The 56785-nt window shown below is 62.4% G+C and carries 52 protein-coding genes and 3 pseudogenes (1 of these 55 cut by a window edge); 26 read left to right on the forward strand and 29 right to left on the reverse strand.

Annotated elements, in window-relative coordinates; all coding sequences use genetic code 11:
• The first annotated feature begins 235 nt into the window (after positions 1 to 235).
• Entirely contained in the window at positions 236 to 1477 is a 1242-nt protein-coding gene (dinB, locus tag AC0L25_RS16670) for a DNA polymerase IV (protein WP_473596512.1), read from the forward strand.
• 107 nt (positions 1478 to 1584) lie between these two features.
• Here dinB and AC0L25_RS16675 read toward each other — a convergent pair whose 3' ends face one another.
• Entirely contained in the window at positions 1585 to 3105 is a 1521-nt protein-coding gene (locus AC0L25_RS16675; protein WP_473596513.1) for an FAD-dependent oxidoreductase, read from the reverse strand.
• Positions 3106 to 3596: 491 nt separating this feature from the next.
• On the opposite strand from AC0L25_RS16675, the gene AC0L25_RS16680 reads away from it, so the two are divergent.
• The gene (locus AC0L25_RS16680) at positions 3597 to 4871 is read left to right on the forward strand and encodes a hypothetical protein (RefSeq protein WP_473596514.1); all 1275 of its coding nucleotides are present in this window, start codon (positions 3597 to 3599) and stop codon (positions 4869 to 4871) included.
• 284 nt (positions 4872 to 5155) lie between these two features.
• Entirely contained in the window at positions 5156 to 6241 is a 1086-nt protein-coding gene (locus AC0L25_RS16685) for a PQQ-dependent sugar dehydrogenase (RefSeq protein WP_473596515.1), read from the forward strand.
• A gap of 74 nt (positions 6242 to 6315) precedes the next feature.
• Here the strand turns inward: AC0L25_RS16685 and AC0L25_RS16690 are convergent, their stop codons facing one another.
• Together AC0L25_RS16690 and AC0L25_RS16695 are read right to left on the reverse strand one after the other, a co-directional pair.
• On the reverse strand, positions 6316 to 7194 hold the full coding sequence (locus AC0L25_RS16690) for a DUF2182 domain-containing protein (RefSeq protein WP_473596516.1): 879 nt from the start codon (positions 7192 to 7194) through the stop codon (positions 6316 to 6318).
• Positions 7195 to 7202: 8 nt separating this feature from the next.
• The gene (locus tag AC0L25_RS16695) at positions 7203 to 7835 is read right to left on the reverse strand and encodes a DUF1326 domain-containing protein (RefSeq protein WP_473596517.1); all 633 of its coding nucleotides are present in this window, start codon (positions 7833 to 7835) and stop codon (positions 7203 to 7205) included.
• 543 nt (positions 7836 to 8378) lie between these two features.
• Between AC0L25_RS16695 and AC0L25_RS16700 the strand changes: the two genes are divergently transcribed.
• On the forward strand, positions 8379 to 9536 hold the full coding sequence (locus AC0L25_RS16700) for a sulfite oxidase (protein ID WP_473596518.1): 1158 nt from the start codon (positions 8379 to 8381) through the stop codon (positions 9534 to 9536).
• Positions 9537 to 9791: 255 nt separating this feature from the next.
• Here AC0L25_RS16700 and AC0L25_RS16705 read toward each other — a convergent pair.
• The 3 genes and pseudogenes from AC0L25_RS16705 to AC0L25_RS16715 all read right to left on the reverse strand — a co-directional run bounded on the left by AC0L25_RS16705 (position 9792) and on the right by AC0L25_RS16715 (position 12302).
• Positions 9792 to 10681 (reverse strand): annotated as a pseudogene (locus AC0L25_RS16705) (sigma-70 family RNA polymerase sigma factor).
• A 29-nt stretch (positions 10682 to 10710) separates the two neighbouring features.
• Entirely contained in the window at positions 10711 to 11022 is a 312-nt protein-coding gene (locus tag AC0L25_RS16710) for a hypothetical protein (RefSeq protein WP_473596519.1), read from the reverse strand.
• A 515-nt stretch (positions 11023 to 11537) separates the two neighbouring features.
• A complete protein-coding gene (locus tag AC0L25_RS16715) occupies positions 11538 to 12302 on the reverse strand; it encodes a hypothetical protein (protein ID WP_473596520.1) in 765 nt (254 codons plus the stop codon).
• Positions 12303 to 12621: 319 nt separating this feature from the next.
• Between AC0L25_RS16715 and AC0L25_RS16720 the strand changes: the two genes are divergently transcribed.
• The 4 genes from AC0L25_RS16720 to AC0L25_RS16735 all read left to right on the forward strand — a co-directional run bounded on the left by AC0L25_RS16720 (position 12622) and on the right by AC0L25_RS16735 (position 17238).
• Complete coding sequence (locus AC0L25_RS16720) at positions 12622 to 13119, forward strand: Csu type fimbrial protein (protein ID WP_473596521.1); 498 nt, start codon at positions 12622 to 12624, stop codon at positions 13117 to 13119.
• Positions 13120 to 13146: 27 nt separating this feature from the next.
• Positions 13147 to 13869 (forward strand): fimbrial biogenesis chaperone, encoded by a 723-nt coding sequence (locus AC0L25_RS16725; RefSeq protein ID WP_473596522.1) that lies wholly within the window; start codon positions 13147 to 13149, stop codon positions 13867 to 13869.
• Positions 13870 to 14065: 196 nt separating this feature from the next.
• Positions 14066 to 16285 carry a fimbria/pilus outer membrane usher protein gene (locus AC0L25_RS16730; RefSeq protein WP_473596523.1) on the forward strand — a complete coding sequence of 740 codons (2220 nt, stop codon included), beginning with the start codon at positions 14066 to 14068 and terminating at the stop codon, positions 16283 to 16285.
• 11 nt (positions 16286 to 16296) lie between these two features.
• Positions 16297 to 17238, forward strand: a complete 942-nt coding sequence (locus AC0L25_RS16735; RefSeq protein ID WP_473596524.1) for a Csu type fimbrial protein — start codon at positions 16297 to 16299, stop codon at positions 17236 to 17238.
• Between the two features lie 137 nt (positions 17239 to 17375).
• On the opposite strand, the gene AC0L25_RS16740 is transcribed toward AC0L25_RS16735, so the two are convergent.
• The gene (locus tag AC0L25_RS16740; protein WP_473596525.1) at positions 17376 to 18413 is read right to left on the reverse strand and encodes a cation diffusion facilitator family transporter; all 1038 of its coding nucleotides are present in this window, start codon (positions 18411 to 18413) and stop codon (positions 17376 to 17378) included.
• Positions 18410 to 18673 (reverse strand): metal-sensing transcriptional repressor, encoded by a 264-nt coding sequence (locus AC0L25_RS16745; RefSeq protein WP_473596526.1) that lies wholly within the window; start codon positions 18671 to 18673, stop codon positions 18410 to 18412. The genes AC0L25_RS16740 and AC0L25_RS16745 overlap by 4 nt, the downstream gene beginning before the upstream one ends.
• Positions 18674 to 18962: 289 nt before the next feature.
• Here AC0L25_RS16745 and AC0L25_RS16750 point away from each other — a divergent pair, with 289 nt between their 5' ends.
• Complete coding sequence (locus tag AC0L25_RS16750) at positions 18963 to 19184, forward strand: hypothetical protein (protein ID WP_473596527.1); 222 nt, start codon at positions 18963 to 18965, stop codon at positions 19182 to 19184.
• Between the two features lie 401 nt (positions 19185 to 19585).
• A complete protein-coding gene (locus AC0L25_RS16755; RefSeq protein WP_473596528.1) occupies positions 19586 to 20356 on the forward strand; it encodes a pseudouridine synthase in 771 nt (256 codons plus the stop codon).
• 352 nt (positions 20357 to 20708) lie between these two features.
• Here AC0L25_RS16755 and AC0L25_RS16760 read toward each other — a convergent pair.
• From AC0L25_RS16760 to AC0L25_RS16775, 4 genes and pseudogenes are all read right to left on the reverse strand, one after another.
• Positions 20709 to 21451, reverse strand: a pseudogene (locus AC0L25_RS16760) (2OG-Fe(II) oxygenase).
• A 170-nt stretch (positions 21452 to 21621) separates the two neighbouring features.
• Positions 21622 to 23943, reverse strand: a complete 2322-nt coding sequence (locus AC0L25_RS16765; protein ID WP_473596529.1) for a xanthine dehydrogenase family protein molybdopterin-binding subunit — start codon at positions 23941 to 23943, stop codon at positions 21622 to 21624.
• The gene (locus tag AC0L25_RS16770) at positions 23940 to 24923 is read right to left on the reverse strand and encodes an FAD binding domain-containing protein (protein ID WP_473596530.1); all 984 of its coding nucleotides are present in this window, start codon (positions 24921 to 24923) and stop codon (positions 23940 to 23942) included. Before AC0L25_RS16770 ends, AC0L25_RS16765 begins: the two co-directional genes overlap by 4 nt.
• Complete coding sequence (locus AC0L25_RS16775; protein ID WP_473596531.1) at positions 24920 to 25423, reverse strand: (2Fe-2S)-binding protein; 504 nt, start codon at positions 25421 to 25423, stop codon at positions 24920 to 24922. Before AC0L25_RS16775 ends, AC0L25_RS16770 begins: the two co-directional genes overlap by 4 nt.
• A 386-nt stretch (positions 25424 to 25809) precedes the next feature.
• Between AC0L25_RS16775 and AC0L25_RS16780 the strand changes: the two genes are divergently transcribed.
• Positions 25810 to 26442 carry a TetR/AcrR family transcriptional regulator gene (locus AC0L25_RS16780; RefSeq protein ID WP_473596532.1) on the forward strand — a complete coding sequence of 211 codons (633 nt, stop codon included), beginning with the start codon at positions 25810 to 25812 and terminating at the stop codon, positions 26440 to 26442.
• Positions 26443 to 26723: 281 nt separating this feature from the next.
• Here AC0L25_RS16780 and AC0L25_RS16785 read toward each other — a convergent pair whose 3' ends face one another.
• On the reverse strand, positions 26724 to 27023 hold the full coding sequence (locus AC0L25_RS16785; protein ID WP_473596533.1) for a hypothetical protein: 300 nt from the start codon (positions 27021 to 27023) through the stop codon (positions 26724 to 26726).
• 273 nt (positions 27024 to 27296) lie between these two features.
• On the opposite strand from AC0L25_RS16785, the gene AC0L25_RS16790 reads away from it, so the two are divergent.
• The 9 genes from AC0L25_RS16790 (at position 27297) to ampH (AC0L25_RS16830) (ending at position 36673) form a co-directional block, all read left to right on the forward strand.
• Entirely contained in the window at positions 27297 to 27728 is a 432-nt protein-coding gene (locus tag AC0L25_RS16790) for a dihydrofolate reductase (protein WP_473596534.1), read from the forward strand.
• A gap of 94 nt (positions 27729 to 27822) precedes the next feature.
• Positions 27823 to 28764 (forward strand): hypothetical protein, encoded by a 942-nt coding sequence (locus AC0L25_RS16795; RefSeq protein ID WP_473596535.1) that lies wholly within the window; start codon positions 27823 to 27825, stop codon positions 28762 to 28764.
• A 225-nt stretch (positions 28765 to 28989) separates the two neighbouring features.
• Entirely contained in the window at positions 28990 to 29850 is an 861-nt protein-coding gene (locus AC0L25_RS16800) for an FAD binding domain-containing protein (protein ID WP_473596536.1), read from the forward strand.
• Positions 29850 to 30326, forward strand: coding sequence for a (2Fe-2S)-binding protein (locus tag AC0L25_RS16805; RefSeq protein ID WP_352960709.1), 477 nt, complete (start codon positions 29850 to 29852; stop codon positions 30324 to 30326). Before AC0L25_RS16800 ends, AC0L25_RS16805 begins: the two co-directional genes overlap by 1 nt.
• Before the next feature lie 16 nt (positions 30327 to 30342).
• On the forward strand, positions 30343 to 32607 hold the full coding sequence (locus tag AC0L25_RS16810; protein WP_473596537.1) for a xanthine dehydrogenase family protein molybdopterin-binding subunit: 2265 nt from the start codon (positions 30343 to 30345) through the stop codon (positions 32605 to 32607).
• Positions 32607 to 32852, forward strand: coding sequence for a MoaD/ThiS family protein (locus AC0L25_RS16815; protein ID WP_292241056.1), 246 nt, complete (start codon positions 32607 to 32609; stop codon positions 32850 to 32852). Before AC0L25_RS16810 ends, AC0L25_RS16815 begins: the two co-directional genes overlap by 1 nt.
• A gap of 377 nt (positions 32853 to 33229) precedes the next feature.
• On the forward strand, positions 33230 to 34342 hold the full coding sequence (locus tag AC0L25_RS16820; RefSeq protein WP_473584414.1) for a M23 family metallopeptidase: 1113 nt from the start codon (positions 33230 to 33232) through the stop codon (positions 34340 to 34342).
• A 17-nt stretch (positions 34343 to 34359) separates the two neighbouring features.
• On the forward strand, positions 34360 to 35508 hold the full coding sequence (gene ampH / locus AC0L25_RS16825) for a D-alanyl-D-alanine-carboxypeptidase/endopeptidase AmpH (RefSeq protein WP_473596538.1): 1149 nt from the start codon (positions 34360 to 34362) through the stop codon (positions 35506 to 35508).
• A gap of 10 nt (positions 35509 to 35518) precedes the next feature.
• On the forward strand, positions 35519 to 36673 hold the full coding sequence (gene ampH / locus AC0L25_RS16830; RefSeq protein ID WP_473596539.1) for a D-alanyl-D-alanine-carboxypeptidase/endopeptidase AmpH: 1155 nt from the start codon (positions 35519 to 35521) through the stop codon (positions 36671 to 36673).
• A gap of 38 nt (positions 36674 to 36711) precedes the next feature.
• Here ampH (AC0L25_RS16830) and AC0L25_RS16835 read toward each other — a convergent pair whose 3' ends face one another.
• The 10 genes and pseudogenes from AC0L25_RS16835 to AC0L25_RS16880 form a co-directional block, all read right to left on the reverse strand.
• Positions 36712 to 38427 (reverse strand): ShlB/FhaC/HecB family hemolysin secretion/activation protein, encoded by a 1716-nt coding sequence (locus AC0L25_RS16835; RefSeq protein ID WP_473596540.1) that lies wholly within the window; start codon positions 38425 to 38427, stop codon positions 36712 to 36714.
• Positions 38428 to 38524: 97 nt separating this feature from the next.
• Positions 38525 to 40753, reverse strand: coding sequence for a serine hydrolase (locus AC0L25_RS16840; RefSeq protein ID WP_473596541.1), 2229 nt, complete (start codon positions 40751 to 40753; stop codon positions 38525 to 38527).
• Positions 40754 to 41097: 344 nt separating this feature from the next.
• On the reverse strand, positions 41098 to 41517 hold the full coding sequence (locus tag AC0L25_RS16845) for a DUF3471 domain-containing protein (RefSeq protein ID WP_473596585.1): 420 nt from the start codon (positions 41515 to 41517) through the stop codon (positions 41098 to 41100).
• A gap of 96 nt (positions 41518 to 41613) precedes the next feature.
• Positions 41614 to 42674 (reverse strand): annotated as a pseudogene (locus AC0L25_RS16850) (serine hydrolase domain-containing protein); the annotation flags it as partial.
• A gap of 106 nt (positions 42675 to 42780) precedes the next feature.
• Positions 42781 to 43539 (reverse strand): ABC transporter permease, encoded by a 759-nt coding sequence (locus tag AC0L25_RS16855; RefSeq protein ID WP_473596542.1) that lies wholly within the window; start codon positions 43537 to 43539, stop codon positions 42781 to 42783.
• The gene (locus AC0L25_RS16860; RefSeq protein ID WP_473596543.1) at positions 43536 to 44312 is read right to left on the reverse strand and encodes an ABC transporter ATP-binding protein; all 777 of its coding nucleotides are present in this window, start codon (positions 44310 to 44312) and stop codon (positions 43536 to 43538) included. The genes AC0L25_RS16855 and AC0L25_RS16860 overlap by 4 nt, the downstream gene beginning before the upstream one ends.
• Positions 44312 to 45358, reverse strand: a complete 1047-nt coding sequence (locus AC0L25_RS16865; RefSeq protein ID WP_473596544.1) for an ABC transporter substrate-binding protein — start codon at positions 45356 to 45358, stop codon at positions 44312 to 44314. Before AC0L25_RS16865 ends, AC0L25_RS16860 begins: the two co-directional genes overlap by 1 nt.
• Before the next feature lie 68 nt (positions 45359 to 45426).
• Positions 45427 to 45864, reverse strand: a complete 438-nt coding sequence (locus AC0L25_RS16870) for a VOC family protein (RefSeq protein ID WP_473596545.1) — start codon at positions 45862 to 45864, stop codon at positions 45427 to 45429.
• A gap of 2 nt (positions 45865 to 45866) precedes the next feature.
• A complete protein-coding gene (locus AC0L25_RS16875; RefSeq protein WP_473596546.1) occupies positions 45867 to 46598 on the reverse strand; it encodes a FadR/GntR family transcriptional regulator in 732 nt (243 codons plus the stop codon).
• 10 nt (positions 46599 to 46608) lie between these two features.
• The gene (locus AC0L25_RS16880) at positions 46609 to 48060 is read right to left on the reverse strand and encodes an FAD-binding oxidoreductase (protein ID WP_473596547.1); all 1452 of its coding nucleotides are present in this window, start codon (positions 48058 to 48060) and stop codon (positions 46609 to 46611) included.
• 339 nt (positions 48061 to 48399) lie between these two features.
• Here AC0L25_RS16880 and AC0L25_RS16885 point away from each other — a divergent pair, with 339 nt between their 5' ends.
• The 4 genes from AC0L25_RS16885 to AC0L25_RS16900 are packed head-to-tail and all read left to right on the forward strand — an operon-like array spanning position 48400 to position 52094.
• On the forward strand, positions 48400 to 49140 hold the full coding sequence (locus tag AC0L25_RS16885; protein ID WP_352960698.1) for an ATP-binding cassette domain-containing protein: 741 nt from the start codon (positions 48400 to 48402) through the stop codon (positions 49138 to 49140).
• Between the two features lie 37 nt (positions 49141 to 49177).
• Entirely contained in the window at positions 49178 to 50239 is a 1062-nt protein-coding gene (locus AC0L25_RS16890; RefSeq protein ID WP_473596548.1) for an ABC transporter permease, read from the forward strand.
• A 53-nt stretch (positions 50240 to 50292) separates the two neighbouring features.
• Entirely contained in the window at positions 50293 to 51297 is a 1005-nt protein-coding gene (locus AC0L25_RS16895) for a sugar-binding protein (protein ID WP_473596549.1), read from the forward strand.
• 47 nt (positions 51298 to 51344) lie between these two features.
• A complete protein-coding gene (locus AC0L25_RS16900) occupies positions 51345 to 52094 on the forward strand; it encodes a glucose 1-dehydrogenase (RefSeq protein ID WP_473596550.1) in 750 nt (249 codons plus the stop codon).
• 171 nt (positions 52095 to 52265) lie between these two features.
• Here AC0L25_RS16900 and AC0L25_RS16905 read toward each other — a convergent pair whose 3' ends face one another.
• The 4 genes from AC0L25_RS16905 to AC0L25_RS16920 form a co-directional block, all read right to left on the reverse strand.
• The gene (locus AC0L25_RS16905) at positions 52266 to 52841 is read right to left on the reverse strand and encodes a dihydrofolate reductase family protein (RefSeq protein WP_473596551.1); all 576 of its coding nucleotides are present in this window, start codon (positions 52839 to 52841) and stop codon (positions 52266 to 52268) included.
• 129 nt (positions 52842 to 52970) lie between these two features.
• On the reverse strand, positions 52971 to 53504 hold the full coding sequence (locus tag AC0L25_RS16910) for an SRPBCC family protein (RefSeq protein WP_473596552.1): 534 nt from the start codon (positions 53502 to 53504) through the stop codon (positions 52971 to 52973).
• On the reverse strand, positions 53501 to 53908 hold the full coding sequence (locus tag AC0L25_RS16915; RefSeq protein WP_473596553.1) for an ArsR/SmtB family transcription factor: 408 nt from the start codon (positions 53906 to 53908) through the stop codon (positions 53501 to 53503). Before AC0L25_RS16915 ends, AC0L25_RS16910 begins: the two co-directional genes overlap by 4 nt.
• A 130-nt stretch (positions 53909 to 54038) precedes the next feature.
• Positions 54039 to 54668, reverse strand: a complete 630-nt coding sequence (locus AC0L25_RS16920; protein WP_473596554.1) for an ankyrin repeat domain-containing protein — start codon at positions 54666 to 54668, stop codon at positions 54039 to 54041.
• Positions 54669 to 54893: 225 nt separating this feature from the next.
• On the opposite strand from AC0L25_RS16920, the gene AC0L25_RS16925 reads away from it, so the two are divergent.
• Positions 54894 to 55463, forward strand: coding sequence for a histidine phosphatase family protein (locus tag AC0L25_RS16925; RefSeq protein ID WP_473596555.1), 570 nt, complete (start codon positions 54894 to 54896; stop codon positions 55461 to 55463).
• A gap of 87 nt (positions 55464 to 55550) precedes the next feature.
• On the forward strand, positions 55551 to 55943 hold the full coding sequence (locus AC0L25_RS16930) for a VOC family protein (protein WP_473596556.1): 393 nt from the start codon (positions 55551 to 55553) through the stop codon (positions 55941 to 55943).
• Positions 55944 to 55988: 45 nt separating this feature from the next.
• Here AC0L25_RS16930 and AC0L25_RS16935 read toward each other — a convergent pair whose 3' ends face one another.
• Positions 55989 to 56297 carry a c-type cytochrome gene (locus AC0L25_RS16935; protein WP_473596557.1) on the reverse strand — a complete coding sequence of 103 codons (309 nt, stop codon included), beginning with the start codon at positions 56295 to 56297 and terminating at the stop codon, positions 55989 to 55991.
• Between the two features lie 81 nt (positions 56298 to 56378).
• Positions 56379 to 56785: the 3' portion of a PQQ-dependent sugar dehydrogenase gene (locus AC0L25_RS16940; protein WP_473596558.1), read on the reverse strand. The gene runs 844 nt beyond the window's last position; only the last 407 of its 1251 coding nucleotides appear in the window; its start codon lies beyond the right edge, outside the window — the gene reads right to left on this strand; the stop codon is at positions 56379 to 56381.

Below are 56785 nucleotides of genomic sequence, written 5' to 3' on the forward strand. Positions count from 1 at the left end.
CCCCCGGTCGGGGGGGCGCGGCCCCCACCCCCCCCCCCCGCGCGGGCCCCGCCCCCCCCACCTCCCCCCCGCTTCGCAGGGGCGAGGAACCCAAGTCTTGAGAGATCGGCGGGGCAGCGCAAACCTGAAGCGATTGCCCTCCGCCTGCCTTCCACGCTTCTTGACAATCCACCGGCAATGTTCTCTTTATGTTCCATTAAAACCACCCTCAAGACTATGCGGGCGAACGGGCCGGATGGAAGCCAACATCCTCCACGCTGATCTGGACGCCTTCTATGCCTCGGTCGAACAGTTGCTCGACCCCGCCCTGCGCGGCAAGCCGATCGCAGTCGGCGGCGGCGTCGTGCTGGCCGCGTCTTACGAGGCCAAGGCTTTCGGCGTGCGGGGCGGCATGCCAGGGCGGCGCGCCCGGGAACTCTGCCCCGGGCTGATTTTCGTCGGCGGCCATTTCAAGGATTATCAGCGGCTGGGCGATGCCGCCATCAAGGTGCTCGGCGATTTCACGCCGGTGGTCGAGCGGATTTCCATCGACGAGGCCTTTGCCGACCTCGCCGGCTGCACCCACCTGTTCGGCCCGCCGGCCGAGATCGCCGGCACGATCCGCCGCCGCGTGCGGGCGGAGCTCGGCCTGCCGATCTCGGTCGGCGTGGCGCGCACCAAGCATCTGGCCAAGATCGCCTCGCAAGTGGCCAAGCCCGACGGGCTGGTGGTGGTCGATCCGCGCCACGAGCTGGAGTTCCTGCACGATCTGCCGGTCGAGTTGATGTGGGGCGTCGGCCCGGTGACCAGGGAGCGGCTGGCCGGCATCGGCGTCAACACCATCGGCGAGCTGGCGAAGACGCCCGGCTGGTCACTGGAGCGCCTGCTCGGCCCGGCGGCGGGCGAAAAACTCAATGCGCTGGCCTGGAACCGCGATCCGCGCAAGCTCGAGACGCAGCGCCGGGCGCGATCGGCCGGCGCGCAGTCGGCGCTCGGCAAAAAACCGGCCGAGGAGGAAGTGTTCGTGCCGGCGCTGCTGCATCTGGCCGACAGGGTCGCCACTAGGCTGCGGGCAAAATCCCGGCCGGGCCGCACCGTGACGGTTCGCGTTCGCTTTGCCGACCTGCGCTCGGTGACCCGCTCGATCACGCTCGACCAGCCGATTTCGGCAACCGCGATGCTGGCCGAGATCGCCGAGGCGCTGGTGCGCGGGGTGCTTGTCGATCATCCGCACGAAAAGACCATCTCGCTGCTGGCGATCGCCGTCTCGCATCTGGAGAAGCAACCGGCCCTGCAATTGGAACTGCCGCTCGGCCTCGACGACGAGAGGCGCCGCCCCGGTACCAGGAAGGGTGCGGCGCGCTGGACCGCCGACCGCGCCATCGACAAGATCCGCGACCGTTTCGGCTGGGAGGCGGTCGGCTATGCCTCGGTCGCACTCCGGCTGTCGCGGTCGGTTCCCGACGCTTTTCGCGAGTTGGCCGAAAAGGAATTGTAAGGCAGTAGGGCAGTAGGGCAGTAGGGGAGTAGGGGGAATCGCCCCTTCTTCCCCACTGTCCCACTGCCTACTGCCCTACTCCCCTACTGCCCTACTCCCCTACTGCCCTACCCAAGCGAAGCCAGTGGCGCCACGGCCGGTCCGTTCAAAGCCGTGCCATCGATGGCAAAATGCGAGCCGTGGCAGGGGCAGTCCCAGCAGCGCTCGAGGGAGTTCCAGTGGACATGGCAGCCGATATGCGTGCATGCGGCCGAGCGCTTGTAGAGCGTGCCTTCCTCATCGCGAAACGCGGCGATTTTGGACAGCCCTTCGCGAACGATGGCACCTTCACCCGGTCGCAGCTTGTCGACGGAATCGATTTCGCCAGGCGCGATATACTCGGCAAAACTCTTGATCGCTGTCGCATTCTCCGCCAGATAATCGCCGATCGCGCCTGCCGTCTTGCGAGACGGTTCGTAAAGTTCGCGCCAGGGACTTTCCCCCTTCAGAATCAGGTCGGAAATCAACAGGCCGGCCACGACGCCGTGGGTAATGCCCTGTCCGGAATCCCCGGTCGCCACAAAGACACGCTGGTTGCCAGGATTGCGGCCGATGAACCCCGCATAATCGACGGTCTCCATCACCTGCCCGGACCACCGGTTGGTTTCCACGCCGATATCGGGCACCAGCCTTTTGGTCCAGGCCGCCAGGGCCGCGAAGCGATCACCGGCATCATCGGCCTGTCCTGTTTTGTGGTCTTCACCACCGACGATCAGGAAGTCGGTCCGGCCCTCGCCAAGCTGAAGCCGAACGTAGTGATAAGGGTCCTCAGTATCCCAATACAGTGCATCCGGTAGGATATCGCGCGTGATCTCGAACGACATCGCGTAGGTCCGATAGGGCGCTTGTTTGGTATGGAGGGCGACCCGATCGTTGATCGGCGAGTTGGTGGCGACAACGGCCGATTTGGCAGACACGGTAAAGCCCGAAACCGTGGTTACGCGCACGCCGCCGTCAATCTCCTCGACGTTTTCGACGACGGTGTCGGCATAAAGCGCGCCGCCGCGCGCGCGGATGCCTGCGACCAGCCCGCGGAGATATTTGAGCGGGTGGAAGGTCGCCTGATTGGCGTATCGAAGGGCCTGCGCATCCGAAAAGCCTGCAAACGGCACGCCCCTGATCTGCTCGACGTCGACCCCGATTTTCAGAGCGGCGTCCAGCTCGCGCTTGATATCGGATCCCTGCCTGCCGGAAGCCGGAAACAGAAAGCCGTAAAGGCGCCGGAAATCGCACGCGATACTCTCCGTCTCCTGGATTGATTGGATACGGTCGATAGCGGCCGATTGGCTTTGATAAAAAATCCGCGCCAGGTCCTCACCGCGCAATTTGATCAGTTCCGAAAAATAGTCATCGCAGACGGATGACAGGTGCGCAGTGGTGCGCGCCGTCATGCCGCTTCCGATCCGGCCGCGATCGAGGACAGCTACCTTTTGCCCGGCGACGGCCAGTTCGTAGGCGACCGACAGTCCGGCAATTCCAGACCCGACGACCACGACATCGACCTGGTGGCCCTGCCCGAGCGCGATCGCATCGGGCGCTACTTCGGTCGCCGCCCAGAGGGATACAGTCCTTTCCTCGCTGACATTCATCGGCGGAACCTCCCATCCCCAACATTCGGGTAAACGGACGCGAGGATTCAAAGTTCCCGTCCTTGAGGCGTTGCCCGGTGTCAAGGCTCCACGGGACGGTGCAGGTTGGGAAGTTCGGTGCCTGGTCCTGGCCAACTCGTTTCATGTCGAAAGATCGTAGGGTAGCCGGCAATTCGCCGACCATTGCTTATCGGTCAAAAGCGAGAATGCCGGTCCACCACTGCCAAGGCGCTCATTCAATCGGTGACTGGCTTGGTTCGGCGAGCCCGTCGGGGCGCTTCCAATGATCAGTAGAGATGAACGGAACCTTTGTTGATGTAGAAGGTTCTAATATTCGGCTGCATTCCGTTTCGCGTCGAAATAGGCCCCGCAAACTACTGACCGCCGATAGGAGATCGTCTTTGGGAGGGACGTGAGATGCCGCGTGTCAAGGGTGCAGGAATATTTTTTGCTCTTCTGCTATGTTTACTTTTATCCCCGCCGCGGCTCAAATGAGCGCCAAAGGAAAAATAAGCGGCAAGGATTTTGACGACGCTGCCGCCGAGCAGGCCACGCGATACCTCGAGGAAGGCCGCGAGACCTTCCGCTTTGACACGTTCGGCAGCGAGGATTTTTGGGGCGGCAAGCTGAAGCTGCAGGAAGCGATCGCGGGTGGGAAACTGGGCGGCACAGGACCCGGCCTGAGCCCGGAGAAAGCCCTCGAACTCGGCCTCAAGGTTGATGTCAACGCCATTCCCAAGGATGTGGCCGAGGCGCTTAACAAGGGCGAGGTCGATCTCGCTGATCCGGCCAGCACGCTTGTCCTGCTCAAAGCCAATGCTGTTGTTGGGGTGACCGGGTTCTTCTCCGAGGATGGAAAGACGCTGACTTCGGTCGGCATCCAGTGCGCGGTGTGCCATTCGACCGTCGACGACGCCTACGCGCCTGGCATCGGGCAAAGGCTCGACGGCTGGCCCAACCGCGACCTCAACATCGGCGCGATCATTGCATTGGCGCCTGACCTCACGGCGTTCACCGAAATGCTGCAGATATCAGAAGCGGAAGTGAAGAAGGCGGTGGAGGCCTGGGGTCCCGGGAAGTTCGATGCCGAATTGAACCTCGACGGCAAGGCATTCCGGCCGGACGGCAAGACGGCCGCCACGCTCAATCCGCCCGCATTCGGATTGGCCGGCGTAAACAACCATACCTGGACCGGCGCCTGGGGCACGGTGAGCTACTGGAACGCTTATGTCGGCAATCTCGAGATGCACGGCAAAGGCGTGTTTTATGACCCACGCCTTGATGACGCCGAAAAGTATCCGGTCGCAGCACGAACGAAGCAGGGCCACAAGCAGGACAAGGAAGATCGGATCACCGCCAAGCTGCCGGCGCTTCACTTCTATCAGCTCTCGCTGCCAACCCCGAAACCGCCGGAGGGCGCCTTCAACAGCGCCGCCGCGGAGAAGGGAGAGGCTCTCTTCAACGACAAGGCCAAATGCGGCACTTGCCACGTCCCGCCGCTCTTCACCGAACCTGGCTGGAACCTGCATACCGCCGATGAGATCGGCATCGATGATTTCCAGGCGATGCGATCCCCGGACGAGCGCTACAGGACTGCGTCCTTGCGGGCCTTGTGGGACGTGGAAAAGATCCACAAGGGCGGATTTTACCACGACGGCCGGTTCGCCACCCTCAACGACGTTGTCGAGCACTATGACGGCCATCTCGGCCTTGATCTGACCGACCAGGAAAAGAGTGATCTGATCGAGTACCTCAAATCGATCTGACCCGGCGCTTGACGTCACCGGCGCTTTCTTTGGGTTGCTAAGGGAGGAAAGATCATGAAAGACGATCGTGGTGAGGCAAACGGCGGGTCGGCACACGGTGAGCCAAGGGTCGCCGGTGCGGCGGCTGCAAGCATTTCCTTGAGCCGAAAGCATGCGAGATTGTTGCTGGTGAAATCAGTCCGGATGGCTGGTGCCGCTTTTATGACGCGCGGCCGGCCTGATCGGTCGAGCCGAGCGGAGACTCGACCCGTCCGCAGTCAGAGCCCTGGATAGGAGATTCGGATATGGTCTCAAAAGCGGTTCTGCTCTTGAGCATCGCGCTTGTTCCCGCGTCAGCGTCGGCGCAGCAGGAAGGCGTGCTCCATAAGGTCGATACAAACGTCTTCAGGCCTGCGCATCAGCCCTTCAGCGAGGATATCGTGACGCGGCTGAAGGTGCCGGAAGGTTTTGAGGTAAGCGTCTTCGCCCGCAACCTCGGTAATGCCCGCATGATGGCGGTCGCAGAAGACGGCACGGTCTACGTCACGCGACCGAACGAAAAGGATGTCATCGCCCTGACCGAGGGCTCTTCTGAGCCGCGGGTTGTTGTCGCCGATCTCGACGGTATTCATGGCATTGCGATCCGGGAAAGCCGCATCTTCCTTGCAACCGTACACGATGTGATGGCGGCCGACCTGAAAGAAGACGGAACCATCGGCGAACTGGAGACGATCATCGACGACCTGCCCGACGGCGGCCAGCATGGCCGCCGAACCTTGGGCTTCGCGCCTGACGGCGGGCTACACATCAACGTGGGCAGTTCCTGCGATGCCTGCTTCGAGAGCACCAGAGAGAAGGCAGCCAACCTCCGGCTCGATATAAAGGACAAGACGCGCAAGGTATTCGCGCATGGGCTCAGGAACATGCTTGGATTCGATTGGCATCCCGAGACCGGCGTCATGTGGGGCGTCGACCATGGCGTCGATCATCTTGGCGATGACTTGCCGGGTGAGGAAGGCGTGCCGAAGGAGGAATTCTGCCAAACCAAGACGGTCGGCCCGGCATTGACTTTCGACGCCCATGCCTCGGTAATCAACATCCGGTTCTACGATGCGGACCAGTTCCCGGCGGACTACCGGGACGATGCCTTCGTCACGTTGCGCGGTTCGGCAAATCGGGCTGATCCGGCCGGCTACAAGATCGTGCGGATAACCTTCGAGAACGGCGAGCCGACCGGAAAGGAAGATTTCTTGACCGGATTCTTGAGCGAGGACGGCAAGTCCGAGTTTGGACGCCTCGCCGGGCTGGCGATCGCGCCGGACGGCTCGCTGCTCGTTTCGGAGGACACAAACGGCGTGATCTACAAAATCACGCACCAGGCCGGTGGATGAACATTGCCTGACCAGAACGCGAGGATTCAAAGTTCCTCCAGGCCTTTGAATGCCGGCATAAGCGGCCCTGGTCGTCAGACCAAAAGCGTTGCGCTGCCCCAGGCGATCAGGGCGATGCCGGCTGCCCGGCCGACCCACTGGCCGGCAGGAAACGCCTTTTCAGCCAGCACCAGAATGGCGAGCCCGGCGATCCACACCAGGTTCATGATGCCGCCCACGAACAACAACGCCATCAGCATCCAGCAGCATCCGACACAAAACGCCCCGTGCAATGCGCCCAAACGCAGCGCGCCAACTGTGTGCGGACGCCAGTGTCGGGAAAGGAACGCCGTCGGTGCCCGGCAATGCGACAGGCAGGCGTTCTTGAGCGGCGACAGCTGATACAGGCCCGCGGCGATCAGAACGGTGGCTGAAAGCCAGCGGCTCTGCGAACTCATCGTCGTCGCGGAAACGAACGCCTCGCGTTCGAGCAGCCAATGCAACGCGGTGGCCGCGACGGCAAACCCCAGCCACACCAGGAGGTAGCCTGCCATAAATACGCCGGTGGGCGCGAGCTTGTCCTGGATCCGGCCCTGTGCGAGCGCATGGCGATGCACGCGCGCATAGAGCAGGATGGTCGGCGCCGCACTCGGGGACATCATGGCGATCATCATGACCCACCACATTGCGATCATCAGCGCCCAGTTCGCGCCCGCCCAGACCCGCGGTTCCGTCGCCGTGGCCATCGCGCCCATGTCCATGCCAGACATGTCCATGCCGGACATATCGGAGGTCACGCCGGCGGTTTGCTGGTGGGGGAACAGCGCGAGCTTCGACATCTCCCACGCACTCATGCCGAGCCCTGCACCGGCGGCGATATAAAGCCAGGCCAGCAGGCACAGCGCCACCACGCCCGCGATCGTGATGACGCGGTCGCGTCTAAGCAGGCGTTCCAGTGGCGACGCGCTGTCCATGCGAGGCGTCAGGCCCGCACCACCCCGTGATTGTTAAGATGCAGCCGGGCGAACTGGCCGTAGCTGTCCTTCGTGGTCACCTGAACCGGTCCGCCGGTGGTGCTCGAAGCGCTGCCGATCTCGGCGACCGTATATTCGAAGCCGTTCGGCAACACGATCTGAGCCCGCGAGTCCGCGCCCGTCACCTTGTTGCGGATCGGTTCGCCGACCGTTTCGATGTAGTCCTTGACGAAGATGCGGCCCCTGCGGCCGTCGATATCGAGGTCGAGATCGATCTTGGTGAACACCGGATCATTCATTTTGGTCACGGTTGAGGCGTAGACGGCGAACATCGTCGCGAACGGGTCGGTGTCCTGGCCGGTCATGATGCGCAGCAGCGCCTGACGCTGCCGGTCGGTTGCCTTCTCGTCGACGAAAGCGATGGCTTCGCCATTACCTTCGTGGATCGCACCAGGCCATTTGAAGATCGCGGCGATCCGCAGGCCGTCGAGAGCGGTTTCGCCATGATGACCTTCGTCAATCTGGATGCCCGCCACCGCATGGCAATGGCCTTTGTCGGGCAGCGCATTGAATTGACAGTTGCAGCCATATTCGCAGGTGCAATTGACGAGTTCCCGTCCCTTGATTTCCCAAGACGTCATGCTGTCCTCCCTGATGCGAAGTATTGCGAAGTATTAGACCATCATCATACACCTGCGCCGGCCGTACCGCCATCCTGTCGCGCCATGGAAGACGGCAGCCCATCCCGCCTTCTCGATGAATAATGGGTGAACGTGTGCCTTGGAGATCGTGGGCCGATATCGGAACGGCAGAAATGCGGTCGGAACGGGCCGTTCTGACCGCACCTGCGAAGGTCCGGAAACGACCCAAAAGCGGCCGTTTCCGTTAGCGATCCGAGCAGCAAAAGATTTTGGCAGGACAGAAAAATCGGTCTCGAATGCTGCAATCATCATCATGTCCCGTCCAGGTTGTGGACACTTCCTTCTCAAAGGCGCACTCTTAGCGTGCGAAACGCGAGCTAGTGTTTCGTCCAATGCTTCACATGCTTGACTTGCGTCGGTGATTGTCTGACCTATCCGGATACTTCCGGCTGGGCAGACCTCACATTGTGTCGCCTATCCGTGATCAGGCTACGGCCTAAGGCACGTTGCAGCCCGTTCCGGATCAACTGGGAGGTAAACAACATGCCTGATTTTCAGCGCAGAGAACTTCTTGTTCAAGGAAGCGCGGCTCTTGCCGCAATTGCTGCTCTCTATGCCTCGCGTCGGGCCTACGCTTTTCCAAAACGGCCGAGCGAGGAAGTTATTCCATGGCTGGATCAGCCGACCGAAAATCCCGATCCTGTCGGTATCCAGAAGCAGCTTGTCTGGGAGGATTTGGATAGCTGGATAACTCCGAACGACAAGTTCTTCAGCATCTCGCATTTCAACCGACCAACGATCGACGAGAAGACATGGTCGATGGAGATCGGAGGCCTGGTCAAGAAGCCCTTGAAATTAACGCTCGCCGACGTCAGGGCGCGACCGCGGCAGGAGGTCGTTTTCACAGTGGAATGCTCGGGCAACCACGGGTTTCCCTTTTTCACCGGCGGCATTGGCAATGCCCGCTGGGCTGGGACGCCGCTCGCCCCGATCCTCGAGGAAGCCGGCGTTCTGGAGAAGGGCATCGAGGTCGTCTTTTTCGGTACTGACAAAGGCGAGGTCCCGATACGCGACGTCAAGATGCAGCAGAACTTCGCTCGCAGCATGTCGCTCGCCGACGCGATGAACCCCGACAATCTGCTCTGCTATGAAATGAACGGAGCCGCCTTGCCGGCGGCCAATGGTTTTCCGGTGCGGCTGATTGCTCCAGGCTGGTACGGGATCGCCAACGTCAAGTGGCTGGAGCGCATCGAGGTTCGCGACACCCGCTTCATGAGCCTTCTGATGGCCCGTGACTATGTCACCATCCGGGAGGAAGAGCACAATGGCGAGACCGTGTGGACCGAGACTTCGGTCGGGCGAGCACGGATAAAGTCCGCGCCCGCGAAGGTTACCCGGAAAGACTCAGATTACTCCATCATTGGAGCAGCCTGGGGGGCGCCGATCGACCGGGTCGAAGTGCAAATCGATCAAGGGCCTTGGGCGCCAGCGACCATAGACCACAGCGAGGAGGCCGAGCACGCCTGGAAGATCTGGTCCTTGGATTGGGCAAATCCCGCCCCTGGAGAACACACGGTGACCTCGCGCGCGGTCAGCACCACGGGACAAATTCAACCGGCAATGGACGATCCCTTGATTGCTAAGAAACACACATACTGGGAAAGCAATGGCCAGGTGACGCGCCGCGTGCGTGTCGACTAATTTAAGAACTTGTTGCCATGTGCCAATTGCGCTTGGGTTGCCCAGGAGGAGGCTGCCTGATCCGAAAGCTGGCGCCGACTCCATATCGAGCATGACGGCTAAACCTTAGATCCTCTTTGCGACGATACTGCTCTCCGAAACAGGAAGCGGAGCCCTTCAGCATGTGATCTGGCAAGCTCATTCATCACGTCGGGTGGCGCAACCTTGGCGATGTCGCCTTCGCGCGCCATCTCCGCACCATCTCCAGCCCTCCCCTCACCGCTCTATCGTGCTGATCTCCGCATCGACCAGGCACCAGGGTGCGTAGCGGAAATCGCGGATCTGGACGACCCGCTCGTCCCGCCATTCGACCAGCATGAAGCCGCGGACGGCGCCGTCCGGCTCCTGCGGGTTGCGGATCAGGATCGCCGGCCTGCCGTCGACGAAGCCCAGTGACAGCGCCCAGTCGCTGATGCGGTCGTAATTGCCGAAATAGGTCGACACTTCGGTCTTGCCGCGCAGGCGGAGGCGGTTGACGACTTCGAGCTCGATATCCTCGGCGATCAGCGCCCTGACCGCGTCGAAGTCGCGCGCGTTGAACAGATCGACATAACTGCGCAGGCGTCGCTCCTCATCGGCGTCGAGCCTGGGCGCGGCGACGTGTTCGGGCTCGGCTGCCAGCACGCGCAGCTGCGCCCGCCCGCGATGCAGCGCCGCCTTGGTCGCGGCCAGCGTCGCGCCAGTCGCCTCGCAGGTCTCGTGCAGGGAAAGGCCAAGCACGTCGACCAGGATCACGGCGCTGCGCTGCGCCACCGAAAGCTGCATGAAGCTGCGCAGGCCGGCCGCCGCGGCGATCCTGCTGTCGGCGCTCCGGAAGGATCTTCAATCGTGCTCATGTCGGTCTCGGTCATGCGCGACCTTTCCCGATGGCGCCGGCGCAGATGGTCCTGCGCGGCATTATGAGCGATGCGAAACAGCCACTGCTCGGGCCGCTCGACCGTCATGCTGCCGTCGACTGCCTGCAGCGCCTTCAGCAGCGTCTCCTGCACGATGTCCTCGCCGTCGATCACCGAGCCCGCCATGCGGGCGCAGTAGCGATGCAGTTTCGGACGCAACCCGGAGAGCATCGCCTCCAGGGCCGGCCGGTCGAATTTCCGTGAGATCATGGCGTTCTTTCGGCGCTGGCGCGGTCGCTCTATCCGGCTTTGCCGTCCTCAAGCACATGGTAGTTGCCGATGATTTTGGCAGGCGATCGCTTGACCGGGGTCGAACGTCGCTCCGCATGGTTTTGCGTGAACGCCTCGAAGGCCGCAAGCCCGGTCAGTGCGGATGTATCATTCGCCTCGCCGACGACGTGGATGAACTCGCCGTCGTCGAGCTCGAGCACGAGATAGCGCACGCCCTGCGGCGCCGTCTCATCCAGCGCCTCGAACACTTTTGCCACCAGCGCGCGGTTCTCTTCCAGCCCGGTGTCTTTCACGCTGTAGCGAATGAGTTTGTAGCCCATGGTTCGTCTCCTGATTGGTTGGTCTCAGCGGAAGACGACCGGAGTTACCGAAAAGATTCTCGCTCGGCATAATTCTTTTCGGCCGCCCGCATCATCCTGGCCGGCTGCGCGGCAGCCGTCAACGAGACCGATCAATGCACATCCAGTTTGCCGAACTGCCGGGGTTCGACCAGGACCCGCGCCAAGGGCGTTCTATACCAGGCATTTTGCCTGCCAGGTCGCGACCGACGAGAAGATGGGCCATAGCGGCTGGCGCTGGATCGAGCTGCTGCGATTTCGTTGAACACCCGGCCCGCGAACTGCCGGATGCTTGCCAGGTTCGACAGGTGAGCGTCATTACGGGGCTTAAGAGTAAATTACGAATACGAGTCAGCGCTACATCTCACAGCCGCTCAGCGCATCGACCCTGACCGCGAGAAGCCCGCCACCTTGCGAGTGGCGGGCCGGCCGCAAGACCAGGAGAGTGTTATCTAAGCCTCCACGGCCGATGCGACACCCTCGTTTGCGCGTCTCCCTCAGCGGCGCGCGATCAGCAAGCAAAGCTCACGTAGGTCGCGATCGTATGTGCCGCCGCTCCCGAGCACGTCGACGCAGCGCTTCTTCATCCGTATCAGTTGGCTGCTGGACAACTGCGAGACCACGCTCACGCCGGGAGTTCCGGGGGTTCCAAGGGTGCCGGGTGTGCCAGGAAGGGTTCCGCCGCCGACGCCAACACCGACGCCCACGCCGATACCGCCTGTCCCACCGACATTGGCACCCACACCCGCTGTGATGCCGCCGGAGCCGCCTACATTGGCGCCTGCGCCGGCAGTGATGCCACCGGTGCCGCCCACATTGGCGCCGGCACCAGCGGTAACGCCCTTGCTGCCGCCAATCGATGCACCGGCGCCGGCATTCACCCCGCTCCTACCGCCGATCGAAACGCCGAGACCAGCGGTAATGCGCTTTTTGCTGCCAACCGATGCACCGGCGCCGGCATTCACCCCGCTGCTGCCGCCGATCGAGGCGCCAGCCCCCGCATTGATGCCGCCACTGCCACCGACCGACGCGCCGAGACCGGCGTTTACGCCACCACTGCCGCCGATCGAGGCGCCGGCCCCCGCATTGATGCCGCCACTGCCGCCGACCGAGGCGCCGAGACCGGCGTTTACGCCGCCTCGGCCGCCAACCGATGCGCCGGCGCCGACGCTAATGCCGCCTGCGCTGGAAGGGAAAGACAGAGATAAAATAAGTGCACCACCGGCTAAAGCTGTGGCGAAACTCTTAACGACATTTGCCATGACACTCTCCTTTGGTAACTACTTCACAGCAGCAGTTTCAATGCCTGCTACATTAGCAACAACGAACTCAAAGAGTTTTTGGATTACTAAAAAGGAACTATGTTTCGGATCGTAACTTACGGTTAGCAAAATATTCTGAATCAGTTTGAATAATTGTCGCGAGTGGAGCAATAAGACTCTGTTAGCCATGACTGTGAACAATGCCGAATAGGGGCTTCGCAACGGGTGCGTGTATGATACAGATGCAGGTAGGGTGGGTTGGTGATTGCCGGTTTCAGGTCGCCTCGGTCCTTCGCCCGGCATTTTGAATGGAGATCGCATGCGGCCCTACCTTCTCTGCTTTGCTGGTTCTTTTGCGGCTTCAGCGCTGCTCGTTTCACCGGCTCTTGCTCAGGCACCCACCGCTCAGTTCAATGTACAAATCACCATCAACGCTGAATGTCAGATCAACTCGGCGAGCGATCTGAATTTCCCCGCATCGGGCGTCATCGACACCGCGGTCGAAGCATCAAGCGCCATCGCCGTCCAGTGCACCAATGGAACGGATTACGACATCGGGCTCAATGCCGGAACGGGCGCTACCGCTACCGTCGCTGCCCGACAGATGACCGGGACGGGTGGGGAAACGGTAACCTATTCCCTCTATACGGATGCGGGCCGTGCTGATGTTTGGGGCGATACGATCGGAACGGACACCTTAGCGGGTACCGGAACCGGCGCCGAGCAGACTTACCCCGTCTATGGTCAGGTGCCAGTGCAGGATACCCCGACGGCCGGCACGTATGCCGACGTCATTACGGTGACCTTGACCTACTAAGCCATACCCAGACTAGGGAGAGGGGAAATGCGGTTAGTAGCCGTCATAGTCGCATGTCTTGCAACTGCCTTTGAATTTGCCGGCATTGCGCAAGCCGCGTCGCTGCGCGTTGCGCCTGTCGTGCTCGACCTCAGGGCGCCGACGGCCGCCTCCACCATCCGAATCTGGAACGATGCGCGCCGACCAATCAATGTGCAGGTCCGTGTTCTTCGCTGGACCCAGAAAAACGGGGAGGATGCCTACGGGGTTACGAACGATGTGGTCGCCAGCCCGCCGATCACGACGCTTCGGCCGGGGGGCGAAAACCTGATCCGGATTGTTCGAACCTCGAAACGACCCGTCAATGGAGAAGAGAGCTATCGGCTGGTGGTGGACGAGCTGCCGGATCCGTCCCGCCGTGTGGCTGGAACGGTCGTTCTGGTGGTGCGCCATTCCATACCCGTGTTCTTCGCCACGACCGACGCCCCTGGGGCGTCCCCAACGTGGACCGTCCAGCAAAGGCGCGGTGGTTATCTCGTCACTGTCCGCAACCGGGGATCGATGCGGCTCAAGGTATCGAACCTCGCCTTGAGCAGCGGCGGTAAGGCCGTGGCGGGCCGCGAGGGACTGGTAGGCTATGCACTCGGGAACTCTACTGCGAAGTGGTTTGTCCCGACCACCGGCCGCGGCCGGCTGTCCGGTTCGGTGAAAATCTCGGCGGACAGCGAAGCAGGACCTTTTGATGCTACCGCACGCCTTACGGGCGGCTAGTGCTCCATTTTTGGTGTCGATCGGGCTCCTTGCGCTGCAAGGTTCAATAGCTTTCGCTGAATCGATTCCCGCAGCAACAAGCCCCGGTGCAGGGGCAACACCCGTCAGCGTCTCTCGCGACCTTCAACTGGAGGTGTTCATCAACGGCACGTCGACCGACCTGGTCGCGTCTTTCCGGCAGGATGCCGATGGGACCTTGGCAATCGAACCGGTCCAGTTGCGCAATGTCGGCATCGAACCCGGCAAAGAAGCCATGCGGCCGGATGGGCTGATCGACATAGCCAAGCTTCCCCTCGTTTCCTTTGAGTTCGACGAAGGCGTCCAGACCATCCATTTCACCGTCGAGTATGACGCGCGTTCTGCGCGCGTCATCGATGCCCATGAGCGTGCTCAGGACGAGACTTCCACCGCAAACCCTCAAAGCAGTGTCGGCGCGCTGGTGAACTACACGCTGTTCGCCGGCTCCGGGGGTGACGGCGTCGATGACATGTGGGCCTTCGAGGGCGCGTCGGGATGGTTCGAAGCTCGCGCATTCAGCCCATTCGGCGTCCTCGCAAGCTCTTACATCGCCAGCAGCTCGCCGGACGAACTCTACGGCTCGACCCGCCTCGACACGACGTGGTCATATTCGAACCCAAAATGGCTGACCACGTTTCGCGCCGGCGACGTGATTACGGGCGGCTTGAGTTGGACCCGGCCGACGCGGCTGGGCGGATTGCAGATCCAGCGCAACTTCGGCCTGAGGCCGGATCTCGTGACCATGCCTCTGCCCGAACTCTCCGGCTCCGCGGCCGTTCCATCGACGGTTGATATTTATGTCAACAATGCCCGTCGTCTGTCCGAGCAGGTTCCCACCGGCCCATTCCAGATCACCAATCTGCCGGTGGTGACGGGAAGCGGAACGGCGCGTGTCGTGGTGCGCGACGCCCTCGGACGGGAGACGGTTTCCGAAACGCCGTTTTTCGCTTCATCCGACCTTTTGGCGTCTGGATTTTGGGACTATTCGGCGGAAGCAGGCTTTGCCCGCCGGTTCTATGGCGTCGAATCCGACGACTATGACGGACGCTTCATGGCCTCGAGCACCGTTCGCTACGGAGTAACCGACTGGCTGACCCTCGAAGGCCATGCCGAAGGCGGCGGGGGGCTCATCAATGGCGGTACCGGCGCTGTGTTTGGCATCGGCCCTTACGGTGTCGGATCACTCGCAGCGTCAGGAAGCAGCTACGACGGGCAGACGGGATTTCAGGTCGCAGGCAGTGTCGAGTTCGAGCTTTGGGACCTGCATTTTTTTGCGCGAACGCAGCGCACGTTCGGAGACTACAACGACATTGCTGCGGTGACCGTTGATCCTCTCCCGCCGGTGTCGCCCGATGATAACTTCCACGTCCACAGCGCCGCACCGCCGCGTTCGCTGGACCAGGTATCTGTTTCGGTTCCCCTGAAATTCGATCCTTCGACGCTCAATTTCAGCTACACCCAGCTCGAGACGGTCGAGGGCAATCGTTCGCAGATCCTCGGCCTCTCTTTCAACCGTTCAATCGGCAGGGCATCGCTCTTTGCCACAGCCTTTAAGGACCTGGCGGATGAGGATTCGTTCGGCGTTTTTGCCGGCGTTTCCATCCCGATCGGCGAGGACATTTATGCTTCGACCGGCGTTTCCTCGGACTCCGACGGGACGTCGGTCACGACTGATCTGGTGAAGGCCGAGAGCGCCGAGATCGGCAGCGTCGGCTGGCGGCTCCGTGACACGGAAGGCGCTTACACAGAGCGTGCGGCATCTGTCAGCTATCGCGCGCCTTTTGCCCGCTTCGAGGCAAGCGTCGGGCAGTATGAGGATCAATTCCGCGCAACGGCCCAGGCCGACGGTTCCGTCGTCTTCGCCGGCCGCGACGTCTTCTTTTCCAATCGCATCAATGACGCCTTCGCTGTGGTCGATGCCGGTGTTCCGGATATCGAAGTTCAGTATGAAAACCGGCCGGCCGGCCGCACCAATCGCCGCGGCAAGCTGCTGGTGCCGGGCCTGCGCTCCTACGAACCCAACCAGATCACGATCGACCCGACGAACCTGCCGGTCGATGCAACGGTAGGCGGTACCCGCGAAGTCTCCGTTCCGGCTGACCGCAGCGGAACCGTGGTCAAGTTCGATGTGGAGACCGATGTCCAGGCTGCACTCGTCACACTTCGCGATGAGGACGGCGAATTCGTTGAGACGGGTGCGGCCGGACAGGTCGAAGGCACCTCTGCGAGCTTTATCGTCGGCTATGACGGGCAGGCTTTCATCAAGGGGCTGGCCCCCCAAAACCGCGTCGTGGTCGATCAGCCGACCCGCGGCCGCTGCACGGCTGAGTTTTTCTTTGATCCGCGCGACGGCGAGCAGGTCACCATTCCCGATGCAGTCTGTCGCCCGACGCAATGAGGACACCCAAAATGCTCCGTCTGGCTCTTTTCCTGTTGTTTCTCTTCCTGGCGCCGGTTGCCGCCAACGCCGCCAACTGCACGTTCAGCGTGACCAACGTCAATTTCGGCAATGTCGATGTACTTACCGGGTCGCCGGTCGACACCACGGCCACGCTCAACATCAACTGCACCAGCGTCGTCTCGGGCTTCGTGCGCGTCTGCCCCAACCTCAACGCCGGGTCGGAAGGCGCGACCGCCGGCATCCGGCATATGCGCTTTGCAGGCACAGCGCTGCTCTACAACCTTTACCAGGACGCCGCGCGGACCATACCCTGGGGCTCGGCAGAAAACTCCTCGCTCGGATCGCCGCCAACGCTTGATTTCACCACATCGGTTGGGGGCTCCGTTTCCGCGACGCGGACGATCTATGCCAGGGTGCTGGGGAACCAGCAGAGCGTCGGGGCAGGCCTCTACACGTCGCAGTTTTCGGGCTCTCAGACCCGGATCATCTACGGCGAAGTTGCCACTTTCAACTGCGCGATCTCGGTCGGTGGTTCTTTCAGACGTGTAACTTTTTCGGTCCAGGCCAACGTTGCCGCCAACTGCAGTGTCACGGCGCAAAACATCAACTTCGGCAATCACGGCGTGCTCGACGCCGCCGTCGATGGGATCGGTGGCGTCGGCGTTACCTGCACACCGGGCACGGCCTACAATGTCGGCTTGAACAACGGGCTAGGCGGCACCGGTCCGACGGCACGGCGCATGACGCTCGGCGGCCAGGCCGTGACCTATGGCCTCTACAAGGATGCCGCGCGCAGTCAGCCCTGGGGTGGAACCATCGGGACGGATACCCTTGCAGGCGTCGGCGCAGGCGCGACGCAGAACCTGCCCGTCTATGGCCGCGTGCCGGCGCAATCGACGCCGACCCCTGGCACCTACACCGACACTGTGGTGGTCACAGTCACCTATTGACTTGTTGCCCGACGTCGTCGGTCTAGGCTTGTCACAGCCCAGCGCACGCGCGCCTGCAGGGACGCGTTTTCCTGGCTGCTCAAAAGGCGGATCCTACCGCAGCGAGGGTAACAGAAACGAGCCGCTCCGGGCGATCGTTAGTGGCTGTCGTGTTCGCCGTGAGCATGTTCATGGGGATGATCGGCATCCGCGCTCGCCAATCTTATATTCGCCGCCGCAAGCGCCGGCATGTGCTCGAAAAGTTCGTGCTCCAGCGCTGCCGTGATCTTCTTCGCTTCGGAGACCGGCAGGCTTTCTTCGACGGCGATGGCAATGTCGGCGTGCAGCCTGTGACCGATCCACCGCGCCTTGGCCTCCACAATGCGCGCTCCCGGCACATGCGCGGCGGCATGGTGGATTTCGCCGATGACATCAGGCTCCACGCCGTCGAGGACGCGGGTCAGCACCGAGCGGGCCGACTGCCAGACGATGCCGAAGATCGCAAGCGTGATGAGCAGGCCGACGATCGGGTCGGCCAGCGCAAAACCGAGCCAGACGCCGAGCGCCCCGATGACCACGGCAAGGCTGGTCAGCCCGTCGGTGCGGGCGTGGTAGCCGTCGGCAACGAGTGCGGCGCTGTTGATTTCCCGGCCGACGCGGATGCGGAACACCGCGACGGCCTCATTGCCGAGAAAGCCGACAAGGCCTGCCGCTGCCAGCCAACCAAGGTGGGTCACCGTTCGTGGATTTATCAAACGGTCGATGGCCTGATAACCGGCGACGATGGCGCTGAACAGGATGATCCCGACGATGATGATCCCGGCCAGGTCCTCGACACGGCCAAGGCCGTAGGTGAAGGTCGGCGACGGCTTGCGCCGGGCCAGCATGAAGGCGATCCACAGCGGAATCGCGGTGGTGGCGTCACCGATGTTGTGGATCGTGTCGGCCAGCAGCGCCACGCTGCCCGACAGGACCACCACGACCATCTGCATCGCCGCGGTGATTGCCAGGATGACGAACGACCATTTTATCGCCCAGATGCCCCGGTCGGTCGTCGCGATAGTCGCATCGATGACCCCGTGGCTGTGCGGTCCGCTGCCATGGTCGTGACCATGCGCCGCGCGATCGCGCGGCCCGAAACCGAACCAGTCGAGAATGCGCGCGCCGAGACTGCTCACAGGTATTTGACTGTTCACAGGTATTTCGCCAGTTGCTTGAGTTCCGCCAGCGAGTTGCCGGCCGCTTCGGCGGTGTCGGCCAGGCAGTGCTCGATATGATCGTGGATCAGTTCGCGCTTTGCGCTGCTGATGGCGCTTTCCACGGCATGGAGCTGCTGCGCCAGATCAACGCAAGGACGATGCGCCTCGAACATCGACAGCACCGCCGCAAGGTGGCCTTGCGCGCGCTTCAGACGCTTCACGATAGCGGGATGCGAGCGGTGGACGCCTTCGGACATGCCTGCTTTCGTATCCTCCCCGGGAGGATAGAGTCAATCTTTCTGAGCCCACCTTTCCACTGTGTATCCTATCGGTTGAAGAAAAACCGTCAGCGCGCCCAGCGACCTGCCACCTTCCTGCGGGTAGCCCGCCGGCCGGCCCGTATTATTTCGTGACCGTGTTGCGCTGGAACCTTCCCTCGCACCACGCGTTCGGGGCGCTGTATTCGCGATGCCTTATATTTAGGCAAAGGCGACGGCGAATACCGGCGGGGAGGCAAAAGCATGGGTTGGGGAGGAGCGTATTGTCATGTCGAACCGTGAAATTGGAACGTCCCACACATTGGGGCTGCGCGTCGCTGATCTCAAAGCCAGGATGCAAAGCGCCCGGATTACCGAGCACGAAATGAAAACCTTTCAGAAGGTCGCCGCGGTGATGGGAGGAGGTGAAGGCTCCCTGCGGCTCGATGCCGACGACCTGATTGCCGCGTCTTTCGTCCTCGAGACGCTGGACGACCCCAGGTCGAATTGACGATCGTGGCACTTGCCCCCGGCGATCAGCCAGGCACGGTGCCAATCGCCAATCTCGAAAAAGAAGCGCAGTCGGTGGAGCATCCAATCTCCCCCTCGTGGAGGAGATGCCCAAGTTTGGCAAGGAGGGCAGGACAGAGGGGGCGCTGTCTGCCAACCTTGCCAGGATGTCCGGAGGCGCTCCGTCGCAACGAAGACGCCGCAGCCAGCACGGCCGGTGCGGCGCGCATGCGTTTTCCGATACTCGTACACGAGAATCCACATATCCACCCGAGCTGCCTTCTGCTAGGCAAGGTCCGCAGGATCTTGAAAAAACACCTCGGCGACGGCATGGAACGCTCGCCCAGGCTGGAGATGGGCTGGCGGGAAAGACCTGACTTGCCTGAGCGATCACGCAAAACGATGACGCCACGACCGAATACCGGCCGGCCACGCCTCCCGCCTAGCGCCGGAGCCAATCCGCCAGGAGTCAGCCTTTGCCGGGCGCTGTCGAAACTCGGCCTGTGCTCGCGCAAGCAGGCGGAGGTCCTGGTCGCCGAAGGGCGCGTCCGGGTCGCCGGCAAGGTCGTGCGCAACGGCTCGATGCGCGTCGATCCCGGCCGCGACCGCATCGAAGTCGACGGCAGCCGGGTCGTCGCCGAGCGCAAGGTGTATCTGATGATCAACAAGCCGCGCGGCTTGGTCACCACCCGCGACGACCCGCAGGACCGCGGCACAGTCTATGACTGCTTGGCCGAGCTCGCCCTGCCCTTCGTGTCGCCAGTCGGCCGTCTCGACAAGGCCAGCGAAGGCCTGCTTTTGATGACCAACGACACGCGCTTCGCCCAGCGCCTGCTCGACCCCGCTTCGCACGTCGCCAAGGTCTATCATGTGCAGATCGGCGCCCTGCCCGACGAGGCCATGCTGGCGCGGTTGCGCGCCGGCGCGACGGTCGACGGCGAGGATTTGACGGCGCGGTCGATCGAAATCCTGCGCAGCGGCACCAGCACCGCCTGGCTCGAAATCACCCTCGACGAGGGCCGCAACCGCCATATCCGCCGGCTGCTCGGTGCGCACGATGTCGAGGTGCTTCGCCTGGTGCGGGTGGCGATCGGTCCGTTGCAGCTCGGCAAGCTCGCCAAGGGCAAGGCACGCCACCTCACCGCCGAAGAGCTGGCGCTGTTTCAGGGCTGAGCGAAGACGCCCGAAGCGACCAAAGCGGTCGGACCCATGTATTTTCGCGGCCGGCAAGAGCGGCATCGCCGGACGGGCAGGCCAATCGCTTCAGGTTTGCGCTGCCCCTCACCTGCCTGCCGGCATCCTCTCCCCGTATAGGAACGGGGAGAGGGACGCTCTCATCGATGGTTTCGCCAGTCACCAGCGTTGCAGAATGTTCACCAAGGTCGCCGCCAGCCCCTTCTCCCCGTCACTATACGGGGAGAAGTGCCCGGCAGGGCGATGAGGGGCGGCGCCGACTTCGATAATTGGCCGCCTTAGCATGGAGCTGCCCCGTCGTCTCCACGCAGCCCCAAAGCTATGACAACCTTTACTTCGCGTCGTGGAAGATGATGCCCACCGTGTGGCGCAGGCCGGAGCGAAGCCGGCTGACGCCGTGCCTGAGATTGACGCGGTAGCTGCCTTTGCTGCCCTGGACCGGACGATTGTGGACCGCGAAGGCGACGGCGTCGCCCTGATGCAGCGGCACCACCTCGGCGCGGCTTTGCATGCGCGGTCGCTGTTCGGTCAGCACGAACTCGCCGCCGGTGAAATCCTTATCCGGCTCGGACAGCAGGATCGCCACCTGCAGTGGGAGGCAAGGTCGCCGTAGAGATCCTGATGCAGGCAGTTGAAGTCGCCGGCAACGTATTGCAGCAGGAGCGGCGTTGGCCGCGTCTGGCCCCGGTCGTGGCATTGCTTGAGGAACGCGGCGTGTTCGTCCGGGTAGCGCTGGGCGATGCCCATGCGCTCGTTCCAGTCGTTGGCGACCGCGGCGAGGGGCGGATAGAGCGCGGTGCGCAAGCCGCCGATCAGCTCAGGCAAGGGGTAGCGGAAATAACGGTACTCGCCCTTGCCGAAGCCGTGCCGCGCCATGTGGACATGGCTGCGGAAATGGCTTTCGTCGGGATAGAGCCCGGCGATCTCCCGGCATTCTTCCGGCGTCAGCAGCTTTTCCATCACGGCGCAGCCATAGCCGCTCATCTCCTCGGCCAATGCCTGCCAGTCATAGCCGGCGACGCGCGCTTCCGCCGATCGGACCGCTGCCTTCGAACCTATCGAATGAATGGTCATGGCTTTGCCTCCTCTGGCTTCTTCTGGCATCAGAGATGGATGAAGTAGCGCGTGCAAACCACCCGTTTCCTGCCAATGGCATTGTTGTGGCGGAGAACGGGGCGTTGAAGCTGCTGATCTCCCCCCACGAGGCCCACGAGGGGGGAGATTGGCAGCTTCGCCGACGAAGCTTAAATCAGCTTCTCCAGCGTGATCGGCAAATCCCGCACTCTTTTGCCGGTGGCGTGGAACACCGCATTGGCGATCGCAGGCGCCACGCCGACGATGCCGAGTTCGCCCACGCCCTTGCCGCCGAGCGCCGAGGAATGCGGGTCGGGGATGCCGACCGAGATCACCTCGATGTCGGGAATGTCGGCATTGGTCGCGATGAGATAGTCGGCCAAATTGTTGTTGACGATGCGGCCGTGGCGGCGGTCGACGACGCCTTCCTCCAGCAGCGCCTGGCCGATGCCCATGATGATGCCGCCTTTCCACTGGCTTTCGGCGAGCTTGGGATTGTAGAGCCGGCCCGAGTCCAGCGCCGACACCACGCGCGACACGCGAACCGTGCCAAAGTCCTCGTCGACGCGCACCTCGACGAAATGCGCGCACCAGCTGTGGCGGGAATAGTCGCCCTCGGTGTGCGACAGCGCCGTCGCGATGGTCGTATAGTTCTTGTAGCGATCGTCAGCCGTCGAATTGGCCGGCATGGTGTCGCCCATCGCCTCGATCTGGCTGCGTCCGACGCTGCCGAGCAGCTCGGCGATCGAGACCTCAGGGCCGTCGCCACGCGGTGAAGCGATGCGGCCATTGGCAACGACCAGGGTGTTGGCCTGCAGCGCATGGAACGGCGAATTTGGATCGCTGATCGCCAGCCCGACCAGCTCATCGAGCGCGGCGGTCGCCGCCTTGTGCACCGCGCCCGTCATCACGCCGGCCAGCCGTGACCCGCCGGTGACGCCGGCGCGGGCATAGCGGGAGTCCCCCAGCTTCACCACGACGTTCTCAGCCGGCACGCCCACCACTTCGGCGGCGGTCTGCGCCAGGATCGTATAGGTGCCCTGCCCCATGTCGATGCTCGAGCTTTCGACCTCGACCGAGCCGTCGGCGAGAATGCGCACCATCGCCTCGCCATAGGCGCGCCGCACCGGATAGGTGCCAGCGGCTACACCCCAGCCGATCAGCTGATTGCCGTCGCGCATCGAGCGCGGCTCAGGGCTGCGCCTCGTCCAGCCAAAGGCCTCAGCGCCGGCAGCGAAAGCCTCGCGCAGCTGCCGTGTCGACCATTGCTTTTTCGCCTCCGGATCCTGCTCGGCATAGTTCCTGAGCCGGATTTCCAGCGGATCGATGCCGACCTCATAGGCGAGCTCGTCGATCGCGCTTTCGATGCCGAAGGCGCTCGGGTTCTCGCCCGGCGCGCGCAGCGCGCCCGGCACCACCGTGTTCACCCGCACCACATTCTGCCGCGACGAGAAATTCGGCGTCGCATACATGATCGAGGTGACCGAACCGAGCGGCTCGACCCACATGCCGTCGACCGAGGTCTCGTTGACGCCGCGATGGACGATCGACTGGATCTTTCCCTCGGCGTCGGCGCCGAGCGCCACCGTCTGGCGTGTCGCCGCCCGTCCGCCATAGGCGGTGAAGGTCTGCGGCCTGGTGACCGCGAGCTTCACCGGCCGTCCGAGCATTTTCGCGGCCATCGCCGCCACCGCGCCGTAGCCGTAGGCGAACGCCTTGGAGCCGAAGCCGCCGCCAATATAGGGCGAGACCAGGCGCACATTCTCGAACGGCACGCCGAACCATTCGGCATAGGTCCGGGCCATGCCGTCGAGCCATTGGCTGGGCTCCCACACCGTCAGCCGGTCGTCCTGCCAGTGCGCGATCAGGCCATGCGGTTCCATCGGCGTCTGGTATTCGCGCGGCGTGTTGTAGGCGGCGCAGACCCGCACCGGGGCGGCGGCGAAAGCCGCTTGGGCATCGCCCCATTCCTTGGTCATCGTGTCGATCGGAATGCCGTCGCCGGCCTTTGGATCGTCGAGATCGACGATGGCCGGCGTCTCGTCATAGACGACCTTGACCAGCGCCGCAGCCGCGACCGCCTGCTCGAAATTCTCGGCCACCACCGCCGCGACATGCTGACCGCTGAAGGTGATGTCGCGCGCCAGCGGGCAATAAGGAATATCCGGCGGCGGCGTGCCCAGCCAGTCCGTCGCGGTGTTGAGGCGCAACGCATTGTCCGGCGTCAGCACCAGAAGCACGCCGGGTGCGCTTTCAGCCGCTGCCGTGTCGATCGAACGCACCTTGCCGGCGGCAATCGTGCTCTCGACGAGGACGGCGTGGCTGAGTCCGTCAAGCTGCTGCTCGACCGCGTATTTTGCGGCACCGGTGATCTTGGCCGAGCCGTCGACGCGCGACAGCCGCCCACCCACTGCTTGCGCGAACACGGCGCCGTCCGATGCGTCGCCCCGCTTCGAATCACCCTGTCGGGTTCTCAATTCATGAACGGTCATGCCGTTTCTCCCACTTTGAGGATGGCGCGGGCGACGACGCGCGGCGCCAGTGCGATCTTGTAATGGTTGGCGCCATGGTCGACGGCGCCCTCGATAGCGAGCAGGCTGGCTTGCTTGACGGTATCAGCCTCCAGCAGCTTGCCGTTCAGCGCCTCTTCCACCGCGCGTGCACGCCACGGCTTGGTGGCGACACCGCCAAGCGCCACGCGCAGTTCACGGATCGTCCGTCCGTCGGCCTCGAATTCGATGCCAACGGCGGCGCTTGCAGCGGCGAATTCATAGGATTGGCGGTCGCGGACTTTCAAATAGGTCGAACACCGGGCGGCGGCAGAAGCCGGAATGCTGATCGCGGTGATCATCTCGCCTGGCTCGATCGCATGTTCCCTGTCGGGCGTGTTGCCAGGCAGGAGAAAGAAATCGTCGACCGCGACCTGGCGGTCGCCGAGATGGACGGTTGCGTCGAAGGCGACGAGCGCCGTCGCCAGATCGCCCGGATAGGTGGCGATGCAGGCTTCGCTTGTGCCGAGCACGGCATGACCGCGGGTGACGCCGCCGATCGCCGAGCAGCCGCTGCCGGGCGCTCGCTTGTTGCAGGCGGGGAAATTCGCCGGATCGCGGAAATACGGGCAGCGCGTGCGCTGCATCAGATTACCGCCGATGGTCGCCATGTTGCGGAGCTGCGCCGAGGCCGCCTGCCACAGCGCTTCCGAGACGGCGGGGAACCGGCTCTTGATGTCGGCATGGTCGGCGACGCTGCTCATTCTTGCCAGCGCGCCGATCGTGGCGCCCCGGTCGTCGACCGTGATCCTATCCAGTCCCTTGAGATGGGTGATGTCGACCACGGTCTCGGGTTCGGCGACGCCGCATTTGGCGAGATCGATGAGCGTTGTGCCGCCGGCCAGCAGCATGGCGCCGGGCAGCGCCGCCGCCTGGCGCGCCGCATCGACGGAATTGGCGCGCAGATACGAAAAGTCCCTCATGACGCGGTCTCCATGGATGATGCAACCTCCAGCGCGGCCTGGCGCACGGCGGCGACGATGTGTGGATAGGCGCCGCAGCGGCAGAGATTGCCGGCCATATATTCGCGGATCTCGTCATCCGAACCGGCATGGCCCTCGCGGATGCAGGCGACCGCCGACATGATCTGGCCCGGCGTGCAGTAGCCGCACTGGAAGGCGTCCTGTTCGAGGAAGGCGGCCTGCACCGCGTGCAGCGTGCCGTCGCCGTCGGCAAGCCCTTCGATTGATGTGATCGCCCTGCCCTCGGCCTGGGCGGCGAGCGTCAGGCAGGCCAGCACGCGCTGGCCGTCGACATGGACGGTGCAGGCGCCGCATTGGCCCTGGTCGCAGCCTTTTTTGGTGCCGGTCAGGCCGAGATGATCGCGCAAGGCGTCGAGCAGCGTGACGCGCGGCTCGACCTCCAGTTCATGGCGATGTCCGTTGATTTGAAGTTGGATGGGAATTCGGGTTTTGCTTGTCATGGGGCGTCTGGCTCCAGTTGCTTGACGCGAAGGGGAGTGAATTGGGTGTCAGGACAGGGAGGGGTAAGGGCGCGAAGAGCGTAATCTCCCCCCTTGAGGGGGAGATGGCCGGCAGGCCCAGAGGGGGGTCGCCTCGCATAGAGCGCCAACCCCATCTCTCGCAGGAGGTCGCGCCCCGTCGAACCGACCCCCTCTGTCGCCTTCGGCGACATCTCCCCCTCAAGTGGGAGATCACGCACTCGCCGACTTGCAAGCTATGAGTACGTGACATACCGGTTCCCCTGATTATATGATAAAGGTGCTCCACTAAAGCGGAGGCGCCTCCGTTTATTACGTGGGGCCTGAACCGGTCGGGTTCAAGCCCCGTATTCGCAGTGGAGAAAAAATTGGCTTCGCAGCCGCCCATAACCGCCAAAGACAAGCCCGACGCGACAGCGGCAAAACCGTTGCGCGCCGATGCGCAGCGCAACCGTGACGCGCTGGTCGAGGTCGCGGCAGTGGCGTTTGCCACGCATGGCGTCGATGCCTCGCTGGAGGAGATCGCGCGCCAGGCCGGCGTCGGCATCGGCACGCTCTATCGGCACTTTCCGACACGCGAGCATCTGGTCGAGGTGGTCTACCGGCGCGAAGTGGAAAGCCTGTGCGCGGCCGCCGGCGAGCTCGCCCGCCACCACCCGCCCGACGTTGCACTGGAACAGTGGATGCAGCGCTTCGTCGACTACATCGCCACCAAGCGCGGGCTGGCCACAAGCCTGCGTATCTTGCTCAACACCAATTCAGCCCTGTTCTCGGACATGTCCGGCCGGGTGACACTCGCTTTACGGCAGCTGATCGAAGCGGCGGTGGCCGACGGCTCGATCCGCAGCGACGTCGACAGTTCGGACGTGCTGCACGCGCTGGGCGGCATCTATTCGGCGCCCGACACCGACGACTGGCGCGACCGCTCGCGCCGGCTGGTATCGCTGCTGATGGACGGGTTGCGGTTTGGGGCTGGCAGGTCGGCGAAGGGTGGCGGGTGAAAGCTGGGCCGCCAAAAGCGCGGCGATGGGATGTTGACGCCTCCTACGAACACGTAGGTGTTGAAGCGGAATGGGTTTAATTCTGCGCGGTCTCGGGCTTCCGCGAGCTGGCAAACGCATGGATTTCAGCACCTTCTCAGGCCAAGGCTATTTCCAATCATCGGCCGACGAGCTTCGGACCCTCTGATCAGAAGTCTGGCACCTGGCTCCGCACCAGTGCGCGGAATGCCAGCGGAGCAAGAACGAGCAACTCCGCCCTGAATTGCGTCAGATGCGAAATCCTATGCGAACAGGCCGACTGCTCGATCGTAAAAATGGTCGAGAGCGCAGCGCCTGGCGGCAATCCGGGCGGCTTCAAGCAATTCCTCGCGACCCGAGGCGCCGTCCTTGTAGGTTGCGATGACCGCGCGCGCGATCATTTCGGCGTCCTCGTTGTCAAGCTCCGTTTCGCCGGACCGCAAAATTTCCCGAACCACACCCCTCAAGAGATCCAGTTCAATGGTTGAAAAGACGCCCATATGGGGCGCGGATGTGCACTCCACTGCCATTTGAATTCCTCCCGCCGTCACGATATCAAACACGCGAGAGATTACAACTAAAGTATTAGGCGAGCGCGCTCTTCGGAGGTCGGTCGCTGGTACATTAAAGTGAACGTCGAGGGGTCGCGTAGGCGCACCCCTGGCCCCTTCAAATCACTTGAAGATGCACGGCGAACGAGTAGCGCGATCGATTGAGAGATGAAGGCAAATATTCGCGTTTGAGGCGGTTGTCAGACGCAACGCCTTACTGAAACACTTGCGCCGCATGATGCAAACGTCGCTAATGGGATCGGACCGGCTATCGGTGGAGTACTCATGAAGAAGACCGTCGTTAGGGTTGTCTGTGCTATCGGCCAGGCGGGGCAGCTCGGCCTCAACGGCGGTCTCCCATGGGAAGGCAACCGGTCGCCGGAGTTCGTCGCTGACGTTGCACGATTTTTCGACCTCACGAGAGGGCACGTCTTGCTCGCCGGTCCCAAGACGATCGCAAGCATTCCGGATTTTGCTCGCGCGGATCGGGAACTTGTCGTCGTTCGCTCCAGCATGGATCCGCAGGACACGCTCCAACGCTTTGCCGGCCGTGTCGTCTTCATCGGCGGCGGTCCACCGGTGTGGGACGCCTACGCGCGCTTCGTCAGCCACTGGGATGTCACCCGGCTGCCCTATGACGGGCCGGCAGACCGCTGGTTCGATGCAAGATGGCTTACGGGAGGTGGCGAAGTTGCCAGAAATCACCGCGACCAGTGAAGGCTCGGATGTTGATGCCCGCTACGAATATATAGGTGTTGAAGCGGATTGGTATTAGTCTGCCCGGTCTCGGGCTTCAGCAAGCTGGCAACGCATGGATTTCAGCACTTTCACAGGCCAAGGCTATTTCCTCATCGGCGGCCTCATCCTGGTCGGTGCCGGGCTTCTGATCCTTTCGCTGATCGTCAATGCTCGTGTGGCACACAATGTCCGCCACGACATCCGCCATCGTGAAAAGCTGCTGGAATATTATCGCAACATCTTTTCCCAGCTCGGCGTGATCCTGATCGGTATTGGCGTTTCTCTGTTCATCTTCTTTTTCCAGCAGAATTATCAGGACCAGCGCAAACGCGAAACGGAGCTCCAGCTGGTTCTCGCCAAACTGGCCGCGCGCATTGCTCGCGGCGCCGCCGTTGTCGAATACCTTGGCGAATTCGATGCGCTGCTGGATGATGGCGGACCCTACATCAGCCCGGAACTCGGTGGGACGAATGCCGCGATCAGCGCCCACGGGGCGGAACTCGGCAAGCAGGTCGCCGAGATCCTTTTGGTTGAGCGCGACGTGGAAGTTCAAGCGTTCGATATCCTGAACCTATCGCGCGATTTCGAAGCATCGTTCGTCGTCAACGAACTCGATCCCGCGCTGTGGTTCAACATCGTCCGGGATGAGAGCGAGATCCAATATGCCACCACTCAACTCGCCCTCGACTACAAGGACCTGCAGGATGCGATCGGCGGAGACGCAATCGCGGTTGCGATCGCAAATCCTGAAAAGGAGGCAAAGATCAAGCAGGAGGTGCTCGACATCTTTTATGATGCCGACCTCTTGCGCCAGCGCAGCAGGAGACTTCTCGGCCGTGCGTGCTGGCTTTTCAGCAAGGGGCGCAGCTTCGTCAACCTTGGACCGGTCAACGACATCGAGGCCGATGCCAAATCGCACCAGGAATGGATCGATCGGTCGAAACCCTTCCTGACGCAGTTGAAGTCGGGAAGCGGCGATTGTTTCAAATTGCTCCAGTTCAACCCGGCGCCCTGAGTTGAGAACGTGCCGCCATTAGGCCCGCCGCTCCGCCGCTCTAGGGCTCAGACTCCGTCAGCTGGCTGCAAGAGTGTCCCGACACGGGCGCACGCCAAGTTCAGGTGGATTTGGGATTCGGTTTTGCGGCGCCTGGCCTAATCGCTGCTGATGCAGAACCGGATGACCATTCCGATCCAAGGCTCTATAACAGGCCGACAGAATTGCGATGATCAAGGGGAGACGATGCGCTACATACGTCCGCTTTCAATGGAAGATGCCGTTGGCCAGTTGGCCGGCTCGTCTGGCACGGCCGCCATTCTCGCCGGAGGCAGTGACCTCCTGGTGAGGATGAAAGGCGGCTTTATCGAGCCAGACCTGATCGTCGATATCAAGGCGATCGACGGACTGGGTGAGATCAGGGAAACGGCGGAGGGCTTCAGCATCGGTGCGGCAGTCTCCTGCGCCCTGATGGGAGAGAGCGCGGCCTTGAAGAGGGAATGGCCGGGCGTCGTCGAAGCGGCCAAGCTGATCGGCTCCAAGCAGGTACAGGGTCGCTGCACAATCGTCGGCAATCTTTGCAACGCCTCGCCGGCAGCCGACAGCGTGCCGGCGCTGGTGGCCGCCGGCGCCCTGGCATTGATAGCCGGGCCAGGAGGCAGGCGCACCGTCGCGGTAGAGGCAGTGCCGACCGGGCCGGGCAAGACGTCGCTCGCCAAGGGCGAGATCATCGAGGCGATCCTGCTCGACAGGCGCGCGCCGCGCTCCGGCGATGCCTATCTGCGTTTCATTCCACGCACGGAGATGGACATCGCCGTGGTCAGCGCCGGGGTGAACCTGACGCTCGATGATCAAGGTGTCGTCAAATCGGCCCGCGTGGCACTGGGCGCCGTGGCGCCGACGGTGCTGCTAGTGGAAGAGGCCGCCGAGGCCCTCATCGGCAGGAAGCTGGACGAAGCAGCACTTGAGCGGCTCGCCAAGGTCTGCTCCGGGGCCTGCCGACCCATCGACGACAAGCGGGGCACCGTCGAGTTCAGAAGAAAAGTTGCGGGTGTGCTGGCCAGTCGGGCCGCCACGACCGCCTATGCACGTGCAGGAGGCAAATGATGGCTGGTGTAGCAGTCTCAACCACAATCAACGGCGACACTATCGAGTACCTTTGCCAACCCGACGAGACGCTGCTCGACGTGCTGCGCGACCGCCTCGGGCTGACCGGCGCCAAGGAAGGCTGCGGCACCGGCGACTGCGGCGCCTGCAGCATTATCCTCGACGACCGGCTGGTGTGCTCGTGCCTGGTGCTTGGCGCCGAGGCTGAGGGCCGGCGCGTCGAGACCATCGAGGGCATGGCGCATGGCGACAGGCTGCATCCGCTGCAGCAGAAGTTCCTCGAGCACGCAGCGCTGCAATGCGGCATCTGCACGCCGGGCTTCCTGATCGCGGCGAAGGACCTTTTGGCCAAGAACCCCGACCCGACCGAGGAGGAAATCCGCTTCGGCCTCGCCGGGAACCTCTGCCGCTGTACCGGCTATGACAAGATCGTGCGCGCCGTCCAGGACGCCGCCATCGTAATGAAACAAGCGTGATGAAGGGAGCATGACGATGAACTTCGATCCGCGCTATTCCGGACGCAATTTCACCGCCGTCGGCACGCGTCCCCTCCGCCCCGACGGCGTCGACAAGGTCACGGGCCGCGCGCGCTATGGCGCCGACTTCAACATGGCCGGGCAACTGGTCGGGCGTGTTCTGAGAAGCCCGCACGCGCACGCCACGATCAGGAAGATCGACACCTCGAAGGCGGAGAAGCTCGCCGGCGTGAAGGCGGTGATCACCGCCGCCGACCTGCCCGACCTCACCGACGGCGATGCCGCCATGTACGACATCCTCGACAACTGCATGGCGCGCAAGAAGGCGCTCTATGACGGCCACGCGGTGGCCGCGGTCGCCGCTGTCGACGCCCGCACGGCGAGGCAGGCGCTGAAGCTGATCGAGGTCGACTATGAGGTGCTGCCGCATGTGACCGATGTCGACGAGGCGATGAAGCACACGGCACCCCTGCTCAACGACACCATCTTCACCGAGGGCCTCGAGGAAAAGCCCGTCAAGCCTTCCAACGTCACCAAGCGCACGCAGTTTGGCCATGGCGACATCCATGAAGGTTTCGGCCACGCCGACTTCGTCGTCGAACGCTCGTTCAAGACCGAGCAGACGCACCAGGGCTATATCGAGCCGCATGCCTGCGTGGCCAATGTCAGCTCCGACGGCACCGCCGACCTTTGGGTCTGCACGCAAGGCCATTTCGTCTACCGCCAGCATTGCGCCCAACTGCTTGGCATGGAAGCTTCCAAGCTGCGCGTCACCTCGTCGGAGATCGGCGGCGGTTTCGGCGGCAAGACCCATGTCTGGGCCGAGCCGGTGGCGCTGGCGCTGTCGCGCAAGGCCGGACGGCCGGTCAAGCTGGTGATGACGCGCGACGAGGTGTTCCGCGCCTCCGGCCCGACCAGCGCCACCTCGATCGACGTCAGGATTGGCGCCCGCAAGGACGGCACGATCACCGCGGCCGAGGCGACGCTGCGCTATTCCTGCGGCCCTTATGCCGGCATGTGGGCCGAGATCGGCGCCATGACGGCGTTCGCCTGCTACAATCTCGAGAACGTCAGCACGGTTGGCTACGAAGTGCTGGTCAACCGGCCGAAGACCGCCGCCTATCGCGCGCCGTCGGCGCCGATGGCGGCGTTTGCGGTGGAAAGTGCCGTCGACGAGCTGGCCAAGGAGATCGGCATGGATCCGGTCGAGTTCCGCATCAGGAACGCCGCCCAGGAAGGCACCAGATCGTCCTACGGCCCGGTCTACGGCCCGATCGGCATCGGCCCGACGCTGGAAGCGGCGAAGAACCATCCGCACATGAAGGCGCCGCTGGGCAAGAACCAGGGCCGCGGCATGGCTTGCGGCTTCTGGTTCAACTTCGGCGGCCAGACCTGCACCGACCTCAACATCGGCATGGACGGCTCGGTCTCGCTTGCCGTCGGCACGGTCGATGTCGGTGGCTCCCGCGCCTCGCTGTCGCTGGTGGCGGCGGAGGAACTCGGCATCCCTTATGAGCAGGTCAAAGCGGTGGTGGCCGACACCTCCAGCCTCGGCTACAACGACATGACGGACGGCAGCCGCGGCACCTTCTCGTCCTCGATGGCGACGATCTCGGCCGCCCGCAACGCCATCAAGATCCTGCGCGAGCGTGCCGCGCAGACGTGGGACATTCCCGTCGAGGACGTGGTCTGGGAAAAGGGCCACGCCATCGCCAAAGGCGAGAAGTACGGCAACCTTGCGGCGCTGTCCCTAAGTGAGATCGCGGCCGCGTCGGGCAAGACCGGCGGACCGATCGCCGGCCACAGCGAGCTCGTCGCCGACGGCGCCGGCGTGTCCTTCGCCACCCATATCTGCGATATCGAGGTCGATCCGGAAACCGGCGCCACGCGGGTTCTGCGCTACACGGTCGTGCAAGATGCCGGCAAGGCGGTGCACCCGACCTATGTCGAGGGGCAGTACCAGGGGGGTGCCGCGCAAGGCATCGGCTGGGCGCTCAACGAAGAGTACATCTACGGCAAGGACGGGCGCCTGCAGAACCCCGGCTTCCTCGACTACCGCATCCCGGTCTGCTCGGACCTGCCGATGATCGACACGCAGATCCTCGAGATCCCCAATCCCAACCATCCCTACGGGGTGCGTGGCGTCGGCGAGACCTCGATCGTGCCGCCGCTGGCGGCGATCGCCAACGCGGTGTCGAACGCCGCGGGCGTGCGGATGACGCACATCCCGATGTCGCCGCCGCGGATTCTGGCGGCGATCGAGGCTGAACGGGGAGGCTGATGGTCGAGGTAACGCTCTGGGGATCGCTTGGCGCGCTCGCCGGAGGCAAGAGCAAGGTCGAGATCGAGGCCAAGGACATAAGGGAGCTATTCAGAAAGCTGGCTGAGCAGTATCCCGGCCTCGAGCCCTTGATCGACCGCGGCATCGCAGTCGCTATCGACGGGGTTATCTATCGCGACACCTGGTCGAAGGAATTGCCGCAGGGGGCGGAGATTTTCCTGCTGCCGCGGTTGGCTGGGGGGTGAGTGGGGCGAGGACGCGCGGTACATAGAATGAAGTCGGTCGTTAATCGCCGGCCCTGATTGCCCGAAAGCGGACATCTTAGCGAGGCAGTAGTAGAATCCACCGTCGTACGTTGATTTGAGCGCCGGCTTTCGTGCAAATGCTAGCAAGGTGAGTGCGCTGTCGTATGACAGGCCAAGCTGTTCAGCTGCTTTACGCACCGTTTGCCCCCCAGTTTCGGCGGCCCGCCTTGTGCCACGAACCACCTTGGCTATGAGCCCTTCTTGTCGTAGCTTCATGCGGCAACGTAAGCGTGTGCAGAGGAGGCGCGTTCGAGATGCGGTGTCTGATCTGGCTCCTTTCGACCCTTGTGCTTTTGTCGGTAACGCTTGCATCTGCCGTGTACGCCGCCGGCAACAATCCGAAACTCACGCCACTCGTCGCGGAGATCATCGCTGCTCCGCACGTAGTTCCTGGCTCGGACGGCAAGCGTCACATAGTTTACGAAGTCGCGGTGACCAATGTCACCGGCGGTGATGCCCGTTTCGAGAGGCTCGCAGTCATCGATGCTGACAGCGGGGCAAAGCTTGCAGAACTCGGCCCTGATGAACTGGCCAGCCGCGTCACGCCGGGGGCGAGCCGCGGCAACGAAACCCGCGAACTGACGGCGTATCAGTTCGCTGTCATTTTTATGCACGTTGCCTTGGCTGAGGGGGCGGCGGTCCCGGCTCGCATCACCCACGAGGTGACTGCGCATTTCGCAGTCATAGGCGCTGAGATGACTCTGACACTAGGCGAGGCTACCGTTGTCGCTACGGCTCCCGTGATACTCGGACCCCCGTTGCGCGGCAACGGCTACGTCGCCGCCGACGGCTGCTGTGATTCCATCCGCCACGTCCGGGCGCTGCTGTCGCTCGACGGCAAGTTCCATCTTGCCCAGCGCTTCGCGATCGACTGGGAGCAGCTCGACGACAAGAATACGCTGGTTGTGGGCGACCTCAAAGTGCCGGCCAACTACCACATCTACGGCAACCCGATCCTCGCGGTTGCCGACGGCACGGTAGTCGGGACTCGCAACGACTTGCAGGACCAAGTCCCCGGTGCGCTGCCTCCGAACCTGCCGATTGATGAGGCCGACGGCAATTTCGTCGTGCTCGACATTGGCTCAGGTCTGTTCGTCAATTACGCGCACATGCGGCCGGGCGGCGTTAAGGTGAAGCTGGGCGACAAAGTACGGCGCGGCGACCAACTCGGCGAGGTTGGCAACACCGGCAACAGCCAGGCGCCGCATCTGCACCTGCATGTCATGGACAACGCCTCTCCGCTGGCTTCGGATGGCCTTCCCTATGTCTTCGACCGCTTTACCATCACTGCAGTCGACGAAGCCGGCACAGAGGATTTTGACAAGGCGGAAGCGACGGGGTCGCCACTGACGCTGACGCCGCGCTCGCCTCCTCAACAGCTAAAAAATGTGCTGCCGCTTGACCTCTCCGTCGTTACCTGGCCGCAATAGCGCAGAGCGCGATACCCATGACCACAACCCGCACGATGTCCTTCCGCCTCCTGCTCGCGGCTGCTTCTGTTGCCTGTGCAACTCCTGCTACTGCCGATCCGCTGCTGGACGAATCGGTCGGATTCGCCGGTACTTTCGCTTTCATCGGTTCAGGTGCGCCCGGTCTTGTGATTGCTGCCGTTCGGAACGGTGAGACTGCCTTTGCCGGTTTCGGCGAAACCGCTCGTGGGTCAGGCATCGTGCCTACTGCCGACACGATGATGCGAGTCGCATCCATCTCGAAAGCTGTCTGTGGGGACGTTCTCGCCAGTTTGGTTGCAAAGGGAGAAATTGGCCTGGGGGACGCGGTTCAGTCGCACCTGCCTGATGGGTTTATCGTGCCAGAAAAGGACGGCCGGAGGCTGCGGATCATCGACGCCGCCAGCCAGACATCCGGCCTGCCCCGAGAGATGTCGCAGACCGGTGGCACGCCAGCCAATCCCTATGCCGGACATACCCAGAAGGCCATGATCGAGGCGCTGAAAGGCGACCCGTTTCTTTTTGCGCCCGGGACCGGTGCGCTCTATTCGAACTTCGGCTTCGATCTCCTCGGATTGGCGATCGCCGGCGCAGCCGGCAAGCCCTATGCCGCCGTATTGGAGGAACGGGTTTTGCGCCCGCGCGGCATGGTGGATACCGTTTTCAATCCCCGCCCGGGCGATGAGAAGAGGCTGATGCAGGGCCATAATTTCGATGGCACCCCGCTTCCGTTCGTACCGACGCCGGTGACGATGGAATGCGCATCGGGACTCTACACGACGCCTAACGACATGCTGAAATGGATCGCCTGGCATCTGGCTCAAGGCGGTCCTGAGGATGATGCACGCCGAATCATCGACCACGCCAGCCTGGTCCGGAGGGACGGGCTCTCGCCGGTGCTGGGGCTCGACGACGGCGGGGCGCCGATGGATGCGATGGGATTGGGCTGGGTGATGATCGAAGCCGACGGCGATCATCCGTTGATCCTCCACAAATCCGGGGGCCGGCAGGGCATGTTCACCTATGTAGCCATCGCCCCGACGCGCCGCATTGCCGTCTTTGTGGCGATCAACCAGTTCAGCGCAGGGGGCTTTGCTTCAATGGTGAAGCAGGCGAACGAACTGATATACCAACTCGCACCGCGCTGAGGGCTTCGAGATGACCGGTTCCAGCTACAGGCGTTTCCTCATCTCCTCCGCCATGGCTGGTTGTCTCTTCGCGGTTCCTCAGGCAGACGCCGAGGATCGCCTATTGGAGGAAGCCGTTGGCTTCACCGGCGTCTTCGCGTTTCTCGGCTCCGGCGCACCGGGTCTTGTCATCGCCGCCGTTCGCAATGGCGAAACGGCCTTCGCCGGCTTCGGCGAAATCAGCAAGGGTTCGGGCAAGACGCCAGACGAACATACGCTGATGCGGATCGGATCGATTTCGAAGGCCTTCTGCGGCGATCTCATGAGTGGAATGGTTGCGGACGGAACGTTGGGCATTACCGACCCACTTGCCGTTCATCTGGACAAAGGCTGGACCGTCCCGGAATTCGAGGGCCGTACGCTCCGGCTCGTTGACCTCGTCACCCAGGCATCCGGGCTGCCGCGCGAAGTGCCGAACCAGACCGGTGGAACTCCGGACAATCCATTTACGGGTAACACCTACGAGCTCAGCAGGACCGGGCTTGCAAAGGGCAGTCCCTACCTTTTTCCACCGGGCACTGGCGCCCTCTATTCCAACTGGGGATACGACCTGCTCGGCCTTGCGCTCTCCAATGCGGGAGGCAAGTCCTACGGGCAGCTTCTTGCTGATCGGGTGCTCGTTCCGCGCGGCATGACCGATACCAAACTTAACCTCCAAGAAAGTGACAAATCGCGGACCATGCAGGGCCATTTCTTCGACGGCGCCCCTATGCCGTTGGTGCCTACACCGGAAACGATCGGCTGTGCCGGAGGGCTCTACAGCTCCGCCGCCGACATGCAGAAATGGATGGCCTGGCACCTCGACAAGGGCACCGCCGACGACACATGGCGAACCATCAACCATGCCGGCTGGCTCTGGCGCGACGGCTTGTCGCCGGTCAGTGGCCTGGATGATGGAGGGCCGATGGGCATGATGACCCTAGGCTGGGTCGGTTTGCTGCCCAATGACGACAAGCCGTTGATGCTCAACAAGTCCGGTGGCTTGCAAGGTCAGTTCAGCTATGTGGTGATTGCGCCGACGCGTAGTGTTGGCGTCTTCGTCTCCATCAACCAGTTTAGCATCAGCGGGTTTAACGGGATGGTCGAGGCAGCCAACGATCTCATCGCGCAACTCGCGCCCAGATGATGCTGGAAGAAAGCCGAATGTGGGTAGGCGCCGCGAGCTTAATACGAGCCGATCAACTGGAATAGGAAGCGGGTGCCGGTATCGGTCAGACCTTGGCTATCTTCGAGCGGTATGGCAACGAGCGCCCTACCATTCAGGTGCTGCCCGAAGACAGCCCTTGCACCGATGCCGGCCGATCCTAGCTCAGCCTCGGTATATTCCACGCCGATATCGTGGTTCCAAACCGCCCCATAGTCGACGAATGCAAACACATTTAGGTTCGAGATCGGCAAGGTTTCCGGGAGTTCTATATTTCGTCCCAGTTCCAGCGACGCTGCTATGCCGCTGTCGCCTGACGCCGCCGAACCATCGAAAGCCAGGCCATAAGGATCGCCGCCGAGCACGAACTGGACCGACGACGGCACAGCGGTCGGCGCGTATTGCGCCGCTACTCGGAAGTGGGCGACCGCCGGTGAGGCGATTTCCGTGGTGAGGTCGAGGTCGGCTCGGAAAAATCTGTAGTCGTCAGGGACGCCTGGACGCGGCGCAAGCGGATCAGTACTGCTGCTCGCCCCAAGGCCGTCGAGGCCCTGACCGAAAATACCGGTTAGTGTGACGGCGCCATTTTCCAACTCACCGACATACTTAAGGGACGCGGCCAGCCATCGGAGGTCCTCGTCGGTTTGCGTTTCACCGCCCGCAGCCAGCGAGTTGTTCTTGAAGTTCAATTCGAGGCGGCCGAACAAGCTGTGTTCGATTGTCCGCAGCAGCGGGTAATTGGCATACGCGCTGCCGAACGTAGAGGCTATATCGAGATCAAGCGGTGCGAGGTCTGCGCCGGGCTGGGATGAAACGTAGCCTAGGTTGTATCCAAAATGCAGTCCGTCATACCCAATCGGAACATCGAGCGAACCCAGCACGAACCTTAATTCATCCGGAGTGTCTGGAATGGTCACCCCAACGATGTTTGCCACGTCGAAAAGCCTCAACGCATCGTTTAGTGTGCCGGTGCCAGACACCTGATAAGGACCAACGGCATCGCTACCAAGATTGTCGACAATGACGTTCGCGCCAGTCCGCGTGAACCCAACCTCGAGTTTTAAGGCGCCGCCGGCGGAAGGCGTCTCAGGACGAATGAACGTGCCTTCGATGGTAAGGCCGCCAAGATCGCTCATCAGAAGGAGTACCCGCTCGGCTTCCTTGATCCGGATGGGCCGCATGGCGACGATGCGATCGATGTAAGGTTTTAAACGCCGTTCAATATCAGGCACAGCGCTGTCGATGACGACCTGGCGTACGTAGGATTCGTAGAGGACGATGACGACGTTGCCCGATGAAAAGTCCTGCTCAGGAACAACCGCCCACGAAAAATATCCCGCCTTCTGGTAGATTTCGTCGATCCGTTCGGCAATGGCGTAGAGGTCGCCAAGGCTTATCCTTTTGCTCAACTGGTAGGCCCACGCTTGCTGCAACTGTGACGCCGGCACCGTCACGGCGCCGCGAACCGTTACCGACCTCAAGGTGAATAACATTTGTTCGGCTTGTTCGGGTGGCGTAGTCTTGCGCGCGTCGGGGACCGAAAGGTCGATCGTTCCTGGCTTCCTCGGTGCGGAATAGCGTCGGATAGTCTCGTTCTGATCCGAGATCACCGAGTCGATCTGCTCGGGAATTGTTTGGCCAAGGCTGGGCCCGACAATGAAGGCACTGATCGCAAGACAGATCGATAGGTAACGCACTGCGTCGGACCATCGGGACAGCGCCTTGCGACCAGGCATGTCAACACTCGCTGAACTATCGTGGCAGGGAAATCAGCGGTAACTCTGAACTTGGTTTAGCAGTATGCCGCGGGTCCGTCACTGGCAAAAAATAACGTCAATGGCCGAGTAACGCGCAGACAGCCTGAGCCTGAACCTCCCTCAAGTGCTCAATCAAGGCGCCTGTGGGCTCGGCAACGTTCAGCGTGGTAGTGACCGAGCGCGTACCGTCGGCGTTGGACGCGGCCCACTGCGTATAGCCCGGGAAGTTGCCAGTATGGCCGTACACGACGCCGCACGGCGTGGTGTAGCGGAACAGTCCTAGGCCAGCCTCATTCGTCCCTGGTCCGGGCGGGCTGGAATCTCCTGATATGAACTGCATCTGCTCCTGCTGCTCGGCAGCGCCGAAAAACTTCAGCGCAAGGTCAGCCCGTATGAACGCGGACAGGTTTTCAGGAGTCGACACGATCGCACCAGATGCCCATGCGCCGCTGGGGCTGACAAAGTTGGTCACGTCCTCTGGCTGGGATCCGAGCTCAACGGCGTAGCCGTGGATGTAGGGCGTCGGCAGCGCGATTTCCGTTGTCGGGAAGCTAGTTTGCGCGAGGTTGGCAGGACCAAATATCCTCTCTTGCAACAGTGCCTCGTAAGGTTTGGAGGTCACTTCTTCGGCAATCAGCCCAACCACGATATTGTCGGTGTTTGAGTAGACATACTTAGAACCGGGGGCAAACTCGAGCGGATCGTTGCGGACCCAGTCGATGATCTTTCTCGGCTCGACGTAGCCTTGAGGATCTGTCGCCACCTGCTTGGCCAAGCCGTCGGATCGCAGGTAATCAGGTAACCCGCTGGTGTGGTTTAGCATGTGCCGAAGCGTGATCGCGGACCATGCCGCCGGCAGATCGGGCAAATGTTGGCCGATAGTGTCGTCGAGGCCGATCCGGCCAGTCTGGACGAGATGCAGGGCAATGGCCCCGTTGAAGGCTTTTGAGACGCTGGCGATACGCATGTATTGATTGACCGCTGGCACTACATCCGAGGACACATTGGCGCGGCCCGCACTGAGTACGGTTAGGCGGCCGTCGCGGTAAAGAGTTGCTATCGCACCTGGCGGCCCGCCCTCAGTCTCGACTAGCTGCTGCAGGCCGTGTCGCACCGCTGCATCGGTTGTGGCTGACCGCGCGGCCGGCGGAGGGGGCGTGGGTGCGGGGCGTTCGGCATCGGAATGCTTTATATATCGGCCGGGATCCATTTCCTCCGGCGCCACGATGACCTCGTCGTTAACGCCAGAGTCGATGTATTCATCGGTAATGGAAAAGCCTGCCAGAAGCTGCTTTCCCGTGAGAGGGTACCAGGAGCCGAATTCGTGTGAGTATGCGGCGATTGCCAGCAAGGCCAGTTGCCGGTTGTCATATAAGTCGATTTCATAGCTTTCCACCAATTTGCCGCCTGAATATTTTTTGTAGCCGTCAATATACGCATCACGAGGATTGTCGCCGCGGTACTTGTCTACGATGGCGCCAATGGTGACCTTGTCCTTCTTGCCCCCGAAATAGATTTTGCGAAGAAGAAAGCCCCAAGCGGCTACCCCAAACTCAGGAGTCTCGTAAACGGCGGTCTGGTTGCCGTACCTGTCGGGCAGCGTGCAACCCACATACCCTTTCATGCTATCTCGCTGCCATCTCGAGATGTTGATGGCGCCGGGATTGTTTGTTCGAAGCGCCCGTCGAGTGAGCGTATCGGACGAACTGTAGCGGGCGTCTGGCACGCTGCTGAAGAAATTGCCAACCCCGATCAGGCTCCTGAACCTGAATTCTATATCGTCAGGATATTTCGCAGAATCGCGAAATGGAGGAGTTAGCTTGCGAGTGTGACTGGCGTCCCAAAACGGCAATCCCATCGCTTTGCCTGTGTCAATGCCGACTATGCCGTCGACAGGCATCCCACTATTGGCCTGAAAGGACTTCACCGCGCTCACTGTTTGCGAGCCGAACAAGCCATCGATCACAGATGCATAAACTGCCTTATCCGCCAGCACGCTCTGTAGAAGCGCAACTCTGCGATCAGGAGCGTTGCGTGGGCTCTGCCTGAATATGGGGCCGGCGGGTTGTCGTTTTGGGTTCGGTTGGGGCTTGCTGGCTCCTTCGCTCGGTGCGGAACGATTGCCAGAGGACCCGCAACTCAAATAATCCGTTGCGCTAGCTTGCTCCAGGCTCTCAAAAGCGGAGGTCGGACCACATAGCGATGCAAAGAGAATGGCAGCCGAGCAGTACGCACTCAGCTTGAGATAATGGCCGACCGTTTGGCGACTTCGCCGGACGCTGGTCAATTCCTCGATGTTCGACATGTCGTCTGACCTATGGCAAAGTCTTGTGCACCATCTTCAATATCACTTGATGAGTGCGTAACGGAAGCAGGGTTCGATATACAGGCTGCAGCGATGTCAGGCAGGCCTCGACGTCGCCGACAGACGCAAGTCTCGTTCGCGAAAACTACCGGCCCCAAAGCAGACAGTTGTCTTTGGCCAGTCGGGCCGCCACCAACAATTCGTCGTCTTCATTCACCTTAATGCTCTCCTTCGACGACTATGGCGTCCGGCAGACCCGAAGCATGGAAGGTCGACCTCGAGGCAGCGTTGATGCCGCGTCTTGCAGGGGGATAAATGGGACAACGGTCTCACTACCCTTCAACCTAGTCACCCACGCGCGCCAGCGTGCCGAGATGATTGCCGTCGAGAAATTCCACCGTCATAGCCGACGCCTTGCCGTCGGGGCCGAGCACAAAGCTTACGCCAGACGGCGCATCCGGCGTCTCGGCGTCCGGATAGGTCAGGAACACGTCGCGGTCGAAATGCTCCAGTGAATAGGAGCGGGCGCCGCCCGGCCCGACCTTGAGCACAAGGCCGTCGCCCTCACTCGACACAACCGCATCGCCGATGAAGTCGTTGAAATAACGGCCTTTATAGATGTTGGCTGGGCCGGCCGGGCTTGCCGGAGACGGCGGCGCGGCATAGGTGGCCTTGGCGGCGGCGACCGCCGGGCCGAACAGGCCCGCATAGGTGTCGTCCCATGCCTTGGTCCAGTCCTTCTCGACCTTTCCGTCAAAGGCCATATCGGCGAAGCTATCGGACAGCCCTTCCGGCACGCCTGTCGAAAACGCGTTGGCGACGATGACGATGCCAAGCTTCTCCTCGGGAAAGAGCGTCACCAGCGTGCGGGCGCCGACGCTGAAGGCGCCGGCATGGCCCCAGCTCAGGCCGTGCCGGCCGAATTCGACATTCCAGCCGAGGCCGTAGAACGACGTGCCGCCGGAGACGGGGTTCTTGCCGCGCGCCATCAGCGGAACATGCGTCTGGTCCAGCGCGTCGGCTTTAATAAGTGTCTCGCCGGCATAGACCCCATTGCCGAGCACGAGGCGCACCCATTGCGAGAGATCGCGTGCCGTGGAGCTGACGCCGCCCGCGGGCGCCTGCGCATCCGGGTCGCGCTTTATTTTCGCCGCCCAGACGCCGTCGACCTTGACGTGCAGCGCGGCGCGATTGGCGTGCTTGAGGAAGTCCGCATAACGCGAACTGGTCGAAGTCATTCCAAGCGGACGGTAGAGCTTCTCCTCGGCGACCTCCTCCCAAGGCTTGCCCGTCGGCTTCGCGGCCGCGACGGCACCCTCGGTCAGTCCGAAATTGCTGTAGGAGTAGCCGGCGCGAAAGCTCGACGATGGCGACACGAACCGCAGACGGCGCAGGATCTCCGCGCGGTCGTAGCCAATGTCCTCGAGGTCGTCTCCAGCGGTGCCGGGAAGTCCGCTGCGGTGCGAAACAGGTCGCGGACCGTGAGTTCACTGGTCGGATAGGGCTCGGACAACCGGAAGGCCGGGTCGAGATCGGCGATTTTCGCATCCCAGGAAACAATCTCGTCGCTGACCAGCGCCGCCACGATCGTTGCCGAGACCGGCTTGGACAGGGAGGCGATCTGGAACACCGTATCGGCGTCGACGGCCTCCAGCTTGCCGGCCTCGCGATGCCCGAAACCCTTGAGGAAGATCACCTTGTCGGCATGGACGACCCCGATGGCGAGACCAGGCACCCCGCCATCCGCGACGACGCCTTCGGCGAGTGCCTCGAGCTTCGACAGGGCTGCCGCGATCCGGTCAGGCTTAATGGTGTCGGCCGACGCAGCATGCGGCGAAAGCACCATGATGGCGATGACGGCCCGCATCCCCCAACGGCGGAAATTCCGACCCAGCCCCACGCTCGAGCTCCTCCCCTGCATGTACCTGGTGATAGTACAGGCCGACGCAGGCGAGGCAACCCACGCCTGGGCGGGTAGAGCAAAGTCCGCCGCGCGACGCCAAGCGGCCGTCCCTGGAGCCAGCCGGTCAACGGTATCGAACCGACCATCGCTCAGCGGCGACGACGGTCATGAAGAACCCGATCGATAACAGCGATGAGAGCACGATGGCGGCGTAGAGCCGGTCGGACTGATAGTTGAAGGTCGCCTGGATGATCAGCGCGCCGAGACCTTTGTCGGAGCCGATCCATTCGCCGACGATCGCGCCGATCACCGCGGTCGCCGAGGCGATCCGCAGCGAAGCGAAAAGCATTGGCAGCGCGCGCGGCAGGCGCAGGCGCCAGAATATTTCCCAGCGCGTCGCCGACAGCACGCGGAACAGCTCATGCTCGCTGGCGCTCGCCGATTCCAGGCCCCGGATCATGTTGATGAGCGTCGGGAAGAAACAGATCACCGCCGCGATCACGATCTTGGGCAGCATGCCGAGGCCGAAGATGAGGATGACGACCGGGGCCAGCGCAAGCACCGGGATCGTATTGAAGAACAGCACGACCGGAAAATAGGCCGCCTGCAGCGTACGGCTGTGCACGAAGATGATCGCCAGCAGCACTGCGGCGAGGTTGCCGAGCACGAAGCCGGAGAGCGCCTCGATGGCCGTCGGCCAGAGGTTCGACAGGAGAAGCGATCCGTTCCTGGCAAACACGCCCGCTATCGCGGTCGGCGTCGGAACGATATATGCCGGCACGCCGGCGAGCGGCAGCAGGAACTGCCATGCGAGAATAAGCGAGCCGGCGCCGAGGATCGGCAGCACGGTCTGTGCGAACGGCGAAAGCGGCCCCCGGTTCACGAGGCCGCTCCAAGAGCGGAGCGCATCCTGGCCATTGCCGCGACGATCGCCGGATCCTCGCGCGAGCATCTGTTGTCCGGCCCCTTCAGCGGACGAAGGTCGTGGTCGGCGACGATCCGCCCTGGATGGGCCGCAAGCACGATCACGCGCTGTCCGAGATAGACTGCTTCGGCAATGGAATGCGTGACGAACAGCACGGTCGTTCCGGTCCGCCGCCAAAGGTTCAGCAGCTCGTCGTTGAGGCGATCACGGGTGATCTCGTCAAGCGCGCCAAAAGGTTCGTCCATCAGAAGCAGACGCGGCTCGCCAAGCAGCGCCCGGGCGATCGCCAGCCTTTGGCGCTGCCCGCCGGAAAGCTGATGCGGCAGGCGCTCGCTGAGCTCCGACAGGCCGACGAGTTCGAGCAGCTCGTCGGCCCGGTCGTCTATCATGCGTGACAGGCTGCGGCGGCCGACCTGGATCGGCAGCCGCACATTCTCGCGCGCCGTGCGCCAGGGCAAAAGGGTCGAGTCCTGGAAGACAAAACCCACGCCGCGGCCGGAACGCACAGCCGACGGTGTTTCGCCCATCACGCGTATCGTGCCCGCGAGTGGCGCCAGCAGATCGGCGACAACCCGTAGAAACGTCGACTTTCCGCATCCCGAAGGGCCGAGGATCGACAGGAACGTCCCGGCCTCGACTGTCAGGTCAAGACCGGAGATCACCGTCACGGGCGAGCGCCGGCCGGGATAGCCGACGTCGAGACCGGAGGTTTCGATGGCCGGCGCGGCCATCAAGAGGCGGGCGCGCCGAGCTTCGGCCGTTCAGCCGCACTGAGTTCGAGAACCTTCGTCGTATAGACGTCCTCGGCCTTCGGCCTGCCATTCGGATACTGGCCGATCTGGTCAAGCAGCGCGATTTGGCTCTCGATCGAGGCAGGATCGAAGGTGCCCCATCCATCCTTTTTCGTGTTGTCGTCGAACGACAGCTTCAGCACCAGGGGGATCGTCTTCTTTTCCCAGCCTGCGTCGATCTCGGGATAGGCCGCGACCAGCTTGTCGACCGCCTGCTCGGGATTGGCGTGGACCCAACCCCACCCCTTGGCGACCGCGCCGATGAATTTTGCCAGGGTCTCGGAATCGGATTCGATGGCGCTGTCGGTGGCGAAGTAAACGTCGGCATAGGACGCCAGGCCGAGCTCCGACAACAGCAGATCGATGCGATCATCGCCGACGACGCTGAGCGCCTGCGTGTTGGTGATCCAGCCGCCGATCGCATCGACGTCGCCACGAACCAGCGGGGCCTTGTCGAACCCGACATTGACGATGGTGACTTCGGAAGGGTCGATCTTGTTCTTCGCCAGCATCGCGTCGATGGCGAAACGCGCGGTCGGCTGCGTGCCGATCCGCATCCCCTTCAGATCCGCCACCGACCGGATCGGCTTCTCCGGTTTCGACGTCAGCGCATAAGGCCCGGTGCGATAGCCGCAGGCAATGATCTTTATCGGAACGCCGCTCGCCCGCGCGGCATAGAGTTGAGGCGATTCGGAGAATTGGCCGAGCTGAGCGGCACCCGACACCACTGGCGGCACGGTGGCGGCGTTCGGTCCGCCGGGGCTGAACTCGACTTCGAGCCCGGCCTCTTTGAAGTAGCCATTGGCGACGGCTGCGACGTCGCCAATCTGACCGTTCGACATCAGCCAGTCATACTGGACGACGAGCTTGGCGGCCGCTGAGGCGCTGGCGCCAAACAGCTGAAGTCCCGGCCCGAAAGCCGCCAGGCCGGCGGCGCCGGCCTTCAGGATCGATCTGCGATTCCACTGCGATGTGTTCCCACTCATCTTCTTGCTCCTTTGTTGGACGTGTTTGCATGCAGCGCGGCCTTTCTTGCGAGGCCGTCGCGACCCGATCATCCTTGCGTGTCGTGATAGTCGCCCGGCCCCGCGCCGGTCCAGGCGTAGAGCTCCCACAGCGTCCCGTCCGGGTCGTGGAAATAGGCGCAGCGCGCGTTCCAGACATAGTCGCCGGGCGGCCCGACGAACGGCACTCCCTTTTCCGACAGTTCGGCATAGAGCCGGTCGACCTCGCCGGCGCTTTCGAGTTCCATGGCGACGCATGCTTTGTGCGCATGCTTCGGTGAGCGGACATTCGAGACGCCGCAGTGGCGATTGATGTGATCCAGTTCCCATGCGGCGAGCGTCACACGCTCGGAATGAAAATCGACAAAGCCCTCGGCGCGCCGTCTAATCCGGTAGCCGAGCTTCTGCGTGTAGAAGTCGATGGTGCGATCGATATCCTCGACAAGCAGGCAGATATCGGTGATTGCCTTGGTCTGGCCGAGCGACATGGTCATTTGCCTCGATTGACGTTCGCGGTGAGTTCGACGCCTACGCGCGATGCCGCGCCATCGATGTGCCGGCGCATCGCCTCGCCGGCAGCCTGCGGATCATGCGCGGCGAGCGCGTCGTAGATCCGCACGTGCTCGGCGACGTTGACCTCGACTAGGTCGTGGAGCGGATTGGTGAGGCGGGCATAGTGGATCGACTGGCGGATCTGCTCGCAGACAAAGGAAATGAAGGTGTAGATGTAGCCGTTGCCGGTGGCCCGGGCGATCGCCCGATGGAAAAGCAGATCGGCCTCGATGCTGCCATCCTCCCAGCGCTCCTCGCCACCCATGCGGTCCAGCGCAGCCTTGATTGCGTCAAGATCATCGGACGCGCAGCGCGCCGCGGCCAATGTGGCGGATTCGGTCTCCAGGATGCTGCGCAGCTCGAAGAGCTGCTCCATTTTGCGCTGGTCTTTCAGTGCTTCACGGTCAATCCGGATCGCCGTCCGCTGTTCCGGCGCCATGACGAATGCGCCCACCCCCTGGCGCGCCTCGATCATGCCGTCGGCGCGAAGCTGCGCGATCGCTTCCCTGACAACATTGCGGCTGACGCCGAACTTGTCGGCGAGCTGGCTTTCGGTGGGAAGCCGGGCTCCCGGGATGATGTCGCCGCCCTCGATCTCGCGGCTCAGATGCGAAGCGACGCGATGCGGAAGCGCCTCCACGCTGCCGATGATGGACGAACGCTGCTTCATGCGGCTTCCCCTACAAATCGCCCGGACCAGGCATGAGACACGCGGGATTGAACAGGCCTGCCGGATCGAAGGCTGCCTTGATCGCGGTATGAAGCTGCCGTTCGCGTTGCGACAGGCCGGCCCAGAACACGTGACTGCGGCTGCGACCCACGCCATGCTCGGCACTGAACGAGCCGCCGAGCGCGCCGACCAGTTCATAGAGTTGGGTCAAAATCGCCTGCCCCACGGTCCTCGCTTCGCCGGGCTCGCAATCTATGGGCGGCAGCATGTTGAAATGGATGTTGCCGTCGCCCGCATGGCCATAGGCCAGGGATGTCCAGCCTGGCCACTCGCGCACGATGCACGCGCGTGCTTGCTCGATCAGCTTCGGCACCTGGCTGAGGCGAACCGAGAGGTCGGTGCGGACATGAAAGCCACGCCGCGCCTGCCCCTCGACCAGCCCCTCACGGATGGCCCAGAATGCGGCGGCCTGGGAGCGGCTTTGCGCGACGACACCGTCTCTGATCAGGTCGGTCTCAAGGGCGCGCGCCAGCATCGTTTCAAGAAGTCCGCCGGCATCTATCCCTGGCCCGCAGGCGAGTTCGACGATCGCATGAACCGGACATGCCTGCGTCAACGGCGAGCGCAGGTTCGGATCGATGAGGTGGGCCAGCGGCAGGCACTCCTCGCCGATAACCTCAAACGCGCTGAGAAGGTCGGAGCAGAGATGCCGCGCCATCCGGAAAAGCTCGCACGCCTGGCGAAAGCTGCCCAGGCCGACATAGGCAGTCTCGACCTGCGTCGGCCGGGGCGAGAGCCTTACCTCGACGCCCGTGACAACCCCGAGCGTTCCTTCCGAGCCGATCATCAGTTGCTTCAGGCTGTAGCCGCGATTGTCCTTGCGCAGCCCGTTCATGCCGTTCCACAGTGTGCCGTCCGGCAGGACCGTCTCAAGCCCGAGCACCAGGTCACGCGTCATGCCGTAGCGCAGCACGTTGATGCCGCCGGCATTGGTCGCGACATTGCCGCCGATCGTGCACGATCCCTGCGCACCAAGCGCGAGCGGGAAGGTCATGTCGGATGCTTCAGCGGCATCCTTGACGTCCTGCAGCACGGCACCGGCATCGGCTTGCAGCGTGAAGTCGAGCGGATCGACCGAGCGTATCCGGTTGAGACGCTCAAGCGACAGCACGGCGCAGTCCGAACTGTCTGGAACCGCGCCGCCGGCAAGTCCGGTATTGCCGCCTTGCACGACGATGGCGACACCGCTCTGCGAGCACCATCTCACGAAGGCCTGGACGTCTGCCACGGATCCTGGACGCACGATGAAGCGGGCACTTCCGCGCCTGTCGCGGCTCCAATCGATGAGGTAGCGTTCTGCCAGCGGCGACTGGCCGTCTATCAGCGCATCACCCGCCAACTGCGCAGGCAGCTCAGCAATTGCGCCAGAAGTTTCGCGTTGAGATGGGCGATCCGTGATCATCGGGTCAGATCATACGGTCATCCTACAACTTGGCAAGTGCCATTCTCGGTTGCCGTCATCACTTCGGCGCCGAACTCCGCGGTCCACCCGCAACCACGCCCGCGCCTGAACTGTTCCCCCTCGAAAAACGCTACTTTATAGCCGTCCGGAGCCGACGCTTAAAATGGTCGTGGAATCGAAGCCGGCGCAGTGACGATCTGCTCAGGGGTCCACCCGCCCCCGTCTAACAGTGGATGCCGGTCTTCTTCGAATAAGTATTGTGTCGAATACATTTCGCTGATTAGCTGTCTTGCATAAGTCCGGGACAAGATCGGCAAATGTTGTCCGGGGAGGACCGCGATGCCGGTGCTTGAGGTTCGCCACGTTTCCAAGAATTTCGGGGCCATCCAGGCCCTGAGCGACGTCAGCTTCCAGGTGGAGCGCGGCGAAGTCGTGGGTCTGATGGGGGACAACGGCGCCGGCAAGTCCACCGTGGTCAAGACCGTGGCTGGCAATTTCCCGCCGAGCGACGGCGAAATTGTCGTGGACGGCGAGGTTTGCCATTTCCATAAACCCGTCCAGGCCCGCGCCAAGGGGATCGAAGTTGTTTATCAAGACCTGGCGCTCGCCGATAACCTAACGGCCGCGCAGAACGTCTTCCTGGGCCGCGAGATCAAGAAAGGCTTCTGGCCGATCAGGGTGCTTGACAAGCAGGCGATGATCGACCGCTCGGCAGCGCTGTTCAAGGAACTCAAATCGGAAACCAGGCCGCGCGATCTGGTCAAGAAGATGTCCGGTGGGCAGCGTCAGGCGGTAGCCATTGCGCGGACCCGGCTTTCAAATGCCAAGCTGGTGTTGATGGACGAACCGACCGCCGCAATCTCGGTGCGCCAGGTGGCCGAAGTGCTCGAATTGATCCGGCGCCTCAAAGCGCAAGGCGTCGGTGTCATGCTGATCAGCCACCGCATGCCTGACGTTTTTGCCGTCGCGGATCGCATCATCGTGCTCAGGCGAGGCTCAAAAGTTGCCGACAAGGACACCGGCAACACATCGCCCGAGGAAATCACTGGACTGATAACGGGGGCCATCCGTGGCGAATAGTGTTCAGGAATCGGCCGGGGAATCCAGACAGCCGGCCATGTCGGACTTCGTCCCGACCAAGGAACAGACCGCTTTCCAACGCGTGATTTCAAGTCAGCCCTTCTGGGTGACGATCGCGCTGATCGCGCTCGTCATTTTGATGACAGCGATGGAGCCGAGCTTCGGCACCTCCGAAAACGTCGCCAATGTGACGCGCAATTTCGCGCCTTTCGGCATCATGGCGCTCGGCATGACGGTTGTGATCATCACCGGTGGCATCGATCTGTCGGTCGGCTCGATCATGGGCCTCGTGGTCATCGTCGCCGGCCTGTTCCTCACCTGGCATTATCCTTGGTATGTCGCCTTCGCCATGGGCCTTTCCTCCGGTCTGGCCTGCGGCGCGGTCAATGGATTCTTTGTCGCCTACGTCGGAATGCCGTCCTTTGTGGTCACCCTCGGCATGCTGTCCGTCGCGCGCTCGCTGGCGGTGGTATTCTCGGCCAATCAGATGCTCTACCAGTTCGGGCCCGATGCTCCGATCGTGAAGGCGATAGGTCAGGCGAAATGGCCGCGGCATGGACCCGAGGACTGGGCGCCGCACTGGATACCGGAACTGTCGTCGCAGTTCTGGACCATGGTGATCCTGGCGCTGATTGTCGGCTTCGTGTTCAATTTCACTGCCTGGGCCCGGCATCTGTTCGCCATCGGCGGCAATGAGGAGGCGGCACGGCTCACCGGCGTTCCGGTCGACTGGATCAAATTCCAGGCCTACCTTTTCTCGGCCTTCACCGCCTCGGTCGCCTCGCTCCTGCTCCTCGGCTACAACGGCTCGGCCATCAATGCGATGGGCCAAGGCTACGAGCTGCGCGTCATTGCGGCGACAGTCATTGGCGGCGCCAGCCTCATGGGCGGCGCCGGCACGGCCTTCGGTGCGATCATCGGTTCGGCGTTCCTCGAGGTGATCAGGAACGCGCTGCTGATGGCCGGCATCGATTCAAACTGGCAGGGTGCCTTCGTCGGCGCCTTCATCGTTCTTGCGGTTCTTTTGGGCATGCAAACCAGCGGCAAATCGATCCTCGCCGCGTCGCTGGCAGCCTTGATGCCCAAAAAAAGCCGCTAGAAACCCGCCGGCGGGAGGCCTGCGGGACATCACACCAAGGAGGAGAACATCACATGAAAAAACATCTGCTGACGGCGGCTGTCGCGCTTGGCGCAATGGTGCTCGCCGTTTCCGGTGCCGAGGCGAAATACACCTTCGCCCTGGTGCCAAAGAACATGAACAATCCTTTCTTCGATCAGGCACGCGACGGCTGTAAGAAGGCCGAAGCCGAATCGAATGGTGCCCTGGAGTGCATGTATATTGGCCCCGGCGAGCATGGCGGCGGCGATGAGCAGGTACAGATCGTGCAGGATCTCGTGGCCAAGAAGGTGGACGGCATCGCCGTGTCGCCATCGAACGCCGCGGCGATGGCGGTTGCGCTGCAGGCCGCCAAGGAGGCCGGCATCCCGGTCCTCACCTGGGACTCCGACCTCCTGCCCGAGAACAAGGATCTGCGCGTCGCCTATATCGGCACGCACAATTATGAGATCGGCGCGAACCTCGCTAAGCTCGCCATGCAGATCAAGCCCAAAGGCGGCACGATCTGTATCCAGTCGGGTGGCGCGGCGGCGGCCAACCACAATGAGCGCATGCAAGGCATTCGCGACACGCTTTCGGGGACCAAGTCGGCTGCCTCGCCCGGCGACCGCCTGACTGGACAGAACGGCTGGACGGAAATCGAAGGCTGCCCACTCTACACCGACGATGACTTCCCGCGCTCGGTGCAGCAGTTCGAGGACATCATGGCGAAAAACCCGAACCTCGATGCGTTCATCCCAACCGGCGGCTTCCCGCAGTTCATCCCCGATGCCAACCGCGCCGCGGTCGCACCGTACAAGGACAAGATCGCCTCGAAGGCCCTGGCCCTGGTCGTCGCCGACACGCTTCCCGTGCAGATCGACCAGATGAAGGAAGGGTTCTCGCTTGGCCAGGTTGGCCAGCGGCCGTTCGAGATGGGCTACAAGACGATGATGGCACTGAAGGACATGAAGGACGGCAAAGCTCCACCGGCCGACCCGACCTACACCGGCCTTGACATTTGCACTCCGGAGACAGCGGATACCTGCATCGCCAAATAGCGCTATTGGGCGGGAGGAAACTCCCGCCCTTTTCCCAGGGGATGTCAATGTCGGAATTGTTCTCGCTCAACGGCCGTGTCGCGTTGGTCACGGGTGCTTCGCGTGGTCTCGGCTTCGCCATGGCCAAGGCACTTGCGGAAAACGGCGCGACGGTGATCGTCAATGCCCGCGATCCGGCCGCCCTCGCCGCGGCGGCCGAAAGGATCGGGGCCGAAGCCCTGCCGTTCGATGTCACCGACGCGGCGAACTCGAGGGCGTCGCTGGAAGGAATCGTCGAACGCCACGGCCGCCTCGATATTCTGGTCAACAACGCCGGCATCCAGCATCGAAGTCCGTTGGTCGAATGGCAGGACGAGGATTTCAACCATGTGATTGCCGTCAATCTTTCGGCTTGCTTCCGCATGATGCGCGACGCGGTGCGCCTGATGCTGCCAAACAAGTTCGGGCGCATCATAAACACCGGATCGGTTGCGGCGATCCTTGGCCGTCCCACCATTCACGCCTATGTGGCGGCAAAGGCGGGCCTGCACGGGCTGACACGCTCTACTGCCGCTGAATTGGGCCGTCACGGCATCACTGTCAACGCGATCGCCCCCGGCTATTTCGCCACCGAGCTCAATACGGCACTTATGAGCGACGAGGCCTTCACCAAATGGGTCGAGACACGAACTCCGGCGGGCCGCTGGGCCAAGCCTGAGGAGCTCGGCGGAGCCGTGGTGTTTCTCGCCTCCGACGCCGCCGCCTATGTCAACGGACATGTCCTGGCCGTTGACGGCGGGCTGTCGGTTTCGCTCTGACCGGCGACGTGCCTTTCAGGAAAATTTCAGCCGGGCAGCACCGCGAAATCTGCGAAGACCGGCTGAGTTAATGCATGTCGCCCAAAAGTGCGCAGCGGTTTTGGGATAACGACATGCATAAAAACAAAAACCTAATGCGCGTCGCATGAATCCTCTCAGATGCGACGCGCTTTAGCCAATCCCATAGATCAGGCTCACGCGCCCATCGGGAAGCTGCTGAACCTTCCGCAGTTCGAGCTCGCGACGATTTTGTGTCGTAGCAAACAGCGCCTTCCCTTCGCCGACGAGCAGCGGATAGACGATCAGCCTGAGTTCATCCACCAGCCCGGCATCGATGAGGCTCGCGGTCATTCGCGCACCGCCCATGAGATAGATGTCCTTGCCCGGCTGCTGCTTGAGGGCAGCGATGTCTTCGAGGCTCCGCAGGAAACGCGTCTTTGGCCAAAGCGCCGAAGTCATCGTGTTCGACAGCACATAATGCGGGGTCTGTTCGGCAAAACGGGCCCATTCTAGCTCCGCCGGCATCGGCAATTTGCCGGTCATCGGCAGCGGCTTGTCCGGCTCATTCTGGATCGCGCTCCAGTACTGCTCGTAGCCGGCATACATGACGCTGCCGATCAGGCAGGCATCGATTTGCGGCGTCAGCCCATACTCCTCCGACCACGCGTCGACCCAATCGGCGTAACCCTCGGGTCCCTCCATCTTGCCATCGACTGATATCTTCATTCCGGTGATCAATTTGCGCATGACTTCCTCCATCGGGCTTGCGAAATGCAAGCACGTTTCATCGTCGGTTCGTTGCTGGTGTGCGAGCCTCCAAGGGCCGATGCCGGTGGAGGCTGGACGGTGACTTCAGGGGTGGCCGACGCGATCGTATCAGGCCGGCAGGCGGCGGTCGTATTCTTCCCGCAGGCGGCTCCAGCCATCCCAGAACGAGGTCGGCGTCTTGCCCGCGAGCCGGGCAGCCAGCATGTCGAGGTGCATGTGCCAGCCGGCGGTGACGTTGAGCTGGATTTCGCGTTCCGGCAGCCGGCGATGGGTGACGGTGAGCAGCACATCGTTGCCCTTCGGCTCCAGCAAGAAGGAAACCCCGCCGGTGTTTCCCCAAGTGATGGCGAGCCTGCAAGGCGCATCGAGCTCGGTGATCCGGCCCTCCATCCGATGCTCTTCGGGAAAGCCCGCGGGGCGCTGGCCAGGCGGGTCGGTCAGCTCGTCGTTACGCCAGACGAGTTCGAACGACGTGCCGGCCTTCATTTCCATCTGGCCCGCAGCCATCCACTGCCGGCGCAAGTCACTCTCGGTGAGATAGGCCCAGACCCGCTCGATGGGACCGGGCAAAAGGCGCTGGATGGTGAACGTCGCGGGCTCGGTCAGCTCGCCATAGGCTTCGATGCTTTTCATCTGGTTCATTGGTCGTCTCCTTCTTTTGAGGTGGGCCATTTCTTGGAATCATCTTGGGCCCTGGAATCACCCGGGGCTTTGCGTGCGTCCTCCTCGCGAAGGAGGCGTTCGAGAACGTCGAGACGGTTGGTCCAGAAGCGCTCGTAGAAACCAAGCCACTGGTGGGCGCTGGCCAGCGGTCCGGGTTCCAAGCGGCAAATATGAGTGCGGCCCTTCACCTCTCGGCGAATAAGCCCGGCATTCTCCAGCGCCTTGATGTGTTTCGAGGCCGCCGCGAGCGACATGGCGAAGGGTTCCGCCAGCTGGCTTACCGTTCGCTCGCCGCCGGCGAGATCGCGAAGCATCCGCCGGCGGGTGCCGTCGCCAAGAGCGTGAAAAACCAAGTCCATCTGGGGCGTCTCTAATTCAACCATGTAGTTGAATATAGTCGCCCGCTTTCAGATAGTCAACCGTTCGGTTGAATGATTTTGGAGGGAACTTCAAAGGCGGCCTGCGGCGATCGAAGAATTCGACCACTGCAAGGCTGCGGACATAGCGGGAGCTTCACTTGCCTTCGAAGAAAGTATGAATCGAGACTTCCAGCTTTTCGATGAGTTGAGGGTTATGGCAGCTTCCAGCCCAGATCAGGGCGTTCAGTCTCATATCCTTGTTGAGAAAGTTCATTTTCCGGGAATCAAGCAGGTGTCCCGCGACCTCGTAGTGCCGTCCCTTGATAGCCTCGATAAGCGCGTTGTTTCTTCCGGTCTTGTCAGTAAGATTAACGTCGGCGTCATTCTCGACAAGCAACTTGACGACATCCAGATGCCCGTTCTTTGCTGCTTCAATAAGGGCCGTTCTGCCGTAGTAGTCGGCTCGTGCATCGATCTCTATCTCGGGATGTTTCACGAGAGCTAAAATGGAGGCGTAGTGGCCCTTGGCCGAAGCAAGGCTCAAAGGAGTGCTCTTCCATTTGTTTCTGGAATTCACATCGATTGCTGGGTGTTCGACCAACGCCTCGACCGCCGCGGTGCGGGCATTGAGGGCTGCGAGATGAAGGGCTGACCAGCCGCCGCCGTCCGCCTCGTTGATATTGGCGCCGGCCGCCAATTCCGCTCGAACGGCCTCCGCATCGCCGCTTTCTGCCGCGAGCAGCAGATTCGACCAACCCCCTTCGGCTTCCAAGCTCTCGGTCAATGCCGTCGCCTCCCCGAATGCTCCCTGCAAGATAGCATTGTTCCGGTTCGGCCGACATCCACCGAATGACCGACCCGCTCCAACTTGAAGCCAGGCCTCTGATCAAGGCGGAACTGGCCGATATCCTCCGGCAGCGGGCGCCGATAGAGACGAACAGCAAGCGCGCACTCTATCGAGACATTGCCGGCACTTGCCAAAGCCGCTATCGGAAAGGTGAGAAGCAAGATGCGAATTGGACGTCGGCGATTTCTTGTCCTGTCGCTCGGAGCGGCTGCCTTCGGCAAAGCACAAGCCTCCGAGCCGCTCTGGGCAGCCCTGCGATCCGGAGACGCCATTGCCGTGCTGCGCCATGCCGCAGCCCCAGGCTCCGGCGATCCGCCCGGCTTCAGGCTTGGTGATTGCAGCACCCAGCGGAATCTGTCGGAAGAAGGTCGTGCGCAGTCCCGCGCAATCGGCGACCTGTTCCGTGCGAATGGCATCTCGTCGGCAACGGTCTATTCGAGCCAGTGGTGCCGCTGCCTGGAAACCGCTCGCCTGCTCGGGATCGGCTACGTCGTGCCTCTCGAACTGCTCAATTCATTCTTTGGCGACAGGTCGGCCGGCGAGGAGCGCACCGCTGCGCTTTTGGCCTGGCTCCGCGGGCAGCGTTTCGGCGGACCTGCCGTCCTTGTCACGCATCAGGTCAACATCACCGGCTTGACTGGCGAGGTGCCGGATAGCGGCGAAATGATCATCGTCCGTATTCTTGAAGCTGACCCCGTGCAGGTCATCGGGCATGTTGCCACGCCGGCTTGAGCATCATGGCCTTCGACCTCATCTCGTGCAGCACCGCTTCAGTCGCGAAACAACGACGTGCGAAGAGAGATCAAAGGGAGTGATAGCATGGCTATCGATTTCAACCACACAATACTGCCGGCCCGCAACAGCGAGGCGTCGGCAAAGTTCCTGGCGGAAATGCTTGGCCTTCCAGCCCCGAGGCGCTGGGGACCTTTCCAGATGGTCACGACCGAAAACGGTGCCAATCTCGACTACATGGATACCGACGGCGAAATCACGCCGCAGCATTATGCCTTCCTGGTCAGCGAAGCCGAGTTCGACGAGATCTTCGATAGGATTCGTGAACGGGACCTCCCGTACTGGGCTGACCCTCGCCGGACGCAGCTGGGCGAGATCAATCATCACGACGGCGGCCGCGGCGTTTATTTCGAGGACCCGAACGGTCACCTTCTCGAGATCATCACCCGTCAGTACGGCAGCGGCGGATGGGACCCGTGATCGCTCGGTGACGTAGACAGGCGGCGGATGCTCTGCGAGCTGGTCTCATGGCGGAACCTGAACGGTGATCTTGATCGATGAATAGTAGGCGGCGACATCAGCTATATCCTCATCGCTCAAGCCCTTGGTGACGACAGTCATCTGCTCGTTCTTGCGTTCGCCTGTCTTGAAGGCCATCAGCGCCTTGACAAGATAAGCCTCCTTTTGCCCTGCTATGTTCGGCGCCTCGGGCAGCTTGGCGATGCCGTCCTTGCCATGGCAGACCTGGCACTTCAGCATGATTTTTTTGCCCGAAGCGGCATCACCTCCAGCCTGCGCAAGCGACGAACAGGCAAAGAGCGCAGCCAGACTCATGATCAAACCCCGCACCCCGAACTCCTATGTCCATAGGGAAATGAGCAGGCAGCAGCAGGAGGCCGCCGCCTGGCTAATTCGTCAATCGCCGTAGGAAATCCGCCAGACGGCCCCGGCTAAATCGTCGGACACCAGCAGCGAACCGTCTTTGAGCATCTGAACATCGACAGGACGGCCGAGATACTCGCCATTCTCATTCAGCCAGCCGTCAGCGAACACTTCAGTTTTGTCCGCCGTGCCGTCCGCCTTGAGCGAGGTGAACATCACCCGAGCGCCCACCGGGTCCACGCGGTTCCAGGAGCCGTGCTGGGTCGAGAAGATGCCGCTCCGGTATTTTTCAGGGAACTGCTTGCCGGTATAGAACGACAGCCCGAGATCGGCCGCGTGAGCCTCTTGCTCGACCTCCGGGAAGATCACGCCTTCGGGCACTGTTGCGTCCTTGTACTCAATCGTACGGATCTTGCCGCCGCCATACCAGGGGAAGCCAA

The sequence above is a fragment of the Mesorhizobium sp. WSM4813 genome, from assembly GCF_055811555.1.

Excerpts from the sequence above, each read along its gene's own strand:
- dinB (WP_473596512.1), top strand. The coding sequence starts at position 236 with ATGGAAGCCAACATCCTCCACGCTGATCTGGACGCCTTCTATGCCTCG.
- AC0L25_RS16675 (WP_473596513.1), bottom strand. The coding sequence starts at position 3,105 with ATGAATGTCAGCGAGGAAAGGACTGTATCCCTCTGGGCGGCGACCGAA.
- AC0L25_RS16680 (WP_473596514.1), top strand. The coding sequence starts at position 3,597 with ATGAGCGCCAAAGGAAAAATAAGCGGCAAGGATTTTGACGACGCTGCC.
- AC0L25_RS16685 (WP_473596515.1), top strand. The coding sequence starts at position 5,156 with ATGGTCTCAAAAGCGGTTCTGCTCTTGAGCATCGCGCTTGTTCCCGCG.
- AC0L25_RS16690 (WP_473596516.1), bottom strand. The coding sequence starts at position 7,194 with ATGGACAGCGCGTCGCCACTGGAACGCCTGCTTAGACGCGACCGCGTC.
- AC0L25_RS16695 (WP_473596517.1), bottom strand. The coding sequence starts at position 7,835 with ATGACGTCTTGGGAAATCAAGGGACGGGAACTCGTCAATTGCACCTGC.
- AC0L25_RS16700 (WP_473596518.1), top strand. The coding sequence starts at position 8,379 with ATGCCTGATTTTCAGCGCAGAGAACTTCTTGTTCAAGGAAGCGCGGCT.
- AC0L25_RS16710 (WP_473596519.1), bottom strand. The coding sequence starts at position 11,022 with ATGGGCTACAAACTCATTCGCTACAGCGTGAAAGACACCGGGCTGGAA.
- AC0L25_RS16715 (WP_473596520.1), bottom strand. The coding sequence starts at position 12,302 with ATGGCAAATGTCGTTAAGAGTTTCGCCACAGCTTTAGCCGGTGGTGCA.
- AC0L25_RS16720 (WP_473596521.1), top strand. The coding sequence starts at position 12,622 with ATGCGGCCCTACCTTCTCTGCTTTGCTGGTTCTTTTGCGGCTTCAGCG.
- AC0L25_RS16725 (WP_473596522.1), top strand. The coding sequence starts at position 13,147 with ATGCGGTTAGTAGCCGTCATAGTCGCATGTCTTGCAACTGCCTTTGAA.
- AC0L25_RS16735 (WP_473596524.1), top strand. The coding sequence starts at position 16,297 with ATGCTCCGTCTGGCTCTTTTCCTGTTGTTTCTCTTCCTGGCGCCGGTT.
- AC0L25_RS16745 (WP_473596526.1), bottom strand. The coding sequence starts at position 18,673 with ATGTCCGAAGGCGTCCACCGCTCGCATCCCGCTATCGTGAAGCGTCTG.
- AC0L25_RS16750 (WP_473596527.1), top strand. The coding sequence starts at position 18,963 with ATGTCGAACCGTGAAATTGGAACGTCCCACACATTGGGGCTGCGCGTC.
- AC0L25_RS16755 (WP_473596528.1), top strand. The coding sequence starts at position 19,586 with ATGACGCCACGACCGAATACCGGCCGGCCACGCCTCCCGCCTAGCGCC.
- AC0L25_RS16765 (WP_473596529.1), bottom strand. The coding sequence starts at position 23,943 with ATGACCGTTCATGAATTGAGAACCCGACAGGGTGATTCGAAGCGGGGC.
- AC0L25_RS16770 (WP_473596530.1), bottom strand. The coding sequence starts at position 24,923 with ATGAGGGACTTTTCGTATCTGCGCGCCAATTCCGTCGATGCGGCGCGC.
- AC0L25_RS16775 (WP_473596531.1), bottom strand. The coding sequence starts at position 25,423 with ATGACAAGCAAAACCCGAATTCCCATCCAACTTCAAATCAACGGACAT.
- AC0L25_RS16790 (WP_473596534.1), top strand. The coding sequence starts at position 27,297 with ATGAAGAAGACCGTCGTTAGGGTTGTCTGTGCTATCGGCCAGGCGGGG.
- AC0L25_RS16795 (WP_473596535.1), top strand. The coding sequence starts at position 27,823 with ATGGATTTCAGCACTTTCACAGGCCAAGGCTATTTCCTCATCGGCGGC.
- AC0L25_RS16800 (WP_473596536.1), top strand. The coding sequence starts at position 28,990 with ATGCGCTACATACGTCCGCTTTCAATGGAAGATGCCGTTGGCCAGTTG.
- AC0L25_RS16805 (WP_352960709.1), top strand. The coding sequence starts at position 29,850 with ATGGCTGGTGTAGCAGTCTCAACCACAATCAACGGCGACACTATCGAG.
- AC0L25_RS16810 (WP_473596537.1), top strand. The coding sequence starts at position 30,343 with ATGAACTTCGATCCGCGCTATTCCGGACGCAATTTCACCGCCGTCGGC.
- AC0L25_RS16815 (WP_292241056.1), top strand. The coding sequence starts at position 32,607 with ATGGTCGAGGTAACGCTCTGGGGATCGCTTGGCGCGCTCGCCGGAGGC.
- ampH (WP_473596538.1), top strand. The coding sequence starts at position 34,360 with ATGACCACAACCCGCACGATGTCCTTCCGCCTCCTGCTCGCGGCTGCT.
- ampH (WP_473596539.1), top strand. The coding sequence starts at position 35,519 with ATGACCGGTTCCAGCTACAGGCGTTTCCTCATCTCCTCCGCCATGGCT.
- AC0L25_RS16835 (WP_473596540.1), bottom strand. The coding sequence starts at position 38,427 with ATGCCTGGTCGCAAGGCGCTGTCCCGATGGTCCGACGCAGTGCGTTAC.
- AC0L25_RS16840 (WP_473596541.1), bottom strand. The coding sequence starts at position 40,753 with ATGTCGAACATCGAGGAATTGACCAGCGTCCGGCGAAGTCGCCAAACG.
- AC0L25_RS16845 (WP_473596585.1), bottom strand. The coding sequence starts at position 41,517 with ATGGCCTTTGACGGAAAGGTCGAGAAGGACTGGACCAAGGCATGGGAC.
- AC0L25_RS16860 (WP_473596543.1), bottom strand. The coding sequence starts at position 44,312 with ATGGCCGCGCCGGCCATCGAAACCTCCGGTCTCGACGTCGGCTATCCC.
- AC0L25_RS16865 (WP_473596544.1), bottom strand. The coding sequence starts at position 45,358 with ATGAGTGGGAACACATCGCAGTGGAATCGCAGATCGATCCTGAAGGCC.
- AC0L25_RS16870 (WP_473596545.1), bottom strand. The coding sequence starts at position 45,864 with ATGTCGCTCGGCCAGACCAAGGCAATCACCGATATCTGCCTGCTTGTC.
- AC0L25_RS16875 (WP_473596546.1), bottom strand. The coding sequence starts at position 46,598 with ATGAAGCAGCGTTCGTCCATCATCGGCAGCGTGGAGGCGCTTCCGCAT.
- AC0L25_RS16880 (WP_473596547.1), bottom strand. The coding sequence starts at position 48,060 with ATGATCACGGATCGCCCATCTCAACGCGAAACTTCTGGCGCAATTGCT.
- AC0L25_RS16885 (WP_352960698.1), top strand. The coding sequence starts at position 48,400 with ATGCCGGTGCTTGAGGTTCGCCACGTTTCCAAGAATTTCGGGGCCATC.
- AC0L25_RS16890 (WP_473596548.1), top strand. The coding sequence starts at position 49,178 with ATGTCGGACTTCGTCCCGACCAAGGAACAGACCGCTTTCCAACGCGTG.
- AC0L25_RS16895 (WP_473596549.1), top strand. The coding sequence starts at position 50,293 with ATGAAAAAACATCTGCTGACGGCGGCTGTCGCGCTTGGCGCAATGGTG.
- AC0L25_RS16900 (WP_473596550.1), top strand. The coding sequence starts at position 51,345 with ATGTCGGAATTGTTCTCGCTCAACGGCCGTGTCGCGTTGGTCACGGGT.
- AC0L25_RS16905 (WP_473596551.1), bottom strand. The coding sequence starts at position 52,841 with ATGCGCAAATTGATCACCGGAATGAAGATATCAGTCGATGGCAAGATG.
- AC0L25_RS16910 (WP_473596552.1), bottom strand. The coding sequence starts at position 53,504 with ATGAACCAGATGAAAAGCATCGAAGCCTATGGCGAGCTGACCGAGCCC.
- AC0L25_RS16915 (WP_473596553.1), bottom strand. The coding sequence starts at position 53,908 with ATGGTTGAATTAGAGACGCCCCAGATGGACTTGGTTTTTCACGCTCTT.
- AC0L25_RS16925 (WP_473596555.1), top strand. The coding sequence starts at position 54,894 with ATGCGAATTGGACGTCGGCGATTTCTTGTCCTGTCGCTCGGAGCGGCT.
- AC0L25_RS16930 (WP_473596556.1), top strand. The coding sequence starts at position 55,551 with ATGGCTATCGATTTCAACCACACAATACTGCCGGCCCGCAACAGCGAG.
- AC0L25_RS16935 (WP_473596557.1), bottom strand. The coding sequence starts at position 56,297 with ATGAGTCTGGCTGCGCTCTTTGCCTGTTCGTCGCTTGCGCAGGCTGGA.